At 69.4% G+C, this 55,959-nt stretch carries 51 protein-coding genes and 3 pseudogenes (1 of these 54 only partly in view); 29 read left to right on the top strand and 25 right to left on the bottom strand.

Going from position 1 to position 55,959, the window contains the following annotated elements:
* A protein-coding gene (locus ACMA1D_RS12000) for a serine hydrolase domain-containing protein (RefSeq protein WP_414723886.1) crosses the window boundary here: on the bottom strand, window positions 1-332 show its start. Its footprint begins 925 nt before the window's first position; only the first 332 of its 1,257 coding nucleotides appear in the window; it begins with the start codon at window positions 330-332; its stop codon lies off the left edge, out of view.
* 584 nt (window positions 333-916) lie between these two features.
* On the opposite strand from ACMA1D_RS12000, the gene ACMA1D_RS11995 reads away from it, so the two are divergent.
* From ACMA1D_RS11995 to ACMA1D_RS11965, 7 genes are all read left to right on the top strand, one after another.
* Window positions 917-2,578 (top strand): MFS transporter, encoded by a 1,662-nt coding sequence (locus tag ACMA1D_RS11995; RefSeq protein ID WP_414723885.1) that lies wholly within the window; start codon window positions 917-919, stop codon window positions 2,576-2,578.
* Window positions 2,579-2,691: 113 nt separating this feature from the next.
* On the top strand, window positions 2,692-3,228 hold the full coding sequence (locus tag ACMA1D_RS11990; RefSeq protein ID WP_414723884.1) for a MarR family winged helix-turn-helix transcriptional regulator: 537 nt from the start codon (window positions 2,692-2,694) through the stop codon (window positions 3,226-3,228).
* Between the two features lie 209 nt (window positions 3,229-3,437).
* Entirely contained in the window at window positions 3,438-4,466 is a 1,029-nt protein-coding gene (locus ACMA1D_RS11985) for an AvrD family protein (protein ID WP_414723883.1), read from the top strand.
* A gap of 219 nt (window positions 4,467-4,685) precedes the next feature.
* On the top strand, window positions 4,686-5,273 hold the full coding sequence (locus ACMA1D_RS11980) for a hypothetical protein (protein WP_414723882.1): 588 nt from the start codon (window positions 4,686-4,688) through the stop codon (window positions 5,271-5,273).
* Complete coding sequence (locus ACMA1D_RS11975) at window positions 5,270-5,548, top strand: hypothetical protein (protein ID WP_414723881.1); 279 nt, start codon at window positions 5,270-5,272, stop codon at window positions 5,546-5,548. Before ACMA1D_RS11980 ends, ACMA1D_RS11975 begins: the two co-directional genes overlap by 4 nt.
* Window positions 5,548-6,252, top strand: coding sequence for a 3-oxoacyl-ACP reductase FabG (gene fabG, locus ACMA1D_RS11970; RefSeq protein ID WP_414723880.1), 705 nt, complete (start codon window positions 5,548-5,550; stop codon window positions 6,250-6,252). The genes ACMA1D_RS11975 and fabG overlap by 1 nt, the downstream gene beginning before the upstream one ends.
* A 249-nt stretch (window positions 6,253-6,501) precedes the next feature.
* Complete coding sequence (locus ACMA1D_RS11965) at window positions 6,502-7,356, top strand: ATP-binding protein (protein ID WP_414723879.1); 855 nt, start codon at window positions 6,502-6,504, stop codon at window positions 7,354-7,356.
* Between the two features lie 223 nt (window positions 7,357-7,579).
* On the opposite strand, the gene ACMA1D_RS11960 is transcribed toward ACMA1D_RS11965, so the two are convergent.
* Window positions 7,580-8,203 (bottom strand): hypothetical protein, encoded by a 624-nt coding sequence (locus tag ACMA1D_RS11960; RefSeq protein WP_414723878.1) that lies wholly within the window; start codon window positions 8,201-8,203, stop codon window positions 7,580-7,582.
* 1,213 nt (window positions 8,204-9,416) lie between these two features.
* Here ACMA1D_RS11960 and ACMA1D_RS11955 point away from each other — a divergent pair.
* Window positions 9,417-10,058: an HNH endonuclease family protein gene (locus ACMA1D_RS11955; RefSeq protein ID WP_414723939.1), complete on the top strand. Its 642-nt coding sequence runs from the start codon at window positions 9,417-9,419 to the stop codon at window positions 10,056-10,058.
* Window positions 10,059-10,161: 103 nt separating this feature from the next.
* Here ACMA1D_RS11955 and ACMA1D_RS11950 read toward each other — a convergent pair whose 3' ends face one another.
* From ACMA1D_RS11950 to ACMA1D_RS11940, 3 genes are read right to left on the bottom strand one after another with little or no spacing between them, the layout of a single operon-like run.
* Window positions 10,162-11,223, bottom strand: coding sequence for an ATP-binding protein (locus tag ACMA1D_RS11950; RefSeq protein ID WP_414723877.1), 1,062 nt, complete (start codon window positions 11,221-11,223; stop codon window positions 10,162-10,164).
* Window positions 11,220-11,900: a response regulator transcription factor gene (locus ACMA1D_RS11945; RefSeq protein ID WP_414723876.1), complete on the bottom strand. Its 681-nt coding sequence runs from the start codon at window positions 11,898-11,900 to the stop codon at window positions 11,220-11,222. Before ACMA1D_RS11945 ends, ACMA1D_RS11950 begins: the two co-directional genes overlap by 4 nt.
* A gap of 34 nt (window positions 11,901-11,934) precedes the next feature.
* On the bottom strand, window positions 11,935-13,653 hold the full coding sequence (locus ACMA1D_RS11940; RefSeq protein WP_414723875.1) for a serine hydrolase domain-containing protein: 1,719 nt from the start codon (window positions 13,651-13,653) through the stop codon (window positions 11,935-11,937).
* A 242-nt stretch (window positions 13,654-13,895) separates the two neighbouring features.
* Here ACMA1D_RS11940 and ACMA1D_RS11935 point away from each other — a divergent pair, with 242 nt between their 5' ends.
* The 3 genes from ACMA1D_RS11935 to ACMA1D_RS11925 all read left to right on the top strand — a co-directional run bounded on the left by ACMA1D_RS11935 (window position 13,896) and on the right by ACMA1D_RS11925 (window position 15,618).
* Window positions 13,896-14,213 carry a hypothetical protein gene (locus tag ACMA1D_RS11935; protein WP_414723874.1) on the top strand — a complete coding sequence of 106 codons (318 nt, stop codon included), beginning with the start codon at window positions 13,896-13,898 and terminating at the stop codon, window positions 14,211-14,213.
* A gap of 225 nt (window positions 14,214-14,438) precedes the next feature.
* Window positions 14,439-14,927, top strand: a complete 489-nt coding sequence (locus ACMA1D_RS11930) for a glutathione peroxidase (RefSeq protein WP_414723873.1) — start codon at window positions 14,439-14,441, stop codon at window positions 14,925-14,927.
* Window positions 14,928-15,138: 211 nt separating this feature from the next.
* The gene (locus ACMA1D_RS11925; protein WP_414723872.1) at window positions 15,139-15,618 is read left to right on the top strand and encodes a DUF805 domain-containing protein; all 480 of its coding nucleotides are present in this window, start codon (window positions 15,139-15,141) and stop codon (window positions 15,616-15,618) included.
* 141 nt (window positions 15,619-15,759) lie between these two features.
* On the opposite strand, the gene ACMA1D_RS11920 is transcribed toward ACMA1D_RS11925, so the two are convergent.
* The 4 genes from ACMA1D_RS11920 to ACMA1D_RS11905 form a co-directional block, all read right to left on the bottom strand.
* The gene (locus tag ACMA1D_RS11920) at window positions 15,760-16,173 is read right to left on the bottom strand and encodes a hypothetical protein (protein ID WP_414723871.1); all 414 of its coding nucleotides are present in this window, start codon (window positions 16,171-16,173) and stop codon (window positions 15,760-15,762) included.
* Between the two features lie 381 nt (window positions 16,174-16,554).
* Window positions 16,555-17,553, bottom strand: coding sequence for a hypothetical protein (locus ACMA1D_RS11915; protein WP_414723870.1), 999 nt, complete (start codon window positions 17,551-17,553; stop codon window positions 16,555-16,557).
* Window positions 17,550-18,113, bottom strand: coding sequence for an RNA polymerase sigma factor (locus tag ACMA1D_RS11910; RefSeq protein ID WP_414723869.1), 564 nt, complete (start codon window positions 18,111-18,113; stop codon window positions 17,550-17,552). Before ACMA1D_RS11910 ends, ACMA1D_RS11915 begins: the two co-directional genes overlap by 4 nt.
* Before the next feature lie 267 nt (window positions 18,114-18,380).
* Window positions 18,381-19,394 carry a winged helix-turn-helix domain-containing protein gene (locus ACMA1D_RS11905; RefSeq protein ID WP_414723868.1) on the bottom strand — a complete coding sequence of 338 codons (1,014 nt, stop codon included), beginning with the start codon at window positions 19,392-19,394 and terminating at the stop codon, window positions 18,381-18,383.
* 95 nt (window positions 19,395-19,489) lie between these two features.
* Between ACMA1D_RS11905 and ACMA1D_RS11900 the strand changes: the two genes are divergently transcribed.
* Window positions 19,490-20,824, top strand: coding sequence for an MFS transporter (locus ACMA1D_RS11900; protein WP_414723867.1), 1,335 nt, complete (start codon window positions 19,490-19,492; stop codon window positions 20,822-20,824).
* A 23-nt stretch (window positions 20,825-20,847) separates the two neighbouring features.
* On the opposite strand, the gene ACMA1D_RS11895 is transcribed toward ACMA1D_RS11900, so the two are convergent.
* The 6 genes from ACMA1D_RS11895 to ACMA1D_RS11870 form a co-directional block, all read right to left on the bottom strand.
* On the bottom strand, window positions 20,848-21,237 hold the full coding sequence (locus ACMA1D_RS11895; protein ID WP_414723866.1) for a DUF302 domain-containing protein: 390 nt from the start codon (window positions 21,235-21,237) through the stop codon (window positions 20,848-20,850).
* Window positions 21,238-21,773: 536 nt separating this feature from the next.
* Complete coding sequence (locus tag ACMA1D_RS11890; protein WP_414723865.1) at window positions 21,774-23,453, bottom strand: ABC transporter family substrate-binding protein; 1,680 nt, start codon at window positions 23,451-23,453, stop codon at window positions 21,774-21,776.
* A gap of 88 nt (window positions 23,454-23,541) precedes the next feature.
* Window positions 23,542-25,665: a dipeptide ABC transporter ATP-binding protein gene (locus ACMA1D_RS11885; RefSeq protein ID WP_414723864.1), complete on the bottom strand. Its 2,124-nt coding sequence runs from the start codon at window positions 25,663-25,665 to the stop codon at window positions 23,542-23,544.
* Window positions 25,662-26,567, bottom strand: coding sequence for an ABC transporter permease (locus tag ACMA1D_RS11880; protein WP_414723863.1), 906 nt, complete (start codon window positions 26,565-26,567; stop codon window positions 25,662-25,664). Before ACMA1D_RS11880 ends, ACMA1D_RS11885 begins: the two co-directional genes overlap by 4 nt.
* A 1-nt stretch (window position 26,568) precedes the next feature.
* Complete coding sequence (locus tag ACMA1D_RS11875; RefSeq protein ID WP_414723862.1) at window positions 26,569-27,549, bottom strand: ABC transporter permease; 981 nt, start codon at window positions 27,547-27,549, stop codon at window positions 26,569-26,571.
* A gap of 528 nt (window positions 27,550-28,077) precedes the next feature.
* The gene (locus tag ACMA1D_RS11870) at window positions 28,078-28,836 is read right to left on the bottom strand and encodes an SDR family NAD(P)-dependent oxidoreductase (RefSeq protein WP_414723861.1); all 759 of its coding nucleotides are present in this window, start codon (window positions 28,834-28,836) and stop codon (window positions 28,078-28,080) included.
* A 995-nt stretch (window positions 28,837-29,831) separates the two neighbouring features.
* Here ACMA1D_RS11870 and ACMA1D_RS11865 point away from each other — a divergent pair.
* From ACMA1D_RS11865 to ACMA1D_RS11850, 4 genes are all read left to right on the top strand, one after another.
* Window positions 29,832-30,230 carry a hypothetical protein gene (locus tag ACMA1D_RS11865; RefSeq protein ID WP_414723860.1) on the top strand — a complete coding sequence of 133 codons (399 nt, stop codon included), beginning with the start codon at window positions 29,832-29,834 and terminating at the stop codon, window positions 30,228-30,230.
* Window positions 30,227-32,242: a tetratricopeptide repeat protein gene (locus tag ACMA1D_RS11860; protein WP_414723859.1), complete on the top strand. Its 2,016-nt coding sequence runs from the start codon at window positions 30,227-30,229 to the stop codon at window positions 32,240-32,242. The genes ACMA1D_RS11865 and ACMA1D_RS11860 overlap by 4 nt, the downstream gene beginning before the upstream one ends.
* A 641-nt stretch (window positions 32,243-32,883) precedes the next feature.
* On the top strand, window positions 32,884-33,627 hold the full coding sequence (locus ACMA1D_RS11855) for a hypothetical protein (protein WP_414723858.1): 744 nt from the start codon (window positions 32,884-32,886) through the stop codon (window positions 33,625-33,627).
* A complete protein-coding gene (locus tag ACMA1D_RS11850) occupies window positions 33,579-34,190 on the top strand; it encodes an ATP-binding cassette domain-containing protein (protein ID WP_414723938.1) in 612 nt (203 codons plus the stop codon). Before ACMA1D_RS11855 ends, ACMA1D_RS11850 begins: the two co-directional genes overlap by 49 nt.
* Window positions 34,191-34,351: 161 nt before the next feature.
* Here the strand turns inward: ACMA1D_RS11850 and ACMA1D_RS11845 are convergent, their stop codons facing one another.
* Both ACMA1D_RS11845 and ACMA1D_RS11840 read right to left on the bottom strand, forming a co-directional pair.
* On the bottom strand, window positions 34,352-35,749 hold the full coding sequence (locus tag ACMA1D_RS11845; protein WP_414723857.1) for a M20/M25/M40 family metallo-hydrolase: 1,398 nt from the start codon (window positions 35,747-35,749) through the stop codon (window positions 34,352-34,354).
* A 514-nt stretch (window positions 35,750-36,263) separates the two neighbouring features.
* A complete protein-coding gene (locus ACMA1D_RS11840; protein WP_414723856.1) occupies window positions 36,264-37,697 on the bottom strand; it encodes a lamin tail domain-containing protein in 1,434 nt (477 codons plus the stop codon).
* Between the two features lie 246 nt (window positions 37,698-37,943).
* Here ACMA1D_RS11840 and ACMA1D_RS11835 point away from each other — a divergent pair, with 246 nt between their 5' ends.
* Together ACMA1D_RS11835 and ACMA1D_RS11830 are read left to right on the top strand one after the other, a co-directional pair.
* Window positions 37,944-38,288, top strand: a complete 345-nt coding sequence (locus ACMA1D_RS11835; RefSeq protein WP_414723855.1) for a hypothetical protein — start codon at window positions 37,944-37,946, stop codon at window positions 38,286-38,288.
* Between the two features lie 41 nt (window positions 38,289-38,329).
* Window positions 38,330-38,542 (top strand): hypothetical protein, encoded by a 213-nt coding sequence (locus tag ACMA1D_RS11830; RefSeq protein WP_414723854.1) that lies wholly within the window; start codon window positions 38,330-38,332, stop codon window positions 38,540-38,542.
* Window positions 38,543-38,929: 387 nt separating this feature from the next.
* Here the strand turns inward: ACMA1D_RS11830 and ACMA1D_RS11825 are convergent, their stop codons facing one another.
* Window positions 38,930-39,703, bottom strand: coding sequence for a response regulator (locus ACMA1D_RS11825; RefSeq protein ID WP_414723853.1), 774 nt, complete (start codon window positions 39,701-39,703; stop codon window positions 38,930-38,932).
* A 121-nt stretch (window positions 39,704-39,824) separates the two neighbouring features.
* On the opposite strand from ACMA1D_RS11825, the gene ACMA1D_RS11820 reads away from it, so the two are divergent.
* Window positions 39,825-41,432 (top strand): sensor histidine kinase, encoded by a 1,608-nt coding sequence (locus ACMA1D_RS11820; protein ID WP_414723852.1) that lies wholly within the window; start codon window positions 39,825-39,827, stop codon window positions 41,430-41,432.
* Window positions 41,429-42,646, top strand: coding sequence for a PP2C family protein-serine/threonine phosphatase (locus tag ACMA1D_RS11815; RefSeq protein ID WP_414723851.1), 1,218 nt, complete (start codon window positions 41,429-41,431; stop codon window positions 42,644-42,646). The genes ACMA1D_RS11820 and ACMA1D_RS11815 overlap by 4 nt, the downstream gene beginning before the upstream one ends.
* A gap of 261 nt (window positions 42,647-42,907) precedes the next feature.
* On the opposite strand, the gene ACMA1D_RS11810 is transcribed toward ACMA1D_RS11815, so the two are convergent.
* Window positions 42,908-43,498 carry a DinB family protein gene (locus tag ACMA1D_RS11810; protein ID WP_414723850.1) on the bottom strand — a complete coding sequence of 197 codons (591 nt, stop codon included), beginning with the start codon at window positions 43,496-43,498 and terminating at the stop codon, window positions 42,908-42,910.
* 610 nt (window positions 43,499-44,108) lie between these two features.
* Here ACMA1D_RS11810 and ACMA1D_RS11805 point away from each other — a divergent pair.
* Window positions 44,109-44,282 carry a CsbD family protein gene (locus ACMA1D_RS11805; protein ID WP_414723849.1) on the top strand — a complete coding sequence of 58 codons (174 nt, stop codon included), beginning with the start codon at window positions 44,109-44,111 and terminating at the stop codon, window positions 44,280-44,282.
* A 583-nt stretch (window positions 44,283-44,865) separates the two neighbouring features.
* Here the strand turns inward: ACMA1D_RS11805 and ACMA1D_RS11800 are convergent.
* Window positions 44,866-45,117 carry a hypothetical protein gene (locus tag ACMA1D_RS11800; protein WP_414723848.1) on the bottom strand — a complete coding sequence of 84 codons (252 nt, stop codon included), beginning with the start codon at window positions 45,115-45,117 and terminating at the stop codon, window positions 44,866-44,868.
* A 746-nt stretch (window positions 45,118-45,863) separates the two neighbouring features.
* On the opposite strand from ACMA1D_RS11800, the gene ACMA1D_RS11795 reads away from it, so the two are divergent.
* From ACMA1D_RS11795 to ACMA1D_RS11785, 3 genes and pseudogenes are all read left to right on the top strand, one after another.
* On the top strand, window positions 45,864-46,124 hold the full coding sequence (locus ACMA1D_RS11795; RefSeq protein WP_414723847.1) for a GlsB/YeaQ/YmgE family stress response membrane protein: 261 nt from the start codon (window positions 45,864-45,866) through the stop codon (window positions 46,122-46,124).
* 630 nt (window positions 46,125-46,754) lie between these two features.
* A complete protein-coding gene (locus ACMA1D_RS11790) occupies window positions 46,755-47,783 on the top strand; it encodes a YdcF family protein (RefSeq protein ID WP_414723846.1) in 1,029 nt (342 codons plus the stop codon).
* Window positions 47,784-47,855: 72 nt separating this feature from the next.
* A pseudogene (locus tag ACMA1D_RS11785) lies at window positions 47,856-48,365 on the top strand (zinc-binding dehydrogenase); the annotation flags it as partial.
* A 119-nt stretch (window positions 48,366-48,484) separates the two neighbouring features.
* On the opposite strand, the gene ACMA1D_RS11780 reads toward ACMA1D_RS11785, so the two are convergent.
* Both ACMA1D_RS11780 and ACMA1D_RS11775 read right to left on the bottom strand, forming a co-directional pair.
* On the bottom strand, window positions 48,485-50,704 hold the full coding sequence (locus tag ACMA1D_RS11780) for a hypothetical protein (protein WP_414723845.1): 2,220 nt from the start codon (window positions 50,702-50,704) through the stop codon (window positions 48,485-48,487).
* A gap of 31 nt (window positions 50,705-50,735) precedes the next feature.
* Window positions 50,736-51,185 (bottom strand): hypothetical protein, encoded by a 450-nt coding sequence (locus ACMA1D_RS11775; RefSeq protein ID WP_414723937.1) that lies wholly within the window; start codon window positions 51,183-51,185, stop codon window positions 50,736-50,738.
* A gap of 576 nt (window positions 51,186-51,761) precedes the next feature.
* Here ACMA1D_RS11775 and ACMA1D_RS11770 point away from each other — a divergent pair.
* Window positions 51,762-52,250, top strand: a complete 489-nt coding sequence (locus tag ACMA1D_RS11770) for a DUF6191 domain-containing protein (RefSeq protein ID WP_414723936.1) — start codon at window positions 51,762-51,764, stop codon at window positions 52,248-52,250.
* Here the strand turns inward: ACMA1D_RS11770 and ACMA1D_RS11765 are convergent.
* The 3 genes from ACMA1D_RS11765 to ACMA1D_RS11755 all read right to left on the bottom strand — a co-directional run bounded on the left by ACMA1D_RS11765 (window position 52,138) and on the right by ACMA1D_RS11755 (window position 53,633).
* Window positions 52,138-52,377, bottom strand: a complete 240-nt coding sequence (locus ACMA1D_RS11765; protein WP_414723935.1) for a Mu transposase C-terminal domain-containing protein — start codon at window positions 52,375-52,377, stop codon at window positions 52,138-52,140. The genes ACMA1D_RS11770 and ACMA1D_RS11765 overlap by 113 nt on opposite strands.
* A 205-nt stretch (window positions 52,378-52,582) precedes the next feature.
* A complete protein-coding gene (locus tag ACMA1D_RS11760; protein WP_414723844.1) occupies window positions 52,583-53,041 on the bottom strand; it encodes a TniB family NTP-binding protein in 459 nt (152 codons plus the stop codon).
* Between the two features lie 403 nt (window positions 53,042-53,444).
* Window positions 53,445-53,633 carry a hypothetical protein gene (locus ACMA1D_RS11755; RefSeq protein WP_414723843.1) on the bottom strand — a complete coding sequence of 63 codons (189 nt, stop codon included), beginning with the start codon at window positions 53,631-53,633 and terminating at the stop codon, window positions 53,445-53,447.
* Here ACMA1D_RS11755 and ACMA1D_RS11750 point away from each other — a divergent pair.
* From ACMA1D_RS11750 to ACMA1D_RS11735, 4 genes and pseudogenes are all read left to right on the top strand, one after another.
* Window positions 53,626-53,784 (top strand): hypothetical protein, encoded by a 159-nt coding sequence (locus tag ACMA1D_RS11750; RefSeq protein WP_414723842.1) that lies wholly within the window; start codon window positions 53,626-53,628, stop codon window positions 53,782-53,784. The two genes, ACMA1D_RS11755 and ACMA1D_RS11750, sit on opposite strands and share 8 nt — an antisense overlap.
* Before the next feature lie 94 nt (window positions 53,785-53,878).
* Window positions 53,879-54,097 (top strand): annotated as a pseudogene (locus ACMA1D_RS11745) (ATP-binding cassette domain-containing protein); the annotation flags it as partial.
* Between the two features lie 57 nt (window positions 54,098-54,154).
* Window positions 54,155-54,602, top strand: a pseudogene (locus ACMA1D_RS11740) (IS5 family transposase); the annotation flags it as partial.
* A 317-nt stretch (window positions 54,603-54,919) separates the two neighbouring features.
* A complete protein-coding gene (locus ACMA1D_RS11735) occupies window positions 54,920-55,846 on the top strand; it encodes an endonuclease/exonuclease/phosphatase family protein (protein WP_414723841.1) in 927 nt (308 codons plus the stop codon).
* Window positions 55,847-55,959 lie beyond the last annotated feature (113 nt).

Here is a 55,959-nt window from a genome sequence, read left to right as displayed (position 1 = left end):
ATGCTGCCGATGCGGAAGCGCGAACGGGCGTCCATGACCGCGCCGGTGGCGCGGTTCTGCACGCCCTCGGTACGGATCTGAACACCGTCGGGCCCGGCGTAGCGGGCCATGGCGCCGGGGGCGCCGTTCGCGAGGGCGTCCTTGAGCGCCCGGGTGATGCCCGCGGTGTCGGGGGCCGCGGCGGTGGGTGCGAACGCGTGGTGCGTCGGTGCGGCCGGGCTGGCGGCCACGGCGGATGCCGGCGTGGCGCTCGCCGCGATGGCGAGCAGGGCGGCACCGAGGGTGAGGCGTCGGTCGATGGTCAGGCGCACGATTCTCCTCGATTGGATCATGACGGGAAATCACGTATGAAGAGCGCGAATCCCGGCGCTGAGCCTACTCAAGATCGTGAAGTGATGTGGGCGCCGCCCCGTGCACCGCGGCTGCCCCGCCCGCCGGGCCCGTCTGCCCCCGGGACCCGCGTGGACCCTGCCGCGCGCGGGTCGCGTACCCCTTCCGGCCCTGCTCCGCGCTGACCTACCCCGTGCCGATCCGGCTTCTGGTCCTGGCCCCGTGCGGGTTCTGCCCGTGCGGAGGCGAGAGGCGGCGGGGGCGCATGGGTGTGCAGCGGACCGTGAGCGGCGCGCCGGCGCCCCACCCGTACGGCGGCCTCTGGCGGAGCGGGCGACCAGTTGTCGCGGCTGGTGGTCGTACCTGATGCAACATCAACTTCACTGCACATAAGGCCAGTTCGCGAGGCGGTAGCTAGTCATCCGCCGGAGGGTGACGGTCGTTGAGGCGTTGACAGTCGACGCGGCCATCCATACATTTCTCAATCGTAGGAAATTCCGATGATTACTCATCTCGATGGACTGGCCGACGGCGTGGTCGGTGTGCCGGTCCGTGGGGTGGGGTCGACCAACCCTGGGGGGAACCGATGTCCAGCACGCCAGTAGCGCAACCACCGCCCGTGCCGGCCGACGCCCCCGCCGGGCGCGGCTGGACCCTCGCGACGGTCTGCGTCGCGACGTTCATGCTGATGCTGGACCTGACCGTGGTGAACGTCGCCCTGCCCGACATGCGGGAGACCTTCGACGCCAGCTTCGCCGACCTCCAGTGGGTGCTGGACGCCTATGCGTTGGGACTCGCGGTCTTCCTGCTCACCGCCGGCTCGCTGGCGGACCGCTTCGGTCGCAAGAAACTCTTCAACCTCGGCTTCGTCATCTTCCTGCTGGCCTCGCTCGCCTGCGGCCTGGCCGGCGACGTCGTCGTCCTCTCCATCGCCCGCAGCGTGCAGGGGCTCGGCGCAGCCGTGCTGTTCGCCATCGGCCCCGCGCTCATCGGGCACGAGTACCGGGGCAAGGACCGCGGCGCCGCGTTCGGTGTTTTCGGTGGCGTCGCCGGGCTGGCCATCGCCTTCGGACCGCTCATCGGTGGCGCGCTCACCGAAGGACTGAACTGGCGCTGGATCTTCCTGATCAACCTGCCGGTCGGCATCATCGCGCTGGCCATCGGCCTGGTACGGATGCGGGAGTCGAGCGACCCCAAGCCCCACGCGCTGGACTGGTGGGGCCTGGTCACCTTCTCCGGTGCACTGGCCCTGCTCGTGCTCGGCTTCCTGCGCGGCGAGGCCGAAGGTTGGGGCAGTGCGCCCATCGTCGGCATGTTCACCGCGGCCACCGTCTTGTTCCTGGTGTTCTTCCTGGTGGAGCGGCGGCTGGGGGAGGCGGCGATGCTGGACCTCTCGTTGGGCCGCAACACCACCTTCAACGGCATCTCCGCGGTGACCCTGCTGTGCTCGGCCGCCACCATGTCGGCCATCTTCCTCCAGATCTCCTACGTGCAGAACGTGCTGGACTTCAGCGCCTGGGACACCGGGCTGCGCTTCCTGCCCCTGACCCTCACCCTGTTCGTCGCCGCGGCCATCGCCGGCAGCCTGACCGCGGTCGTTCCGCAGCGGCTGTTGGTGGGAACCGCGATGGCGGCCATCGCGCTCGGACTGTGGCTGGTCACCCTGGTGGATGCGGACAGCAGTTGGACCGCCCTGCTGCCCAGCATGGCGGCGACCGGCGTCGGCATGGGCCTGTTCAACCCCTCCCGCGCCTCGCTGTCCATCGCGGTCGCCGAGCCGGAGAAGGCCGGCATGGCCTCCGGCATCGGCGAGACCTTCCAACAGGTCGGCGTCGCGGTCGGCATCGCCTCGGTCGGCGCGCTCTTCCAGTCCCGGGTGGTCGACCTGTTCGTCGGCTCCGAAGCGGGCAAGCAACTCGGCCCAGAAGCCGAGGAGTTCGGTCACGCTGCGGCGGCCGGCGGCGGTGACGAGGCCGCCGCGGCAGCCCCGGCGGGGCTGCGCGACACCCTGGAGGAGGCCGCCCGGGTCGCGTTCGTCGACGGCCTGCACGACGTGATGATCGTGTGCGCCGTCCTCGCCGCGCTCGGCTCGGTGATCGGGTACGCATTCATCCGCACCCGCGACCTGCACGAGAGCGCCATCGCCGGCACCGAGCCCCCCGGTGGGCAGGACGGCGGGAAGCCCGGCGGGAAGGGGGAAGAGCAAGCCGCGCCCGTCGTCGGCGCCCAGGTACCGGCCGACATCTGATCGGCCCGCACCACACCGGCGGCGATCCTCCGACCGAGGGGGGTCGCCGCCGCGCTCCGCCAGCGATAATGGAGCCAGACAGTCGAGTTCCGCCCCGGTTGGGAGTACGCCCCATGCCACAGTCCCTCCAGCACCCCGAGGCCCTCGCGGCGGCCGAGCCCGAGGTGCCGGCCGCGTCCTTCGACTTCCCGCTGGTCAACCGGACCGGCTACCTGTTGAACAAGGCCGGCCTCCTGCTGCTCAGCGAGGCGGAACACGCCCTGGAAGGCCAGGGCATGCGCATGCGCTACTTCTACGTACTGGCCGCACTCGAAGGCGGCCACCTGCTCTCCCAGCAGGACCTGAGCCGGCTGCTCAGCCTGGACCCCACGACGATGGTGTCGCTCATCGACGAGATGGAGTCGGCGGGCCACGTGGAGCGGCGACGCAACCCGGCCGACCGGCGGCGCTACATCCTGCACCTCACCGAAGCAGGTCGCCAGGCACTGGCCGAGGCGTCCCAGGCGGTGGCCTCGGTGGAGGACGGGTTCTTCGCCGCCGTGCCCGAGGGTGACCGGGACCGCCTCAAGGCCACCTTGCGCCAACTGCTCGCCGACCGTTGGCCGAGCGTCATCGCCTGCGTCGAACCACCGGCCCCCCGAGCGGGGTGAATCCGGACCGATTAAATCCGGAACGCGCAGCACGCGTTCTCGCTATTCGGTCCGGATGTGATCCGTCCCTTTGCGGGGATCTTCGGCGACTTTCGAGCCGCACTTTAAATTCCTGCGGATTGACATTTGTGCGTGTTAGCCTCTTAGAGCCTGCCCAAGTTCTAGCTAAAACGGGCGGGTGGACATAACACGCCACGGGGGGCGGATTCATGAACACGGGGGAACTCTCTTTTCGATCTCTTGACGCCTGCCTTGGGCCGGGCGACCAGAGGTTCTTCGGCAGCGGCTACAAGCGAGTCGGCCAACAGCTCTTCGACCTTCACACGGACGGCTCGGCCATGCCGGGCGCCACGATCACCGCACGGGCCGGACTCCGCTATCCGCAGGACTGGTCCCGCAAGGCCGCCGTCGGCCGGCTCCGGCCGCACCTCAGCACCATCGACGCCATCGTCCTCGCCGTACAACTCGCCGAGGTCCAGCTCAACCACGCCCGCGCGCTCGACGACGAGCAACAGCGGTACACCTGGCTGCACCACGCCGAGGTGCGCGCCGGCATGCAGCCACAGGAAGACCTGGACCGCATCCCATGCCGGGCCAGGCTGCGCGCCTCGATGCCGAGCCAGGGCCCCGGCGCGCCGCGCCTGCGCAGCACGTACGACTGCCTGATCGGCAACCTCAAGGTCCGCTGCACGCTGGAACACGCGCCAGGACGGGCCGGCGCCCGCCCGGACCCCACCCGGTACGCCACCGGCGAGGACGCCCTCGGACCGGCCGCCACCAGGCACTACGGCGAGGGGTACAAGGCCAGGCAGCACATCACCGAGGACGTGAAGGTCGACCTCGCGGCGCAGCGCGTCCGCGCGGCCCAACGCATCACGGTGCAACCGCAGGGCACGGCCGTCACCCGCGGGGCGGAGGCGGCGTACGAGCCGTCGGCGTCCGTCGTGGACATCGTCGTCGGCATCGCACAACTGGCCCAGGTGATGCTCTACAACCAGGACGACGTCTCCCGGGGCAGCAGCAACACCCTGTGGATGCGCCGCATGCACGTCGAAGCCGCTGCCCCGCTGCGGCCCCTGGACCGGCCCTTCGAGGCAACGGCCTACACCACGAAGAGCCGGCTCCTGCCGCTGGACGGCAGCCTCTGGCGGTGCACCGACCTCGCCGTGGACGACTACCTGGGAATCCGCGGGTCCTGCTCGATCGCGCACCGGCTGCCGGAAGCCGTCGCTGCCTGACGGGGACGCACGCACCTCACCCCGGGAGAGTGAAAACTCCTCACCCGGCTCAATAGACACCGCACTCACAGGGCATTTCCCTTTGCCCGCGAAACGGTTGCGGTGGAAGTTTCTCAAAGGCGTGGCACGTCGAATACGACATGCCCCATCGGATACCCACGCATTCCCAAAAGGGAAAGGTATTCGACGTGCCCGCCCACCACACGGGGGAGCCACCTCATGCCCAATTCACCCTCACCCACGCAGTACTGCGGCCATGCACTCGTCATCTTCGAGGGCGCCGCCAGAATCGCCTGGCACACCGACGCGGACGGCGCCTGGACGCCGTGCGCCATCTGGCCCGGTCCGCAGGCCCGCGCCCGACTCGCCGAACACCTGCACCGCGGACACCCGCTGCTGGTCGTCCTGGAGGGCCCGGGCGCCACCGTGCCGGTGTTCCAGGAGGAGTTGGACCGCGCGCCGGCCACCGTACGGATGGCCCTGCTGCCGGGGCCGCAAGCCATCGAGCCGGCCGACGGGCCGGGCCGTGACGTCACCGAGGCCCGGGTGCCCTTCCTGGACTGGCTGCCCGCGCCCCTGCGGGCACGCGGCGCCGCCTTCCTGGCCCACAGCGAACAACTCCTTGACCGCACCCCGGTGGCGCTGTTGCCACCGCTGCTCATCGACGAGCCCCACCACGGCGACCGGCAGGTGCGGTTCGCCCGCCGGCTGCTGCCCGGCGCGGTCACCGACCCCAGGCTGGGCGAGGCGATCCGCTACCTGTTCACCAAGGCGACCGTCACTCTGGTTCAGGAGCCGGGACGATGAGCACCGAGCAGCAGGCGGCCGAGCCCCAACCGCGGCACCGGACCGCGGCCCCCGGGCTCTCGGCGGAGCGTGCCACCGACACCGACACCGACACCGACACCGACACCGACACCGGCCACGCGCCGGCCCGTACCGAGTCCGCAACCTGGACCCAGGGCAACGAGTCGGTCCCGCCGCTGCCCACGAGCGGCGAACTCGGCCGGGCCCTGGCCGCCGCCGTACGCGCCAACCTGCTCCGCGCGACGGCCACCGCGACCGGGACGGAGCGGCACTGATGGCGCGCTCCGTCCTGGTCACCGGCGGGAACCGCGGCATCGGGCTGGCCGTGGCGCGCCGCCTGGCCGCCGCCGGCGACGCCGTGGCCGTCACCTACCGCTCGGGCGAGCCGCCCACCGGACTCCTCGGCGTCCGGGCCGAGATGACCGACACGGACAGCATCCACCGGGCCTTCGACCAGGTGGAGGCGGAGCAGGGCCGGGTCGATGTGGTGGTCGCCAACGCGGGCATCACCCGGGACACCCCCTTCCTGCGCATGTCCGAACCCGACTTCACCGAGGTCCTGGACACCAACCTGGTCGGCGCCTTCCGCACCGCCAAACGCGCGGCCCGCGGCATGCTCGCCAACCGCTGGGGCCGGATCGTCTTCATGTCCTCGATGACGTACGCGTACGGGGCGCCGGGACAGGCCAACTACGGCGCGTCCAAGGCTGGCCTGCTCGGCCTCGCCCGGTCGCTGGCCTGGGAACTCGGCCCCCGCAACATCACCGTCAACCTCGTCGCGCCCGGTGTGATCGACACCGACATGAGTCGACGGATCAGCGCCGAACGCCAGGCGGAACTGATGCGCAGCACGCCGATGCGCCGGGCCGGAACCGTCGAGGACGTGGCCGAAGCGGTGCACTACCTGGCCGGGGACGGCGCCCGCTACGTGACGGGAGCCGTACTCCCGGTCAGCGGCGGACTGGGCCTCGGCGGCTGACACCCACACCCGAGCCACTCACACCCACTCACATCCGCGACCCACAACGACCAACCCATCCACACCCACACCCACCCTCACGCTGTCACCCAAGGCCAACCCACAACCACCCATCCGGGTGTCACACCCAAGCCTGCCACCAGCAACCCGCACACCTCCCCTGCCCCTGCCGATCAGGCCCTGACCAGCAGATTCGTACCCACCCTCGGCACGCAGCCGAGCCACCCGCAGAACCGACAAGGAACCACCATGCCCAGCAACGCGACCAGCAAGCCCCACTCGACCGACACACCCGAACCGCTCCGGGCCGCCCGTCCGGCAGCCGATCCCGGCCCGGCCGAACGCGTCGTCCACCTGGCCATCTCCGGCACCTACTCCAGCGGCAAGAGCACCACGACCGAGGCGGTGTCGGTGGCCACCGGCATCCCGCGCACCCACGCCATGACGTCCCGGGAGATCCTCAAGGACCTCGTACCGGGCAAGCAGGTGCAGGAGCTCTCGGCCGTCGAACTCCTCGCCCTCGGCCTGCGCCGACTCGAAGAACGCATCCACAACGAGGCACTGCCCGGCTCGTTCGTCTCCGACGGCTCGGTCATCCACGAGTGGATCTACGGCGAGGCCCGGATGCGGGTGGGCATCCACCCGGGAGCCGGCGTCTTCCACAAGGTGCTCACCGAGCTCGCGGGGCTGCCGGTCAAACGGTTCTACCGCCAGTACATGGATGCGTACGGCCGCATCACCAAGGACCGGGCCAAGCGGATCTACGACGCCTTCGTCCATCTGCCCGTCGAATTCGAGATGCGCGAGGACGGGCACCGGCCGGTCTCCGAGAAGTTCCGCCAGATGTCCGACCAACTACTCATCGAGACCCTGGAAGAGATGGAGATCCCCTACCACGTGGTGCGGGGCTCCGTGGCCGAACGAGTGGGACAGATCGTGGAGATCTTCGACCTGCCGCTGGTGATGCCGCTGCCGGAGGCGGTCGAGATCGCCGAGCGCCGGGTCGCCGAGGCCAGCGCCCTCCTCGAAGCGGACGCCCGACGACACGAGGCACAGCGGCAGAAGTCGCTGCGCCGCCGCATCCGCTACGCCCTGCGCTACTGACGCGGGCCGGTGGGCCCGGGCGCGGCGACGGGTGGGGTGGCGGGCACCGGCTGGCTACAGTGGACCGGCGCGCTGCAAACCCGGCCGGGTGGCTCGCGCGCCGGCCGCCCGCCCCGTGGTGGCCGTCTCGCCAGGACCGCTCGCCGGCGCGTGGCGGATTGGCGAACGAGGCGCCGGTGGCCGCCGGTTGGGACGGCGGCCACCGGTCTGCCGGGCCGTGGGGTTACTGCACCTCAAGCCCGATCACGATGCCGTCGGGGTCGTAGCCGTTGTCGTCCAGCGCCCAGGCGCTCTTGCCGCCGCCCTGGCTGGCCCAGGGGGTGACGGTCGGCACGCCGGGGCGCCCGCCGTCGACCGCCTGCACGGAGAGCCGGAAGTCGTTCAGGTTGGCGGAGGTGGGCCAGGCCCGGGTGTCGAGGAAGAGCCGGTACTTGTCCGGGTCGTAGCCGTTGTCGTCGGTGATGTACGAGCTGTCGCCGCCGCCCTGGCTGGCCCACGGCGTGTACTGCACGGTCCCGTAGCCGCCGCTGCCGTCCATGGCCTGGGCGCCGATCCGGAAGTCGAGCTTGCCGAGCAGGTCACCCGGGACCGTCTGGAGGTCGATCAGCACCGCGTCGGGGTCCCGGCCGTTGGAGTCACCCGCCCAGGGCGAGACGCTGTTGCCGAACTTGGCGTACTTCGTGAACTGCTCGACGCCGTGCTGCGATCTGCCACCGTCGTCGGCGAACTGGATGCCGACCCGGAAGGAGTTCACCTCGGCCGCCTGGGCGGAGGAGGGCAGGGCCGCCATGGACAACGCGGCCGTGGCAGCGGCCACCGCGGTCAGGATTCGAGAAATGCTCCGCATGGTTCCTCTCACTTCGGTAGTGACGGCTGATCAGGACGTGAGCAGCCGTCATTTTGCACGCGAATCGGGAGTGGAAACACTTTCTGGTACGCAGAGTTGCAGAAAGAAGGTTAGGCATATGACAGCAGGTCCACCAGCAATGTTCCGGCCAGTCATGGCGTGAAGCTATGGTGAGGGTCTGGGAGATGCAGGGTAAAGGCACTGGTGATCTTCGCTAATTTATCAGGCGGGCCATCTGGGCGTCGAAAAATTCGAACGAAAATCGAAGAACGTTTCGGGTGGGTGCTCCCGAGTCTTGTGCGAGCCTCGACCGATTCGTTGTCGCTACCTATCTGACCTGCATGAATGACCGCTTGGGCGGGAGATGGAGGCGCCCCGGAGGTAGTTCGTCCATGCTGGGCTGTCGCTGCGGGGTAGCGGATGCGGCGCCGTCATCTATCGGGCCGTGCACTCTCCTGGTGGCGCGTGGAAATGCGGGATGTGCGCTCCGCTTTTCCGCACGCCTTTCCATGCCGACTGGCTGCGGAGATTGGGCGCGGTTGGGAATGATGGACGGGCATGCCAAAGCGCCCACTGTTGCGACGTGGGAGCGGCGGAGGGGAGTGGGAATGTGTGTGCGGAAGTGGCGTTCGATGGCTTTCTCCGCGTGGGGCGGGGTGGTGTGGGGGAATTCCCCTACACCGTTCACGCGCGGCCGGGCGTTCATGCCCGGTCGTCGAATCCGTCGGCAGCGGCTGGCCCGCGGTGGGGCTCGCGCGGTCGATGCTCCTCGGCGCTGCCGGCCCCCTCTCGCCCGATCTGCGTCCCTGGGTGGTGCCCACTCGCTCGTCGGCGGTAGGCGGAGTAACGGTACGGAGCGTGCCGCAGTGTGAGGCGGGACCTGACGTGAAGTGTCCGGAACCCGTGGCCGAATGTCCGATTCCGTGCGTGGTAGTCGGATATAGCGGGACCTTCTGGCTGATGGTGCCTCAAGGTGGCTGCTGGAGGGGGCGACCCGCTGTGTGCCAGGCACCCGTGCCTCACCCCGGCGGCCGGCGTACGCAAGCACCCACCCTGCCGTCGGCGCGCTCAAGTCGGCCATCAGGGAGCTGAGTTGGCCGTGAGCTACTGCTCACGAACTGTTCACCCGCGTGTTTCTACCCGCATAGACCGCGTGCCGTCACGATGGCGACGCCGCCTCCCACCCCTCGATGCACGGGAGTTGACGTTCCTCATGCAGATATCCCGCCGCAGCGCCCTCGCCGCCGCCGTCGCCACCACCTCGGCCGCCCTCTCCCTGTTGGCCACTGCCCCCTCGGCGCAAGCGGCACTGCCCACCCCGGTCAGTGCCGCCACCGCCCGGTCCTACCTGGCGGCCATGCCCGCCACCGCCGAGCACTCCCTCACCGGCTACAGCCGCGACCTCTTCCCGCACTGGATCACCATCAGCGGGAGCTGCAACACCCGTGAGACCGTACTCAAGCGGGACGGCAGCGGGGTGGTGACCGACTCCTCCTGTGCCGCCACCTCGGGTAGCTGGTACTCCCCGTACGACGGCGCCACCTGGTACGCCGCATCCGACGTGGACATCGACCACCTCGTGCCGCTGGCCGAAGCCTGGCGCTCCGGTGCCTGGTCCTGGTCCACCTCCACCCGCCAGTCCTTCGCCAACGACCTCAGCCGCCCCCAACTGCTGGCCGTCACCGACAACGTCAACCAGTCCAAAGGCGACCAGGACCCGGCGAGCTGGTGGCCCTCGCGCACCGCCTACCACTGCACGTACGCGCGCGCCTGGGTCCAGGTCAAGCACGACTACGGGCTGTCCGTCGACTCCGCGGAGAAGAGCGCGCTCAGCTCCGTGCTGAACGGCTGCTGACGCACCTCACCCCGCTGGTCGCGTGGCTGCGTCACGGGGCGCAGCCACGCGACAGCGGACTCCCGCCGGCCAACCCTGGTGCGCGTGGGCCTGGCCGGCCGGGTTAGCGCGCCACCGAGAACCGGAAGGCGCAGCCGACGCCGGTGGGGCCGGGCGAGGCCAGGGTGAGGGTGCCGCCGTGCGCCAGGGCCACCTGGCGTGCGATGGCCAACCCGAGGCCGGTGCCGTGCGCGCCGGAGGGGCCGCGCCAGAAACGCTGGAAGACACGGGCCTGGTCGTCGGCGGGGATGCCGGGACCCTCATCGGTCACCACGACGGCCACCTCCGCCGCGCCGACCTGGACGTCGACCGTCACCGCGGTGCCGGCAGGCGCGTACCGGACGGCGTTGTCCAGGAGGTTGTGGACCGCCCGGCGCACGGTGGCCTCATCGACCGGGCACACCGCCGCCGGCGCTCCCGTGACCGACAGGCGCATGCCCTTGGCCACGGCAGCCACCTCGGCCTGCGCGACGACGGTACGCGCGACGGCCGCCAGGCAGACGGCCTGCCGGTCCAGGGTGCGGGCCCGCCCGCGGGCGTCCACCAGCAGCTCTTCCATCACCTGCTGGAGCCTCACCGCCGCCGTGCGGGAGCGCTCAAGGCCCTCCCGGTAAACCTCGACGGTGGGCCGTGGATGGGCGAGCAGAACCTCCGCATTGGTCACCAACACCGCTAGCGGCAGGCGTAGTTCGTGACTCGTCTCCTCGACCAGACGGCGCTGGAGCTCGGCCGCCCGTTCCAGCCGCTCCAACATGTCGTCGAAGCTGGCCGCCAGGGCCACCACCTCGGTCGGCCCCCGGCGCAGGGCGATGCGCCGGCCGAGGTCGGCGCCCTGGACGTGGTCGGCAACCAGGCGTACCCGGTCGATGGGGGCCGTCGCCCGGCCCGCCCACCACCAGGCGAGCCCGGCAGCGGCAGGACCGAGCGCGAGTACGGTCCACAGCGCCGCGTCGGAGCGGTGCGAGGCGGTGTGCCGCTCCTCGGCCGTGGCGGAGGCGCCGCCCTCCTGGGTGACGTCCGTCTCGGTCGCGAGGACCACGCCGAACAGCAGCAGCACCGGTACGTATCCGGCCAAGAACCCGAACAGGGCCAGCCGCACCCGCAAGGACCGCCACAGCCGCCTCACGGGTGGGCCCTGAGCTGGTAACCCACCTGCGGGAGCGTGTGGATGAGCGGCGGGTCACCCAGCTTCCTGCGCAGCCGGCTGAGGATCACCCGGACCGACGCGGTGAACGGGTTGGCGTGCGCGTCCCAGACGTGCTCCAGGAGGTCTTCCGCCGACAGGACCCGCTCGGGATGGTGCATGAAGTAGCGCAGCAACGAGAACTCCCGCCCCGTCAGGTGGAGTTCGACCCCCGCGCGCCAAGCCCGGTGCGCCGCGAGGTCGAGCCGCAGTTCTCCGACGGTCAGCACCGCGCTGCGCGCCTCCTCGTCATCGGAGCGGCGCAACAGCGCACGCACCCGGGCCACCAACTCGTCGAAGTGGAACGGCTTGACGAGGTAGTCGTCGGCCCCCGCGTCGAGCCCGGCAACCCGGTCCGCCACCGCATCGCGCGCGGTGAGCACCAGCGCACGGCGCGGGCGGTGCAGGTGCGGGTCGCTCGCCACCGTGCGCATCAGGTCCAGCCCGTCGCCGTCGGGCAACCCCAGGTCATAGCAGACGAGGTCATAGCCGGTGGTCCGCATGAACTCCGCCGCCTGAGCGGATGAGGTGGCCAGATCGACCGCGTACGCCTGGTGGCGCAGACCGAGGGCGACCAGTTCGGACAAATCGGGGTCGTCCTCGATCAGCAGAATCCGCATGCCGGCTCGGTCCGTTCGTGTGGTGGTGGTCGGTTCACTGGGCGGTCGTGGTCGCGGTGACGGTGTCACCGGCCGGGCCCGTGAGCGTCATCGTCGCCTTGGTGAACCGTACGGTCACCCTCGGGCCGGCGTCGGTCGGGTCCTGCGGACGGTAGCGGCCCCCGCCGGCGGGGAGCAGGGTCAGCGCGGGCTGCCGGGTGGGTACCTCGGCCGCGATGACGCCGCCCGCCTCGTCGACCGCGTACCAGCCGGTCACTGAACGCTCGGCCGTGGTGAGGGTGAGATAGGTGCGGACGTCGCCGTCGCGGTGGATCGTGCCGGCCAACTCGACCTTCCGCAGCCGTCCGTAGGACTTCTCCACGGACGCCCGCTCCGCACGGCCCTCCGACGTCGTCCCGGCCAGCAGGGCCCGTACCCGCCGTTCCATCGCCTCGAACTCCTTCGCCTGTGCACGGTCGGAGGGCGGGAACAGCCGGCCGACCGCGTCGATGCCCCGCGCGGTGACCTGCAAGCCGCCGTCGGTGGATGTGGCGGGGGAGACCCGGAAGGTGCCACCGGTGGGCAGCGCGTACCTGCCCGCGGCCACCTGCGCACCGGGAGCGCGGTTGGTCAGCAGCCGCGGGGTGGGCAGCGGTTCATCGGCTAGCAGTGCGGGCCCCACCTTCCGCGCCAACTCCTCGGCCGGCACCTCGGGCCTGTTCGACGCGATGACGACCACCTGCTGGTCCTCGGGCACCCACAGGACGACGACGTCGTGGCCCACGTCGCCGCCACCGCCCGCGCTGGCGAGCACCGGCTTGCCGAACCGGGACGCGTCGTACGCCACCCACCCAGGCGTCTCACCCCGGCCCCCGCCGTGGTCGTGTCCCACCGTGCGCAACGCCGCCGTGGACCGAGCCGAGACCAGCCGTCCGCCGAACACAGCCTGGGTCCACAAGGCCAGGTCACGGGCGCTCATCGCCAGCCCGCCATTGCCCTCAAGCGCCCAGTGCGGCCCGTCGAAGTCGCCGCGCGCGCCCGTCCTCCCACCCTCCAGATAGCCGACGGCGCGCGGCCCGACCGCCTTCGGCCGCCCGTCCCAGAAGCCACCCACCCGCTCCCCACCCGGCAACCGCAACAGGGTGGCTTCGGTGTACGGGCGGTAGCCCCTGCCCGAGACCTCGTCGATGATCAGCGCGAGCAGGGTGTACCCGGCGTTGGAGTACGCGTAGTGGCTCCCGGGCTCGAAGGCGAGCCCCATGCGGCCGATCGCGGTCAGCGCCGCCGCCCGGCTGAGCGGCCGGTGGTCCTGACCGTGGGTGCCGTCGAGACCACTGGTGTGCAGCAACAACTGTCGGACGGTGACTTCGGCCACCGGTCCCGAAAGCTCCGGCAGCAGATCACCTACCCGGTCGTCCAGGGCGAGTTCACCGTCGTCGACGAGGCGGTAGACGGTGGCCGCGGTCACCGCCTTGGTGACCGAGCCGATGCTGAACACCGTGTCGGCGGTGTGGGGCCTCCCGGCGGCCTCCTCCGCCCGCCCGTACCCGGCCAGACACGCGAACCGTCCGCGCCGCGCGATGGCGACCGTCCCGCTGAACCCGGCCCGCTCCCAGGCCCCGAACGCCTTGTCGAGCCCCGGATCGCAGCGCTCGGCCCGTGCCCCGGAGGCCGGCCCGGCCGAAGGCGATGCGCCGCCACTACCACCATCACTACATGCGGCGATCCCCACCAAGGTGGCTGCCAGTACTGCCGCAAGGGATTTCTTGGTCATGGGCGAGACCGTACGAGCGGACCTGCGAACGGGATGTAAACGAGCCCGGGGCCGAAAGCCGGTGTGCAGGGCCGCGCGGATGCTCGGTTCAGCGGCGGTCACGCCCGATGTGACCTGGTGCGGCCCGGTGCACCGGGGCCCTGGGGCAACGCGATGGCGTCGTCCGGCGGCGTGACAGCCCGGCATCGGACCCGAGCCGGGACGGTGCCGAGAGCTGGTCGCGCGGTTGTTAGGGTCCCCGCATGACGCGGCTGAAGATCGAGATATCCGTTCCCGAGAGCCATGCGGAGGCCGTGATCGAGGCCCTCCACACGGCCGGCGCTGGACGCATCGGCGAGTACGCGCGGTGCTCCAGCGTGTGGAAGGTGACCGGTGCCTGGCAGGCGCTCCCCGGCTCGCAGCCGTACGACGGCGAGGTCGGCGTCGTCCAGCACAGCGAGGAGTGTCGGATCGAATCGGTCTGCGATGCGGACCAGGCCGGAGCCGTCCAACGGGCCGTCCGCCAGGCCCACCCGTACGAGGAAGCGGTCATCCACTTCCTGCCGCTCTACGAGCCGTAGGCCACGGCGGTGGGGCGTTCGCCTGTGGCGGGGCGGACCGGCCGGAAGCGTGGTTCGCCGTGCGAACTTTTCCCCACCAGGGTGGGCCCGCACCGCACCCGCACCCCGCCCCCGCACCCCCGGAAGCAGCGGGGCCCGTCGAACGCCCCTGATTTCGGCCCCTGCGCGGCGGCAGCCCCGTAACCTCTCCCTCAGTTCGGCCCGACGACAGACCCTGGAGTGAACATGTCCTTCCACGACGTGGAGATCGACGCCCTCACCGGTGGCCCCGCCAACCTCGCCCAGTACCGCGGCAAGGCCGTCCTCGTGGTCAACGTGGCCTCGAAGTGCGGCCTGACCCCCCAGTACGCGGCTCTGGAAGAACTCCACGAGCGGTTCGCCCCGCGCGGCTTCACCGTGCTCGGCGTGCCGTGCAACCAGTTCATGGGCCAGGAACCCGGCACGGCCGAGGAGATCGCGGCCTTCTGCTCCGCCACCTACGGCGTCACCTTCCCCCTCACGGAGAAGACCGACGTCAACGGAGCACAGCGGCACGCCCTGTACGCGGGACTCGTCGACACGGCCGACGCCTCGGGCCACAGTGGCGACATCCGCTGGAACTTCGAGAAGTTCCTCATCACCCCCGATGGCACCGTCAGCGCCCGCTTCAGCCCGCAGACCGAGCCCGACGCACCCGAGGTCGTCACCGCCATCGAGGCTGCGCTGCCTGCCTGACGGCGTTTGAAGGAAGAACGTCTGACGATGTTGGTCGCCGCCGTGCTGTGGGTGTGTCAGAAGAAGCCCCCCATGGCGCGGCGGCTGTGTGTTGGCGGGGCAGGTGGGTGCAGGGGCCCGTGCGGGGCGGGGCCGTGGCCCGGCGCCGTTCACCACTGCCCCCCGTCCGCTGTTGTCCTGACTACGGCCTGCCGCGGCGAGGTTGGCTGGAATGCATGGGGTGTACACGTCATGCGGGGCGGAGGCCCCGTCAGGCTGGCTATGGTGCTCACCGCATTCGACGTCAATGTCAACAATGAGGTGGGCGATGGTCAGTTTTTCGGAAGCGGTACGGCGCGGTTTTACCCGGGCCTCTGATTGGCGGGGGCGGTCCTCCCGGGCCGAGTACTGGTGGTTCGTGCTCTTCGCTCTTCTCTGCTACATACCGTTCATTGCTCTGGTCATTGTCCTTGGTTCCCCCTTCGTGCTGCTTGGTTGGCTAGTCCTGTGGTTCTTCCTGCTGGGCGCTTTCGTGCGAAGGATGCATGACTGCGGTCGAAGTGGCTGGTGGTGGTTCTTCGGTCTCGTGCCGCTGGCTGGGCCGATCACACTCCTCGTCTTCACGTGTCAGAGGGGGGATTTGGGCAGTAATCGATATGGCCCGCCGGCGGACGCGCAAGTTCCGCTAGCTGTTCCCGTTCATACTTGGTGAAGTGGGCTGCCCGGCCGGGATTTTGCCGTCGGGCAGCCCGTCGCATTTTTGGCCGTCTTCACTGTCAGGTGGCCAGACCTGCCGCCGGGAATGCCCGGAGCCCGTCCCTCACCTGCGGGGCGGGCTCCGCCCCGAGGGGAATCAGCAGCGCCCGCTGGACCGGCCGTTGGTGACCTTCGCCAGTCGGCCCGGGTACCGCCAGCCCGCCGACCTCGACTTGTGCGGCTTCACCGTCACACAGCGGTCCGGGCCGCGCACGATTTCCAGGTGGTAGGTGAAACTACGGCTACACCTGTTGTCGAGCCGCACCTTGAACTCGTATTTCTTGCCGTGCCGGGCACACGAGGGAACGTGATGCCGCCCCGACTTCTTCCAGGGAATGCTGCGCCGTACCTCTTTGGAGAGTGATTCCGCCTGCTGATCGGCGGTCACCGCGGTCGATATCGCGCCGCTCGCTGAGCCGTCCTGGCTTTGAGCGAGGGCCGGTGCACTGCCCAGCCCCATGACCAGAGCAGCAGTACCGGCAACGGCGGCGTGCCGCAGCGTCAACATCATGGTCCCCCTGTGATTTATGGCGGCTCACGCCACCGACGAGAACGGACGCACCCGCATTCCCGACCGCGACCAGCGCCGGCGCGCAGATGCGAGTCGGCCCGGAGGGCGTGGCCGGTGCGGTGCGCTGAACACGATGGCACCGCGGACCGCCCATGTCCTTGACCCTCAGCGCAGGGTGCGTTGACGATGCGTGCACCCCGTACGGGGTGGGACACCGCCCGCCCGCGGCGCTCGGACGACACTCCGGCGTCCGTAGCCGGCCCGGCGGCGCCCCGCGGCCACACCACCTTGCGGCCACACCCACCCCGCGGCTACACCCCCGCGGTCACACCCACCGCGCGGCCACACCCACCACACCGGAAGCGACCACCCCGGCCCCCGTCAGGAGGGCTTCGTGACGGGATCCACCTCCGGTGCCTGCCAGGCAGGTCCCACCGAGACGTACGTGGTGCGTTGCAGCAGGTCCCCGGCGCGGAGCTCTTGATCGCCCCAGGCCAGACCGTTGTTGCGGGCCGTGTCGGTGGCTTCGAGTACGTGGTGCGCCTTGGCGTCGACGATCAGTTGTCGGTGCCAGGTGTCCACGTCGATGGCCACGGCCGTGCCGACCCGTCCGGTGCTGTCCTTGACCTGCTCGCTCACCCGCGCTCCGGGGAGCCGGGTGAGCACGGTGAACAGCGCGGCGCGCAGCCGTGGCTCGGCGGGGGAGCGGGTGAGGAGTTCCTCGATGCCGTTGTACAGGTCCTCGGTGACGGACGCGCCGGTGGCCTTCCCGACCAGACGGGCACGGAGCGCCGACGGGTCGGTGGGCAGCTTCTTCAGGTCGTCCCAGAGGATGGGCCGGCCGCAGATCACGTACGCCGTACCACCCATGTCCCGGCGCGAATAGTCCTGGACCGGATGGTTGCCCGGCTTCCCCCGCGTGCCGTCCCGACTCACCCACAGCGTCTCGGACGTGGCGTCCGGTTGCCGGTCTCCGCTGGCGGTGCGGCTCCACTGGAGGGTCCGCACCTTCCAGTACGGCGCGGTCGCCGTCGGATCCGCTGCCGGTGAGGTCCGACTGGTTTCGGAGCCCGACCAGGGTGGGAACGCGACACCGACCGCGATCGTCGCGGCCACGGCCGCCGCGACCAGCAGCGGCAGCCCACGCCGCCAGGCCCGGACGGAGCCGGGCTCGGTCACCGGCCGCGCGTCGAGTTCGACCACGGCCCCGGCACCCGCCGGGTCACCCTGTTCCCGGCCGGCCGCCGAGCGCACCGCGGCCAGTGCCGCGGCGACCGCGTCCGCCGATGGCGGGGCGACCCGGCCGGCGGCCTGCAACCGGTCAGCGCCGGGGAAGTCGAGCACGTCGATCCGGTCGGTGGCGGTGTCCTGTTCGGTCACGAGAGGTCTCCTGTCAGCGAAAGCGGGGCGGCGGGGCCGAGCGCGGTGCGCAGTCGGGTGCGGGCTCGGTACAGTCGAGATCGGGCCGTGCCCGCGGGGATGCCGACGACGGTCGCGGCTTCGGTGGGGCTGAGCTGCTCCCAGGCGACCAGGAGCAGCAGTTCTCGCTCGACCGCCGGGAGCTCGGCCAGGGTCTGGCGCATCAGGGGCGCGACGGCCGCGGCGTCCAGCCGCTGGTCAACGGCGTGCCAGGGGTCGCTGCTCGGCTCACCGGCCAGTACGGCGACGCTACCCAGCGCACGTTCCCGACCGCGCCAGTGCGCGGCCAGTACGTTGCGCGCCACGCCGAACAGCCAGGCCCTGGCCGGCCCGCGGGACGCCTGGTAGGTGTGGCGCCCCGCATACGCCCGCAGCCACGCCTCGGCCAACAGGTCGTCCGCCGCCTCGGGCGCACGGCGCGCGAAGTAGCCGTGCAACGCCCTTGAGTGACGCTCCACGAGTGGTTCAAAGGCCGACGCGTCGGTCACCGAGCGCGTCAGCAGCTCCTCATCTGTCGCCACGAACCTTCCTTTCCCACAGCCACCCCGTCGGCGGCCTTCTCCCTCTTCTTGTGCACACCCCCACACAGCGTTCGCGCGGGCACCGCCGGGTGGTCGGCGGCAGGTGGGTATGGTGGCCGGGGCCGCTGACCTGGGCGGGGACCGGGGGAGGCGTGGGTGGTTCGTACACAGGGTTGCATCGTGGGTTGCGCCGAGTGGTACCACCCAGGCGGTTCCACCCGGGTGGTGAAAGCGGCTCCGCGCGGCGGCTGCGGGACGCGGCCTCTCCTACGGGTGCGTACCGGCCCCGGCCCCCGACGTCCCTCCGGTGGCCAGCGCGTCGCCCGCCGCGGTGCGACGGTAGACCACCCGCCGACCGGCGCGTTCGCCGACCACGAGCTCCGCCTCGCGCAGAACGGCCAGGTGGCCACCGACCGTGCCCAGCGAAAGACCGAGCTCGGCGGCGAGTTCGCTGCTGGTGGCGGGGTGCTCCAGGGCGCGCAGGATGGCGGCGCGGCCGGTACCGATGAGCCGGGCCAGGGCCTGTTGCCGGGGGCGCGCAGCGGCAGATGGGAGGTCACCCGAGCCGCGGGCGGGATAGACCAGCGCGTACGGCAGCCCGAGCCCCTCGCACAGCCAGGTGCCCCGCCCGAGGCCGGTGTACGGGACGAACAACATGCCCTCGGGGCCTACGACACGGTCGTGCCCCGGCCGGCTGCTGAACCGGATCGCGTCCGCGCCGACCCAGACGCTGTGCCGGTTCATCCGCTCCACGGCGCGGGGCCAGCCATAGGCGGCCAGCAGCCCGGCGCGGTAGGTGACATCGCGTTCGAGCAGGGCACGACGGCGCGGCCAGACCTCGGCCAGGTGCGCGTCCCAGACGCGCTGGAACAGTACGGCGGTGCGGGCCGCCCAGTCGTGGCCGGTGAGCCAGGCGCCCAGGTCGTGCCGCTCCCAGCTCGCCTCGACCGCCAGGCGCAGGCTCGCCCCGACGACGTCGTCGGGGACGCAGGCCATCCGGGCGAGCTCGTCGCCGAGCCGCGTGCGCATCCCGTCCGGCGGCGGCAGCGACACGTGGTCGGGCAGGTACTTCGTCGAGCTGACCAAGGTGACCAGGCCCTTGGCGAACGGGTCGGCCGCGAGCAGGTCCTGGAAGGCCGCGTGATGGCGGGCGTGCCAGGGGGCGAGCCAGCGATCGGTGCACGGTCGGGACAGGGCCATGGCGGCGCCCAACGTCTCGGCGAGGGGCGACAACGCGAAGCGGGAGCGTGCGAGGGCCTGGGAGTCCAAGCGCAGCAACACCAACGGATGCGGTCCTTCGTCGTGGGGAGGCCAGGGGGGCGGCACCCGCGGGAGACCGGGCCGGGGCACCTCGCGGGAGGCTGAGTCGGCACCCGATGGGAACTTTCGGCAGCGGGCGAAACAATAGTGCCACCGCCCGGAGCGTCCCCATACTCGGGCCGGTGCCCACAGCAACCAATCCTTCCCCCGTCCCCTCCGTCCCTCCTACCGCGTCTTCCTCGGCTTCCCCTCTGCGACGGCCAGGCTTCCGCTGGTACTTCGCCGGGCAGACGGTGTCCCTGTTGGGAAGTTCCATGGCTCCGGTGGCCCTGGCGTTCGCCGTTCTCGACGCATCGGCACAGGTGGGCGACCTGGGTCTCGTACTGGCCGCGCGCATGCTGCCGATGCTCGGCTTCCTGCTGGTCGGCGGTGTCGTCGCCGACCTGCTGCCCAGAGGGTTGGTCCTGGTCACCGCCCACCTGGGCGCCGCGCTGACCCAGGGCGCGAGTGCCGTGCTTCTCCTGACCGGCCACTATTCGCCATGGTCCCTGGCAGCTCTCGGCCTACTGAACGGGGCGTTGGGCGCGTTCACCTCGCCGGCCCTGCGCGGCCTGGTGCCTGAGCTGGTGGCCAAGGGGGAACTCCAGCGGGCCAACGCCCTGCTCGGCACGGTCAGGAACGGCACCAAGGTGTTCGGCCCCGCGCTGTCGGGCGTGCTGGTGGTTGCCGTGGGCGGCGGGGTGGCCATCGCCATCGACGCGCTCGGCTACCTGCTCGCCGCCGCGTTCCTGGCACGCATCCCCGCCCCCGCGGGCCGCGCCCCCTCCCCGGCCCCCCGCCACCTCGGGCGCGAACTGCGGGAGGGCTGGGACGCGTTCTGGCACACGTCCTGGTTGTGGCCTGTCACCCTGGCGTTCTGCGCGGTGAACCTGGTCAACACGGGCAGTTGGCAGGTCCTGGGGCCGAGGCTGACCGCCGACCTGTCCTCACCCGCCACCTGGGGCCTGGTGCTCAGCGTGCGCGGGGCCGGGATGCTCGTCGGCAGCAGCCTCCTCTACCGGCTCACCGTCCGGCGCTTCCTGCTGTGGGGGCAGCTCGCAGTCGTGCTGAACGCCCTCCCCCTGCTCGCCCTGGGCACCCGGCTCTCCGTGCCGTGGCTGGTCGCCGCGGCGTTCGTCGCCGGGGTCGGCGTCTCGGTCTCGGCGATCGCCTGGGAGACCTCCCTGCACGAGCACGTACCGACGGAGGTGTTGTCGCGGGTCGCCGCGTACGACGACCTGTTCTCCTACCTGGCCATCCCGGTCGGCCTGCTGGCGGTGGGCCCGCTCGGCCACGGCTTCGGTGCGCACCAGGTCACCACGGTCTCCGGCCTGTTGTTCGTCGTGATCGCCCTGCTGCCGCTCGCGGCCCCCGCGGTACGTCGCCTGCCCCGCGCGGCACCTGAGCGGTAGCCGTACCGCGCCGGCCTGGGGCGTCAGGCGCCGAGGGAGGCCAGGGCGGCGTCCAGGCGGGCCGTGGCCTCGGCGGCGACGGGGCCGAGGGCGGGTAGACCGGTGAGGGCGATCATGGTGTTCGGATCGAGGGCCTGGACGGCCGTGTGGTCGCCGTCGCGGCGGACGACGACGTTGCAGGGCAGAAGCAGCCCGATGCTGCGGTCGGCCTCCAGAGCCTGCCGGGCCAGGGGTGGGTTGCATGCGCCGAGGATCAGGTAGTCCTCCATGTCGTGGTCGAGCTTGGCCTTGAGGGTGGCCCGCACGTCGATCTCGGTGAGGATGCCGAACCCCTGGTCGGCCAGGGCCTGCCGGACCGCGGCGACTGCTGTGTCGAAGTCGGAGTCGAGACGGATGCTGCGGTCGTAGGACACGGGCGCTCCTCACCGGTGTGCGCGAACAGGTTTCCGCCCCACCGCTATACCGCACGGGCCGCCCACTGCGTACGCGACACCGCCGGTGGTGGGCTGGGCGGGGCACCAGTCGCCCCGGGCGGCCGGACCGATCGGCGTGTCGCCTCGTACGACGAGTGCTGCTGTGTCACCGCGCGCGCCGGCCAATTGATGAGCGGGTGGATCGCCGCGGATGGAGCGGAACCGGGCACCAGCCCGCCCGCGGCTGCACGATCGCCGGGTACGCCGGCGTTGGCCTGCGGATCAGTGCGGGCCCGCGGTCCGCGAAGCGCTCGGCGAGCAGGCACCCTCGACGGTCCTCAGGGTGGGACAGGCGACGTTCGTCGGCATCCACTACCCGTCGGAAACGCCGGCCAGGGCGGCTGGCCTGCATGTCGCCCGCGCCCACCGCCACCGCACACGCAGCCGGCCGGCGGGGACACCCTGCTCTCACCAAGCCCGCCCTGGCACCCACCCGGACCGGATGCGTGCCAGGGCGGGTGGCCCGCGGCGGCTGCCTACTTCTCCCAGCCCACGGTCTCCGGCAGCGGGCTGTAGAAGATGGTCGCGCCGACGTTGGCCAGGCCCTTCTTCACGCTGTACGTCGACGGGCCGCTGAACAGCGGGAGTTGGGCGTACTCCTGGAGGGCCTTTTGCTCGACCCGGTTCACCTCGGCCGTCTGCTTGTCGAGGTCGGCGATGTCCGCCGCGGCGCGGATCTCCTTGTCCAGCTCCGGCGACCCGGCCCCGGTCAGGTTGGAGTCACGGTCGGAGCAGTAGGTGTCGCACAGGTACCGGATGCCGAACGGGTCCATGGAGCGGTTGCCCGAGATGATCAGGTCGAACTTGCGCTCGTTGAGGATGCTGGCGAAGTCCGCGTCGTCGGCCTTCTTGATGTCCAGGCGAATGCCGACCGGCTTCAGCATCGCGGTCAGCGCACCGGCGGTGGCCTTGTCCAGCGGGCCGTCACCCAGCAGCGTGTAGCCGATTTCCAGCTTCTTGCCGTCCTTCTCGCGCACCCCGTCGCCGCCGACCTTCCAACCCGCCGCGTCGAGGTCCTTCTTCGCCTGGTCGGGCCCGTACTTCAGGACGGCCGAGACGTTGTCCTGGTAGCCCTTCTGGAAGCTGTAGAGCACGGCCGAACCGGGCAGCGGCTCCTTGTAGTCCAGGCCCTGGAACTGGATCTTCGCGATCTGGGTGCGGTCGACGCTCTCCTGGATCGCCTTGCGCACCGCCTTGTCGGCGAGGAGCGGCGACTTGGTGTTGAAGTGCAGCGAGTACTCGAACGGGCTGCCGCCGCTACGGATCTCGGTGCCCTTGAGGCCCTTCACCTGCTTCAGGCTCTCGGCCGTGACCGCGGAGACGTAGTCGAGCTGACCGTTCTTGAAGGCGTTGATGCCCGCGGCCGACTCCAGGTTGACGTACGTGCGCTTGTCGAGCTTGCCCTTCTTGCCCCACCACTTCGGGTTGCGCTCGAAGGTGATGTTGCCCGAGTGGCTGTCCCACTTGGCGACTGTGTACGGGCCGGCGCCCCACTCGGGGCGCGCCTTCTTCACGTACGCCTTGTTGAAGTTCTCGACCGTCGCCGCCTTCGGGTGCAGGAAGGTGGAGAACAGGGTGGACCAGAAGGGGTACACACCCTTGAAGGTGATGACGGCCTGCTTGTCGTCCTTGCCCCGCTCGACCTTGGTGATCTTGTCGTAGCCGTCGGTGGTGGAGGCCGCGAAGTCCTTGTTGGACCCGTTGTTGGCCTTCCAGGTGGCCTCGATCGCCTTCCAGTCGATCGGGGTCCCGTCGTTGAAGGTGGCCTTCTCGTTGATGGTGATGACGACCTTCTGGTTGCCCCCCTCGACGGACTCCTTCACGTCGGTGAAGTAGTCGGGGTTGTACTGCACGTCGCCGGTGGGCGAGTAGGTGATCGCGTTCGCGTTGTACCAGGCCCACACCCGGCTCGCGGTGAGGGTGCCGTTGACGTTGAACGGGTTGCCCTGTTCGTCGAACGTCCCCACCGTCGTGTACGTACCGCCGTCCTTGATCTTCTCGTACGGCGTCGGGTTGTAGTCGGCGGCTCCCGACGCGGTGGACGGGGTGCCCTTGCTGTCCGAACCCGAGCCGTCATTGGTGGAGTTCTGGCACGCGGTGGCGGTGACGGAGATGGCTGCGATGAGGGCGACGGGCAGGGCCAGTCTTGCGCGCATGGGAGAGCGTCCTTGGGTTGGGTGAAGAGGTGAAAATGAGGGTGGGTCGTGGGTGGTGACGGGCCTTGGCCGGGGCACTCGGCCCAGGTCACACCGCGTGGCAGGCGTACGCGTGGCCGTCCTGCCCCGGCGCCGGCCGCGATGCGGGACGCTCCGTACGACAACGCTCCTGCACGTCCGCGTCGGCGAGGCGGTACAGCGGGCAGCGGTCGACGAACACACAGCCGCTGGGCAGGTTGGTGGCGCTGGGTTGCTCGCCCTGGAGGACGATCCGTTCGCGGGTGCGCTCGCGCTCCGGGTCGGGCAGCGGGATCGCCGACAGCAGCGCCCGGGTGTAGGGGTGCTTCGGGTCGGAGAACAGCGTCTCCGTGTCACCGATCTCCACGATGTGACCCAGGTACATCACCGCGATGCGGTCACAGATGTAGCGGACCACCGCCAGGTCGTGGGCGACCATCAGGTAGGCGAGTCCCAGCTCGTCCTTGAGCCGGCCCAGCAGGTTGATCACCCCGGCCTGTACCGACACGTCCAGCGCGGAGAGCGGTTCGTCCAGGGCGAGCAGCTTCGGGTCCGTGGCCAGGGCGCGGGCGATGCCGATGCGCTGGCGCTGGCCTCCCGAGAGCGCCGCCGGGAACCGGTCACCCATCGCGGGATCGAGCCCCACGAGGGTGAGCAGCTCGTGGATGCGGGAGCGGATCGCCTCCCGTCCTTCCCCGAGCGCCTGGAGCGGCTCGGCGAGCAGTTGGTAGACGGGCAGCCGCGGGTCCAGGGCACCCAGCGGGTCCTGCATGACGATCTGCACGTCGTGCCGCAGGGTGCGCCGCTCACCGCGGGCGGGGGACGCCCCACCCCCGGCCGCGACACCCTTGCCGCCGGCCGCGCCGATCTCCTGCCCCGCGATCTCGATCCGGCCGCCCTCGGGCTGCCGCAGCCGCAGGATCTCCATCAGCGTCGTCGTCTTGCCGCTGCCCGACTCACCCACCAGGCCCAGCGTCTCGCCGGCCCGCAGCTCGAAGCTGACGCCGTTCACCGCGTGCAGCGTGCCGACCCGGCGCTTGATGAACGCCCCCTTGGTGACGGGAAACGTCTTCACCAGGTCCTCGACGCGCAGCACCACCTCGCCGCCCGACGAGCGGCCCGGCCCTGCCGTACCCTCGCCCGGGGCCAGGTCCCCGCGCGGATCGAGAGTGCCGTCGGCAATCTCGGCCGCGCGCAGGCAGGCGACGTGCCCGTGCCCGGTGACCTCACGCAGCTCCGGCTCGTCGGAGCGGCACGCGTCGAGCGCGACGGCGCACCGGCTTGCGAAGGGGCAACCGGCCGGCAGGTCGGACGGGACGGGCGGCTCCCCACCGATCGGCACGAGCGGACGGCGCACCCCACCGTCCACCGTCGGCACCGCGGCCAGCAGCCGCGCGGTGTAGGGCATGGTCGGCCGCCGGAACAGGGAGTGGACGTCCGTCTTCTCCACGAACCGGCCCGCGTACATCACGGCCACGTCATCCGCATGGCCGGCCACCACCCCCAGGTCGTGGGTGATCAGGACGAGCCCGGCGCCGGTCTCGCGCTGCGCCAGCCGCAGCACGTCCAGGATCTGCGCCTGCACGGTGACGTCGAGCGCGGTCGTGGGCTCGTCGGCCACCAGCACGGCGGGCCGGTTGGCGATCGCCAGGGCGATGACCACGCGCTGGCGCATGCCGCCGGAGAACTCGTGCGGGAAGGCCGATGCACGGTTGCGCGGGTCGGGGATGCCGACGAGGTCGAGCAGTTCGACGGCCCGCTCCCAGGCGGCCTTCTTCGACAGGTCCTGGTGGACCCGCAGCGCGTCGGCGAGCAGCCTGCCCACGGAGAAGATGGGGGTCAGCGCCGACAGCGGGTCCTGGAAGACCATGCCGATGGACTTGCCCCGCACCCGCGACAGGGCCCGGTCGTCGAGGCCGACCAGGTCCTGCCCGCCGAGCACGACCTGACCGTGCAGGTCGGCGGTGGGCGGCAGCAGGCCCATGATGCCCATCGCGGTGGCCGACTTGCCCGAGCCCGACTCGCCGACGATGCCGAGGGTACGGCCGGGCAACAGGTCGAAGCTGACGCCGCGCACCGCTTCGACGGGCCCGGCCTCGGAGGGGAAGGAGACCCGCAGGTCCCGTACGGAGAGCACGGGTGTGCTGCCGGCGGGGGTGGGCGAGGTGTCCCGCACGGTGGTGGTGAGCGTCATCGTCGGCCTCCCGCCGCGCCGGTCACTGAAGTGGGGTCGAGTGCGTCGCGCAGCCCGTCACCGATGAAGGTCATCGAGACGGTCAGCAGCACGACCAGGCCCGCGGGGAAGGCGAAGAGCCAGGGAGCGCTGGTGATGGTGGTCGCGCCGTCGGCGAGCATCGTGCCGAGGGAGACGTCCGGGGTCTGCACGCCGAACCCGAGGAAGGACAGCGCGGTCTCGCTGAGCACGGTCGCGACGACGCCCAGGGTCAGGTTGACGATGAGCAGGGAACCCAGGTTGGGAATGATGTGGCGCACGATGATGCGGAGCGGGTGCACACCCATGAACTCCGCCGCCGTCACGTAGTCCCGTTCGCGCAGCGACGTCGAGACCGACCACACGATGCGGGCGGTGGACATCCAGCCGAACACGGTCAGCACGATGATCAGTACGCGCCAGTCGCCCGCCACCCGGTTGGAGATCAGGGCGAGGATCAGGAACGAGGGCACGATCAACAGGAAGTGGATGAGGCCGAGCGTCAGCCGCTCCACCTGGCCACCGAAGTACGCGGCGCTCGCGCCGATGATCGCGGCGACGATGATCGTCAGTACGGACACGCTCACGGCGATCACCAACGAGCGTTGCAGCCCGTGCACCGCACTGGCGTAGACGTCGTTGCCACCCTGGTTGGTGCCGAACCAGTGCACGTCGCTCGGTGGTTGGGTGAGCGCGGCGAAGTCGGTGTCGGTGTGCTGGTAGGTGGTGAACAGGTCGCCGAAGAGGCTGAACAGCACCAGCAGCAGGAAGATGACGACCCCGGCGACCGCGAGGCGGTTGCGCAGGAAGCGCCGCAGGTACAGCCGGCCGAGGCCGTGGCCCTTGGACGTCTTGGCGGGGACGGTGTCGGTTGTGGTCGCCATGTCAGTTCACCCGCACTCTCGGGTCGAGGAAGACCGTGGCGATGTCCGCGAGGATCGCGCCGATCGCGGTGAGCACCGCGGCGAACGCGGCCACCGCGACCGCTCCGTGCACGTCGTTCTTGCCGATGGTCTGGATGAAGTAGCGGCCCATGCCGTTCCAACCGAAGATCGTCTCGGTGACGATGGCCCCGGTGAAGATGCCGGGCACGCTGAACGCCACGGAGGCGGCCGTCGGGATCAGCGCGGCGCGCAGGGCGTGCCGGCGGACGGCCTTGGCACGGGTGAGACCGGTGGCCTGGGCCGTGCGCACGAAGTCGGCGTTGATCGTGTCGAGCAGCAGCGAGCGCTGGGTCAGGTGGTAGCCCACGTAACCCATCAGGGTCAGCGTCAACGTCGGCAGGATCAGGTGCAGCAGCCGGTCACCGATCGTCGGGAACAGCCCCTCGACGTTGGGTGAGTTCTCCCCGGCGACGTACAGGAAGTCGAACCCGGCGTGCTGGTTCAACCAGATGGCGACGAAGACCACGGCCAACGCGGCGACGGAGGTCGGGATGTTGAACACCGTGATGGAGATCGCCTGGAAGATCCGGTCGGCCGGACCGTACTGGCGCGCGGCGGTGTACACGGCGAGTGCCACCCCGATCACCACGGACAGGATGGTCGCCGTGACGACGAGCTGGGCGCTGACGAGGGCGCGGTAACCCATCTCACCGTTGACGGAAACACCGGTCGGCGACGTGCCCCAGTCGAAGTGGAGGACCACCGAGGTGAGCCAGTTCCACCACCGCTCCACCAGCGGCACCCCGGGATCGAGGTTGTACGGGGCGAGGGCCCGGGCGATCTGCTCCTCGCTGCGGACGGGCCGCAACTCCTTGTAGTTCGATCGCGGGTCCAGAAAGAAGCTGGCCAAGAAATACGTCGCGTTGGTTGCGACAGCGATCATCACCAGCCAGCCGCCCGCCTTGCGCATCACATAGCGCATGGTGCGGACCGCCCCCTCACCACACAAGCGGGACGCGCCTGGACGGCGCCGGGGAGACAGGTGAAGTACATGTGTGGTGGGACTTTCTGGAACGTACGAGTACGGAACGGCCCCGCGAGGAGGCTCCGCCAGCTTGATCCCTAATAGATGGTCATGCCAAGTTTTTCCGGGTCCTGCCATGATCCTGCAATGTTGCCGAAGCAAAGCAGGGTCGGTGGGTGGGGGATTTGGCGGATTCCTGGTGGCGGCTGGTAATAGATGGCGGTGAGGGGGCCGGGTGATGGTTGATGACGGAGGGTGACGGGTGTCTGCGGTTGGTGGGTTGGGGTGAGGTGGGTGGGACGGTGACCGGAGGGTGGGAGCGGGGTACGCAGCGGGCGGGTTGGGTTGGACCGCATGGGGTAGCGGCAGGGTGGGTTGCAGCGAGTGGGGCGCGGGTCGGGCTGGGTTGGAAAGTCTGTGGGTCGGTATCGGGGTCGGGGTCGGGAGCGGGTAAGGGTTGGGGGAGTGGGCGCGGTGCCGCCGAGCTCAGTGCGCGGTGAGCCCGCCGTCGACCACCAGCTCCGAGCCGGTGACGAACGAGGAGTCGTCGCAGGCCAGGAAGAGGATCGCGGGTGCGATCTCGTCGGCCCGACCGGCACGGCGCATGGGGGTGCGCTGAATGTCCGGCTGCTGGTCTCCCTGCTCGTCGAGCAGTTCCTGGATCATCGGCGTGGCGATCACCCCGGGGTGCACCGAGTTGACCCGTACCCCCTGCCGGGCGTACTCGACCGCGGCGGTCTTGCTGAGCAGGCGTACGGCTCCCTTGGACGCCTGGTAGGCCGCAGCCGCGCCGCTGCCCACCAGGCCGAGCACCGACGAGGTGTTGACCACCGACGCGTTGCCGCTCGCCCGCAGCAGCGGCATCGCCGCCCTCATGCCGAGCCAGGTGCCCTTCTGGTTCACGTCGACGACGCGGTCCCAGTCCGCTTCCCGCGTGTCCTCGATGCCCGGCCAGTCCACGATGCCGGCGAGGTTCACGAGCACGTCCAGCGTGGCGAACCGGTCGCGCACGAGGGTGACCACCTCGCCCCACTCCCGCGCGGAGGAGACGTCCAGGCGGGCGGCGACGACCTCCGAGCCGCCTGCCCCGATCCGCTGGGCCAGGTCATGGAGCGGGCCTTCGGTGATGTCGGTGAGCACGAGCCGGGCGCCCTCACGGGCGAAGAGTTCGGCGGTCGCCGTACCGAGTCCGCCGGTCGCGCCCGTGATCAGCGCAACCTTGCCGGCAAGTCGTTGTCCCGTCATGGGGTGGTCCTTTGGTCGTCGTGGTTGCTTGTTCGGCTGCTCGCTGGTCGGCTTGCTCGCCGTCCGTCCGGCTGGCTGCCCGGTGGGACTGCTCAACCAGCCGCGATGGGTCCGTCTCCCCGTAGGGTGCGGCCCCTTCCGTTCCACCGAGTCTGGGCAGGTCAGCGGCGCCCCACCAGGACGTGCGTCGTCTGGGGGCGACACACCCAGGCAGTGCGTCGGGCTGCTGTGGCCGGCCCGCCCCTGCGGTCGATGGCTGCCGCGGACGCTCGGGTGCGCGCGCTGAGGGGCGATCCGCGCCCACGGTTAAGTGCGCGTGAAGCGGGTCACAGATGGCTGTGGGCGGCCCCGAAGGGCTGGAGCGTGTCGAGCCAAGTCACTAATCTGAGGGAGCCTCATCTCAAGGCAGGGTCGGGGCCTCGGATGTGCGGACGGACGTCGGCACTGGGGGCCCACGTCATCCGTGTGGGCCCCGGCTCATGAGATGAGGTGGCAGGGATGGTCAACTCGGAACCGGACCAGGTGAGATCTGGCTGGTTACGTAAGGCAGCTTCACGCTTGGCTGTCGCGCTCGGTGCGAAGGCGCTGTGGGCGGTAGCCGTGAAGGTGCTCGACCATGAAGGAGTTGATCTCTAACTCCGAGTGAGGCGGATGGGGCTGACGCTCCAGCTAGCTTCGCTGGTGTACCCCCAGTCGCCAGCGACGCACCGATGATGGTGCGGGAGAAACCATCTGCCTCACCCCCTGTCCCCTTCCCCGCCTCCGCGCTCCCGGCTCTGCTGAGCAGCCCAACTGGTCTCTTCCGCACGGGGGTTGGCGGCACGGGGAGTGTGTCGGCTGGGGCTGCGGCTTCGGGTATCGGCCGACACCGCGGGCCTGACCATCGGCCTGGTACCGCCGGTCTGGCCTGCCCCGACCCCCAGCCCCTCCACCCACTGCGCCACCCATACGGCGTCCTCATGGCATGCTCGGGTGACTGACAGAGGGAGATCGCCGTGGACGCGTTGACCGTTGCCAACGATGTGGTGCCGTACGTCACCGCCGCCGTCGCCGCGTACGGGACGGCCGTCGTCACCCGCAGCGCCGATACGGCCGCCGACGCGACGGTGTCGCTGGGGCAGCGGATCGTGCAGCGGCTGTGGAGCCGGGAGGAGAGCCGGGGCGGGTTGGAAGAGGCCATCGAGGAGGTCGCCGACGCCCCCCAGGACGACGACGCCCAGGCGGCCCTGCGCGTCCAGGTGCGTCGCATCCTGCGACAGGACGCCGAGTTGGCCGCCGAACTGGCGCAACTCCTGCCCACCCGCTCCTTCACCGCCTCGGGTGCCGGCGCCGTCGCCGTGGAGACGAACAACGGCGTCATCAGTACGGGCGACGGCGCCACCATCCAGCGATGAACGAGGGGACGGGGGCGGAGGCATCGGGCACCCGGGCGGTCGCCGTCGGGACCAACAGCGGCGTCGTCTCCACCGGTGACCACGCCACGATCGACGCGCGCACCTTCCACCTGCCGGCGCAAGCCGCACGGCAGCCCGCCGACGTGTCGGCCCCACACGGGACCACCAACCTGCCCGCGCCGGCCAACCCGGACTTCGTCGACCGGGTCGATCCGCAAGCTTCCCTGATGGCGGCACTGGGTGGGGCCGGCCCGGCGGAGCCGCTGGTCGTGCAGGGCCTGGGCGGGACGGGCAAGAGCGCGCTGGCCCTGGAAGTCGCCCACCGGCTCCGGGACCGGTTCGACCTGGTGTGGTGGCTCCGCGCGGATTCCGCCTCCAGCCTCACGCACGGGCTCGCGGACCTCGCGACCAGGCTCGCCCCCCACCCCGTGCTGGCCGCGGCGACCAGCGCCGAGCGGGCCGGGTGGGCCCTGGGCTGGTTGCAGGCGCATCAGGGTTGGCTCCTGGTGCTGGACGACGCGGCCTCCCCGCGGGACCTGGCTCCCGTGCTGGGGGTGGCCACGGGGCGGTACCTCATCACCAGCCGGCACGCCACCGGCTGGCGCCGCCTGGCCCGAACCCTCCCGCTGGACACCCTGCCCGCAGACGCCGCGGTGGAGCTGCTGATGCGCATCATCGAGCCCGAAGGACCCGACGAAGAACACGCACTGGCCTGCCTGGCAGAGGAGTTGGGGCAGCTTCCGTTGGCCTTGGAACAGGCCGCCGCCTACATCGAGTCCACGGCGATCAGCCCGGCCACGTACCTGGAGCGTCTCCGCAGCCACCCGGGCCGGATGTACGCCGCCACGGCGACCGGTCGGGAAGCGGACGACCAGCGCACCGTCGCCAGGATCTGGCAACTGTCCCTCCGGGCGATCACCACCCAGCAGCCCGTGGCCGGGGACCTCCTGCGACTCCTCGCCTGGTACGCGCCCGATCCGCTGCCGCGCGACGTCCTGGGCGGGGTGCACGAGGTCCTGGGCGAGGACCCGTTCGCGGTCGACGAGGCCCTGGCCCTGCTGCACGGCTACAGCATGATCACCCTGACCCGGCAGACCGTGACCGTCCACCGCCTGGTCCAGGCCGTGGCGCGCACCCCCGACCCGGCCGATTCCCAGCGCACCAGCCAGGCCATCACCACCGCCCGCGAGCGAGCCACCCTACTGCTGGAACGGGCACTGCCCCAGAACCCGCTCTTCAACGTCCCCGGCTGGCCCAGGTGGCGTGAACTCCTGCCCCACCTCAGGGCGTTGACCGACCAGACCCCGCAGGACGAGAAGGGCCCGCACACGGCAGGGCTGCTGGTCGCAGCTTCCGCGTACCTCCAAGGTGATGGCCACACCAGCACCGCCATCACCTGCGCCCAGCAGGCCGTGGACCTACACACCCAACTCCACGGCCCGGACGATCCGGCCACGCTCACCGCCCGCAGCTTCCTCGCCAGCGCCCACCGGGCCGCGGGCGACCTGGAAGCGGCCACGCCCGTGCACCAGCAGAACCTGGCCGACCACGAACGCGTCCACGGCCCCGACCACCCGGACACCCTCGTCGCTCGCGCCAACCTGGCCTACCTCCACGCGCTACGAGGCGACCTGACACAAGCACGGGACCTCCACCGGCAGAACCTGACGGACATGCAGCGCCTGCACGGCCCCGACCACCCCCACACCATCAACGCCCGCGCCAACCTCGCCAGCGCCCATCGTGACCTGGGCGACCTGGAGGTGGCCATCACCCTCCACCGCGAGGCTGTCGCCGCCTACGAGCGGGTCTACGGGCCGGACCACTCCGAGACCGTCACCGCCCGCTGCAACCTCGCCTACGCCCATCGACTGGCCGGCGACACCGAAACGGCCACGACCCTCTTCACCCGCGTACTGGCCGACCGGGAACGCCTCTACGGCGTCGACCACCCTCTCACGGAAGTGGCGCGCCAATTCCTGGCAGACACCGGCGGCGCCGGCGACCATTAGCCCTTGCTGAAGCGGGCGTCAGGTGGCCTGAGGTGCCTGCGTGAGGTTACCGGGGGTGCTCTGCGAACGGGCCGAGCAGGCTCGGGGACATTCCGGTCGGTGAATTCCGGGTGTGTTTCAAAGAGTGCACCAGAGGTTCCCCCCGGAGGTTCGCTCAGGGGCAGCCGGACGTTTGGGCGAACCCCTTTTGGCGAACCCCTGATGAAATACGCCCTTCCCACGGGTCGGATTCCTTTGGTGGCGGCGAGTGTGCGACTTCATAAGGCACCCGCATTCGGTCGATCCGGCAGTGTGAAACTCCCGTGACAACCTTGTTAAATACCCGGCCAGTCCGACGGCCGACGGCACCGGCCGACACCGCGCCGCGCGGCATCCTTGCAGCTCCGTACCGCGATCAAGGCAGTGGCGTGACGAGCGAGATGATGATCGAATCTGGTGCCGTCCCGCCGATCTAGGGGAGTCTCGGAGTGGCAAGGTGGAAAAGGGGCCGTCGTTCGGAAAGAGCGGTTGGGCCGCCACGGAGAGGCACGCATGAATACGGGCGCATATTCCAGATCGCCTGGCGGGCCGGCCGTGGCCTCAGCGCCGTTGTGCTGGGTACGGTCTTGCTCGCTGCGGTCGTTCCACTCGCTCTGATATGGGTGATCGGGGCCCTGATCGAGACGGTTCCCGAAACGGCTTCCCAGGGAATCGCTTCCTCTCCGGGGCGCCAGACGGTCGGCTGGGCGGTTCTGGCCGGGCTGGTGCTCCTGCTGTTGTGGGTGACGACCGCCTTGCGCACTGCGGCGGCCACTGCTTTGGGTAACCGCGTGGACGCCTTGTTGCAGCGGGAGTTGATGCGGGCGGTCATGTCCCCGGCCGGGACTGCTCATTTGGAGGATCCGGCGACGGTCGACCTGATCGGCGTCGGTCGCGAGACGTTCCGCGGCGGCTGGGGCCGGCCCGGCAAGCTCGTCTTCACAGTGGGCGGTCTGGTCGCAGGGCGAATCACCCTGGTCGGTGTGTGCGTGTTCGTGGCCGGGTTCCACGTGTTCCTGGGGGTTGCCCTGCTGGTGGCTGCGGTGTGGGCGGCGTACGAGGAGAAGGCGGCCTCGCGGGTTGAGGCAGCACATCACTACGGCGACAGCGAGGGCGCCCGACGGCTTGAGTACTTCTACGCGCTGGGTGTCGAGGCCGCCGCGGCCAAGGAGGTGCGGGTCTTCGGCCTCTCCTGGTTCTTGGCCGATCGGTTCCTCGACGCCTGGCGCCGCTCGATGACCGGGGTGATCGGCCCGTTGCCGCGGCGCCCGGTCGTCGCTGGCCTCACGTTGGCGGCTGTGGTGTTGGGCGGGCTGGTCTGGATCGTGGTCGAAGCGGGCGAATCCTGCTCGACGACACCGACCTGACTGACCTCCCATCGCACGCCTACCGCGAGCGCCTCACCGCGGTGTTCCAGGACTTCACGCGCTGGGAGTTGTCGGTGCGCGAGAACGTCGGGGTGGGCGACCTGGACCGGATGGCGGACGCTGCGGCCGTGCGGGCGGCCCTGACGGGTGCCGGGGCGGATTTCGTGGCGGAGTTGCCGGAGGGGCTTGAGACGCCGCTCGGGGCGGGTTGGCGTGGCGGCGTCGAACTGTCCGGCGGGCAGTGGCAGAAGCTCGCGCTGGCCCGGTCGATGATGCGTGACCGCCCCTTGCTCGCTGTCTATGACGAGCCGACGGCCAGCCTGGACCCGAGCGCCGAACGCGCCCTCTTCGACAGAATCGCCACCGAGGCCCACCAGGGGAGGGCCGACGGCCGAGTCACCCTGCTGATCTCCCACCGCTTCTCGACCGTGCGCATGGCTGACCTGATCGTGGTCCTGAAGGACGGTCGGGTCGTGGAGAGCGGTGACCATGGTGAACTGATGGCGGGGAAGGGGCTGTACGCCGAGTTGTATGCCTTGCAGGCGGGGGCGTACGGGGCGTGATGGGTGTGGGGGTGGTGCCGCACTGGGAGGTGGGGGCGACGCCGCTTGTTGGTAAGGGCTTCCGGTGTGTGCTGGGGGTTGCTCCAGCACACACCGGAAGCCTTGGTGTCTGTCTCGTAGCACTGGAGGCGTCGGTGTCCCACGACAGGTGTGCGGAGTGGTCAGCGTTGGGGGGTGGGGAAGGCGACGGGGCTGCGTAGGCCCGCGTGGTTCAGGGCGCGGACGCCGAAGAAGACGTTGTCCTTGGAGAGGTCGATGGTGTGGTGGGTGGCGTTGCCCACGGGCGTGGCGTGGGTCCATTCGGTGGCGGTGGTCTCGCGCCAGACCACTTCGTAGCCGGCGAGGTCGGGCTCGGGGCCGGCTTCCCACACCAGTTTCGTCTCGTTGGTCAGGTCTGCGGTGAGGATCTTCGCGCCGCGTGGGGTGCCGGGGGCCTGGGCCAGGCTCCACAGGGCTGCGGCGTTGACACGGGCGACGCGTGCGACGTACGGGAAGTCGCAGAACTCGGGCAGGTCCCCGTACTGCTTGCCGTCGACGACGCGTACGTCCTGGTGTTGGTGGGCGTAGTCCTCGGCGGGTTCGGTGAACCGGGCTGCGGGGTAGGCGCGTTCGAGGAAGGGGATGTGGTCGCCGCCGCGTAGGTAGCGGTCTCGGCGGTAGATGACGCGGACTTCCAGTCCGGTCACCTCGGGCCCTGCGACGTCCTGGACGAAGCGGGCGAGTTGGCGCGAGGGCGAGTCGTTCTCGCCGCCGACCGAGCGTCGCACCTCGGCTTCCTGGGGGGTTTCGGAGGTGGGCACACCCTCGGCGAACAGCCTGACGGTGTGGGGGTCGTGGCTTCCGTCGTCAGCGGTGGAGCTGCCGATGATGTCGTTGGTGAACATGCCCTGGACGTCGGCTTGTTGCTCGCGGTAGCTCTGGGCGAGGTGGGTTGCTCCGTACAGGCCCTGCTCCTCACCCGCCACGGCGGCGAAGACCAGCGTGGCGCCGGTGCGGCGGGTGGCCAGGACGCGGGCGAGTTCCATGACGACGGCCACTCCGGAGGCGTCGTCGTCGGCCCCGGGCGCGTCGCTGGTGTGGTCCATGACGTCACTGGCGCGCGAGTCGTAGTGCCCGGAGACGACGTAGATGCGGTCGGGTGATGTGGTGCCGCGCAGGGTGGCGACAATGTTGGAGATCCGGGTGGGGGTGGGAATGCGGGGGGCGGGCTGTTGCACGTACGACTGGAGCTCGACGGTCATCCGTCCGCCGGACGCCCGCGCGTAGGCGCGCATCCGCGCCAGGATCCAGTCGCGGGCGGCGCCGATGCCGCGGACGGGGTCGTCCTGGGCGGAGAGGGTGTGCCGGGTGCCGAAGGCGACCAGGCGTCGCACGGTCGCCTCGATGCGCCGGTGATCGATCTCTTGAAGCAGCGCCCGCAATTCCGGCGGTGGCGGTTGCGGGCCGCCCGATCCCGGCTTTCCCGCGGCTTTTGCGCCGGTGGAGGCGAGGGTTACGGCGGCGGTTGCCGCGGTGGTCGTCAGGAGGGTGCGCCGGGATGTGCCCGTCGGATTCACCATGGGGGTATGGTCATGCACGCAACAATCAGCCGCAAGGCGCGTGCGTTCTTCCGGCGCCCGCGATTCCCACGTGTGTGGTGAAGATCCTCGCCCCGGTTGGATGCTTCCGTCAGGGCATAGGGCAACGCGCTGAGCTCGGGTGTGCCGGCCGGATGGGCTGCGGGTCCGAGTGCCGTCGGCTGTACACCGGGCTCGATGCGGCTGGTGAACGGCCTTGCCGTCCCAGCGCGGTCGGCTGCCCGTCCACTGAGGACTGCCCTGGTCGAACGGCCGCGCCGTGGTGGTGGGCGTGTGCCCTGCACGGTAGTGGCATGGGGGGCGAGGTCCGCTGTGTGTGTGGGGGCAGGAGGCCACAAGATCGGCCGGCTCGCCCCCGGCCTGGGAACGACTCCGCCCCCGACGGTCAGGGACCGTCGAGGGCGGGCGGGACGACGCACGCCGTCTTGGAACCGGCCTGAGCACCTCCCGTGGGTCGTGGACCGGGGGTCGTGCTCAGGCTGATGCGGGGGCCGGGTCAGCAGGTGATGGTGCCGCGGCGTAGGGCGTGGCCGCCGTCGTTGGCGTCGTCGGACCAGTAGACGGGCTTGGACCCGGCTACGCACTCGCTGGCGCCGGCGAGGGAGAACCCCTCGTTGTTGTAGTTCGGCATGCCGCTGGGCCGGTTGTAGACGGCGGTGGTGGCGAACGTGCCGCTGCTGTTGATCTTCAGCGTGTGGTGCCGGCCGTCGCAGGTGTCGTCGCACACCGCCCACAGGCGCGAGGTCTGCGGTTCCCACTGGAGTTCCATCACATTGGACAGGCCGCTGCTGAACGATGCCACGCGGGTGTACGCGCCGGAGTCGGTCAGGACGTAGCCGTAGATCGTGCCGGTGCCCTCGACGCCCACGAAGAACACGCCGCCGCTGTGGGCGCCGTAGCGGGCCGGGTCGTAGGCCGCGCCCGTCGAGGCGTCCTTGAAGCCGGCGCCGGTCAGCGCGGTGTCCGGGACCCAGGTGATGCCTTCGAAGCCGAGGTTGGAGCCGGTCGAGGGCAGGTCGGAGGTGAGGTTCCACTCCCTGGCGGCGGTCAGCGACGAACCCGAGCCGCTGACGTCGTACTTCAGTACCGACAGCCGGCTGGTGCCGGAAGCATCGCCGTTGCGCTCACTGGCGACGAACGCCCCGCCGGTCGAGCCCGCACCGGTCAGGGTGACACCCTCGCTGTCGGGGTGGCCAGAGCCGCCGGGGAAGCGCAGGGTCTTGCCGGAGGACCAGCCGCTCGCGGTGTCCGGCTTCCAGCCGCCGGACCCGTCCCGGACCAGGCGCCACAGCTTCCCGCTGTTCTGCGCGCCCCACAGCACGCCGTTGTCCTGGTAGAGCCCGCTGAGGTCCTCGCCGAACACGTTGGAGCCGTCCGCGGTCGCCACGCTGCTGCCACCGGGCCACGCCACCGGCGTCACCGAGCCACCGTCCCCGCCGCTGCCGCAGCCGTTCGCCCGGCCCAGGGTGACCGTGGCCACCTTCTTGAAGGCCCCGGTGCCGTCCGCGCAGCGTGACCAGGACGGATCGGAGTGCTTGCTCCAGGCGAAGCTGTCGACCAGGGTCTTGCCGTCGGCGCGGTAGAGACGGGCCTCGTCGTCGGACCCCAGGCCGAACTTGCCGCTGACGTCGAAGGACCGGAACCCTCCCGGAGCCAGCGTGGTCCCCGAAGCGATCTTGTACGAGTGGCTCTTGTCGTCGTCCTTGAGGACCCAACCCGAGACGTCGATCGTGGCGGTGCCCTTGTTGTGCAGCTCGATCGAGTCGTTGACGTCACCGGTGGTGACGACCTCGTTGATCCGGATGTCGTCCGCCGCGGCCCTCGCCTGCGCCGCAGGTGCGCAGGTGAGGACGCCCGCGGCCAGGAGCGGCGCGGCGACGAGGAGTCGGGAAAGAACAGGGCGCCGACGACGAGCAGTCGATGCGGTCACTGGTGTCCATCCTTGAAGTTGTCATGGGCAAGGCGGCCGGCCCGAGGCTCCCGGCCCCGGCCGAACAGGACTCCTCTGCCCGGGGGGACGGCTTGCGAACGGTGGGCGAAATCCCTTCGTACTGCTCTCTGGTGGGGTGGGCAAGCTGAAGGGGGTTCTGCCGCCGGAACAGGGACCGCCCTGCGGGTGATGCACCGTCGCCCGTATCTGGTGCGGGCGTCTCGCGGCAGAGCGGGGAGCGGGTCCGTGGCACGGCATCGCCGACGGGCCTGGACCGGGCTCCAGATAGCCAGACTTGGCGCGAAGGGCCGCACCGAGGGGGCGTTGACCGTCCAGCAGGCCGCACTTCCCGGCGCGCTCCACGCACAACGCACCCACAAGGTCTGCATCGCAGCGGGCATCAAGGACGGCCAGACGGCCCGGCTCCGCGAGCTCGACGGCCCGGGCACGCGCGGTGGCACCCCCGAGGACTTGCACACCACCATGCGCGTTGTCGACCGACTCGCCGCCGGACTTCGACCCGCCACGGCGGCTCGGGCCCCCGGGAGACGGGCGATTGTCCCCTATGGGCGGCCCAACTTGCCCGCGTAGGCTCATATTTTCGGCCTATCCGCCCGCTAAGGGAGACCGTCGTGCCATCAGGCATCAAGTTCTGTTACACCTGCGACACCGACGAACCTCACCGGCCCCTCACCGACGACGAGAAGGCATGGCTCAAGAGCCGAACGGGCCAAAAGAACGTCGATGGGTACTTCATGTGCGAGGCACCGAAGTGCCGCAACGTGCGAACCGGTTTCAACAAACGCCCCTTCGACCCCGTTATCCGCGTGCCCCTGCCCGACTGACGCCTAAAGAGCAGCAGCCGGGCCCGTACACAGATAGTCGGTGGCATCGGCGAACCGTAGCCTGTGCTGCCGGCAGGGCCGGTGCCCGCGGCACCGGCCAAGGGGCCCCTTCCCGGTGCGTCGACGGAGAGCCCACAGCCAGCATGGCCCCCGCCTCGTACCACCAAGTGCCACCGGCAGCATGAACTCGTCCAGCCACCAGCAACATCCAGCGCCCGGTCGTCGGCGCACCGGGCATAAGCCGACTGGCATCGACCTAGAGCCCGCGGCAGCGCCCACCCTGGCCCCCGGCCCGCGGGTGCCCCGCTCCCGCACCGTGCGAGGAGGTACGCGCACCGTGCGAGGGGGGGGGTACGCACCAGCTCGCGCCGTCACCCAAGGGGTTGTTCAGGGGCGGGGGCGGGTGGCTGTGTCGAGGTAGAAGGCGTCGATGCTCTGGACCGCCTGCTCGAACTCTTCGAGGTTGACGGGTTTGGTCACGTAGGCGTTGGCGTGGCTGCTGTACGCGCTGGTGACGTCGTCCGGAGCGGTGGAGGTGGTGAGGACGACCACGGGGATGGTTTGCAGGTCCTCGTCGCCCTTGAGGATCCTCAGCAGCTCGCGACCGTTCATGCGGGGCATGTTCAGATCGAGAACGATGAGATCGGGTCGCGCGGAGTCCGGAGCGCGCAGGTGTTCCAGTGCGGCGACTCCGTCGGTGACCCGGACCAGGTTGCGGGCTCCGCGCTCGGAGAGGGCCTCCTCGATGAGCATGGCGTCAGCGACGTCGTCCTCGACGAGCAGGACGTCGAGGGGGCGGGCGGGGGTGGCCATCATCGGGTGCTCCGTGGGTTTCTCGTCTGAGTGGTGGAAAATGCCCGGCCAGCGACGCCGGGCCCCCTGGCGGGTCATGCCGCACGCGGAGCCGAGCTGAGGGTAGCTGGCGCCCGCGCGGGCGGCTGCCGTCGCCGCCTCACGCTGGAGCCGTTCGGTGGCTTGCTGGAGGTGGTCGAGGACGTGGAGTAGGGCCAGAGCCTCCGGTAGCTCGCCCGATGCCCAGCGCGGGGAGCGTCTTTCCAGCAACCGTTGGGTGAGGCGCCGTGCAAGGTCGTCCACCGCCGCGTCAGCGATGGCGGCTGTCTCGTGCGAAGAGGTCCGCAGGTCGAAGTTCTTGCCTGGCATGCCCCGCACCCTAGGCCCCAGAGGCGCCCTGCGACAACAACAGTTGTCGCCCCCTACAGTGTGCTGGCCATACTCACTGACGCCCGGAACGGCCGTCATGGTGAAACGAGGAGTGCACGAGATGACCGGCGACGAGAGACCGCCGCGCCAGCGCGGACTGTCTGCGTGGACGACCCGCCGGTGGCTTCGCGCGGGGGTGGCAGTCTCCCTGGCGGTACTTGCCACGCTCGGTGCGACGGGAGCCTGGGTCCTGACGCGGACCGAGACGATCAGCGAGGACCTCGTCGACGTACGTTCCCCCGCGCTGATCACCGCGATCCGCCTGGAGTCGGCCGTACTCAACCAGGAGACGGGCATCCGCGGCTACGGCATCACCGGCGCGCCGGAGTTCACCGCGCCCTACCGACAGGGGCTCGTGGAACAGCGGGCGGACCTGGAACGGCTCGCCGACCTGCTCGCGGACGACCCCGACGGCCGGGCCGGACTGGAGGCCGTACGCAAGGCCGTGGCGCGGTGGCAGGAGCGGGTCGCGCGGCCGATTGCCGAGGCGCCGCCGGAATCGGTGTCGGCGCTGGCGGCCGAGCGGGCGGCGGAGGGCAAGACCACCTTCGACGACGTCCGGGCCGCACTGAGCGACCAGCAACAGCGCCTGCGCGCGGACCAGGCCCGGGCCAGGGACGACCTGATGTCCATGATGACCGTACGGAACTGGGTGTTCAGCGCCATCGGCGTGCTCATCCTGGCGCTCGCGGCCCTCATCTTCGAGGGTCTACGCCGCGGCATCACCAGGCCGCTGGACCAACTCGGTTCGGACGCCCGCGTGATCGCCGGTGGTGACTTCGATCACCCCATCGCCCCGTCCGGCCCGGCCGATCTGCGGCGGCTCAGCGGCGAGATCGACTCCATGCGTCGACGGCTGGTGAAGGAACTGGCCTTCAGTGAGGAGGCCAGGTCGCGGCTGGACACGCAGGCCGCGGACCTCCAGCGCTCCAACGCGGAGCTGGAGCAGTTCGCGTACGTGGCCTCGCACGACCTCCAGGAGCCGTTGCGCAAGGTCTCCAGCTTCACCCAACTCCTCCAGCGGCGCTACGGTGGGCAACTCGACTCCCGGGCCGACCAGTACATCGACTTCGCGGTCGACGGCGCGAACCGTATGCAGGTCCTCATCAACGACCTTCTCGACTTCTCCCGGGTCGGGCGGCTGCACAACACCTACCAGAGCGTCGACCTGGAACAGGTCCTTGAAAGCACCCTGTCGACGCTGAGTGTCACCATCGAGGAAGCCGGCGCCACCATCACCCACGATCCCCTGCCCACCCTGACCGCCGACCCCACCCAGATGGGGATGCTCTGGCAGAACCTGATCGGCAACGCCGTCAAGTTCCGCCGCCCAGGCCAGGCACCGGAGGTGCACGTCGCGGCGCGGCGGGAGGGCGAACTGTGGCGGTTCACCGTCACAGACAACGGCATCGGCATCGATCCCGAGTACGCCGACAAGGTCTTCGTGATCTTCCAGCGGCTGCACACCAAGGACGCCTACTCCGGAAGCGGCATCGGCCTGGCCATGTGTAAGAAGATCGTCGAGTTCCACGGCGGGAGCATCGCCGTGGACACCTCGTACGACGAGGGCGCACGCATCAGCTTCACCCTCGCCCCCGAGCCGCCGGAGGCCGTTGACGAGCCCGTCGACACAGGTGCCGCCCGCTTTGAGGAGGAGCAGGCACGATGAGCGCGCCGGTGACCACCACGGGCAGGGCGTCCGCCGACGAGCCGACGTACCACATCCTGCTGATCGAGGACGACGAGGGCGACGCCCTGCTGGTGGAGGAACTCCTCCACGACACGGGTTTGCGGTTCGAGTTGACCACCCGCACGACGTTGGCCGAGGTCCGTGACGCTCTGAGCGACGAGCGGATCAACTGCATCCTGCTCGACCTGCACCTGCCCGACGCGTCGGGCACCGACGCGGTCACCGCGATCCGGGCCCTGGCCCCGCACACCGCGGTGATCGTCCTCACCGGGCTGTCCGAGGCCCAGGCGGGCACCGAGGCCATGGCCGCCGGCGCCCAGGACTACCTCGTCAAGGGGAAGGTCGAAGCGGACCTGATGCACCGGACGGTGCGCTACGCCGTCTACCGGAGCCAGACCGAACGCGCCAACGCCGAAGCCCAGGCGGCCCGCCTGCGGGCGGAGGAGAACGCCCGCCTGGAGCGGGGCCTGCTGCCCCAACCCCTCCTCGACACCTCCACGGTGCGCGTCACCTCCCGCTACCTGCCCGGAGCCGAGATGACCCTGCTCGGCGGCGACTTCCTGGACGTGGTGGAGGGGGATGACGGTCTGTTGCACGCAGTGGTGGGCGACGTCAGCGGGCACGGCCCCGACGCTGCCGCACTGGGCGTCTGCCTGCGCATCGCCTGGCGCTCCCTGGTGCTGGGCGGGCACCGGGGGGATGACCTGTTGCACCTGATGGAACGCATCCTGATCGCGGAACGCGGTAGCCAACAGCTCTTCGCCACGTGCACCCTCCTCACCCTGGACCAGGAAGCGGCCACCGCCACCCTCCACCTCGCCGGCCACCATGAGCCCCTCCTCACCACGCGCGAGGGAACCCTGGAACTGACCGCCGCCCACGGCATAGCCCTGGGCATCGTCCCGGGGGTGGAGAGCTGGCCTGCCACGGTCCTCACCCTCCCCGCCGCGGGGGCCCTCACCCTGTACACCGACGGCCTCACGGAGGGACACAACGGCCCCGGGCGCGAGCGGCTCGGCGTCGAGGGGTTGCTGGCCCTCATCGAGAACCTGCCGCCGACACCCCCGGCCACCCACGTCGACCTGCTCATCAAGGAAACCCACGAGCTGAACGCCGGGCGGCACTCCGACGACGTCGCCGTACTCCGCCTCGACTGGGGCAGCCAACCAGGGGCTGAGGCGGGGGCTGGCTGAGACCGGGCCGGTGCGTCCGGCTCCTGCACACCGCATCCGAGCACGCGGCCCGCTTGTGATGAGGCAGGCTGCGTGCTCGTACGACCCCTCGGCGGCTCGGGAGCCGGCCCCACCCCGTCCCTGGTACCGTCTGCGAGCTGGGGGCGGGTGTGTCGGCAGTCCGCCTGCTTACGGGGGCCGACGCCAAGGGGAAGCGGCGAGGCAGGCGACCACGGCGGGTCGTCGGGGTCGCCTGTCACGACGGGTTGCTCTTAGAGGGCCTCAGCGCTGCTTGCGCTGGGCCTCTTTGGCGGAGGCCTCTAGCCGGTCCCAGTAACCCTGATACCAGCTTGCGTCGCCGCCGTCCATGTTGGTGTTGTCCTGCCGCATGCCGACCGTGCCGTCGATGAGCTCCCGGACGATGTCGGCGTGGCCGGCGTGCCGGTTCGTCTCGGCCGTCATGTGCAGCATGATCCGCTGAAGCGTCACCGTGCCCTCCTCCCACCACGCGACGTGGCCCCTCGCGTCCAGCGGCAGCGCCTCGATCGTTGCGTCGGCGTGCGCCCAGGCGCGGTGGTAGAGGCCGAGGATGTCCTCGCGCGACTCGTGGGCGGGTGCCCACATGTCCGCGTTGGGTTCGGAGTCCTCCTGGTCCCAGGGGAGGAGTTCGTCGTGCGGGCGGCCGAAGGTCGGACCGAAGTAGGCGAACTCGACGCTGGCGAGGTGCTTGACGAGACCGAGGAGGTTGGTGCCGGTCGGTGTGAGGGGGCGGCGGATGTCGTACTCGGACAACCCGTCCAGCTTCCAGACGATGGCTTCGCGGGCTGTTCTTAGGTAGCGGTGCAGGTCGCCCTTGGGATCATGGAACTTCATGAGAGCTGAGTCTCGCACCCGTGGCCAGGCCGGTCGATGGGTGTTCCCTCTTGGGGTTGCTGGTTGCTGGGGAGGGAGGGGCCCAGGCCAACGGCGCGTTGCCAGGCGGGGTGGGCTGGTGGTGGTAGGGGTGGGGGCCGGGGTGGCTGGCAGGCGGACGCCGGCGGGCAGAAAGGGGAGGGGCAGGGATTGGTGCACTTGCCGGTGCAGCGGTGGTGACCAGCGGTACGGGCCATGGCCCTGAGCGTTCTCATCGCAGTTCCCTCCCGCCGGGCTGGGTCTTACGGCCGGCGGTGATCCGGCAGCTCAATGTGTTGCTGAGGTGGCTGGTGAATGAGCTTATGAGCGGGTCTTGGCGAGAGATCAACGGGCTGGAGGCCCGATCCGGAGCAGGCCGGGGTCTTCCGCGGCATGGCCACCACAAGCCACGGCGCCGGCGTCACGAAGCAGGCATGCGGTCTGGACGACTGCCAGGTCTGCCGCTACCCAGGCTGACACTGCCGACGGAGCCGGGGCCAGGGAGGTGCCACCAGTGATCGTGTTTGAACACGGCGACAGAGGTCAGACGCTGGTTGTACCTGATGTCCAGCAACGCAAGGGTGTGAGTGACATGGCTGCTGACAAGAAGGCCGAGGCCAAGACCGAACAGGCCAAGGGCAAGGTCAAGGAAGCCGCCGGGCGCGCCGTGGGTAACGAGCGTCTCACCGCCGAGGGACGAGCGGATCAGGCCAAGGGTGACGCGCGCCAGGCCAAGGAGAAGATCAAGGACGTCCTGAACGACTGACGGTGCTTTCTGTCGCGTCCTTGAGTCGGGCTCTGGGGCACTCCCGGCGCCCTCGGCCCGAGGGGAACGTCGTGAAGCGCCGCCCAAGGAGCTTTGCGCAACCTCCAGCGGTGTGGCCATTCTCCGGTTATTTCTTTCAAATCGGCTCCGGGCCCGCGTGTAACACGTGGGCCCGGAGCCGACTTGAGAGGTCTTTTAGACAGGGCAAGCGGGAGCTCGAAGTCACCACGGCCTCGGTAGGGATTCCCGGTCGGGATTTTGGGTCGTGAGGGTGACGAGTCGTGTCGGCCAGTATTGGGGGACTGTCCGTCACGTAGGAGAGCGCACAGGGCGTTGACCCGTCGGCGTGCGAGGGACATGACGGCCTGCAAGCCATCCCCGGAGTCCGCCCTGGGTGAGCCAACCCTACGAACGGCTCGCTCATCCCGACCACCAACGTGGGGACGACCAACCGTGTTGTGCCCGGGCACGCTCGCGGGGTTGTTCGTGTCCGGATACCTTGCGGCCTCAAGAGAACGGGATGGGCAATCGCCGGGCCAGCTGGCCCACTCGGCTGCCGTAGATGTAAGCCGGTTGACTTGCATCATTTTGACGCGGCGTGGTGACCAAAGAGCCGTGAGGTTCCGGCGGCGGCCTTAAACCGTACTCGGCGAGCCTCGGCTGCGATGTCGTCGGAGGTCGCGCCCAGGGCATAGGCGATGGTCATAGCCTTCTCCCACCTACGGTGGAGCGGGGCGCCGATGATGCCGTAGTGAACGCTCGCCGTGGCGGCGGCGCGGATCGCGGCCGGCGCCTCCACGTCGCACTCGTGGGGATGCTCGGGTCGATTCGCCACGCTGGTCCACCGTGCCCCAGCGCGGTACGCGCCGCAGCCTGAACGGCGTCTCGCGCAGCAGACGAAAGGTGTGTCATGAATCCCCGCTGCTCTCCTCTTCATTTGAGATGCGTTTCCAGGTCTGCTGAACAACGGAAGAGATGCTGCGCGGGTCTGGCTGGTCTACGACCACTCGGCATTTCGGCATCAGACAACGGCAGAGAAACGCAGCGCATTAAAGAGGGCGGCACCGTGGATATGTCGTACCCCACGGCGACATCTTGGCAAAAAAAGAAAAGACGTGGAAGGGAGTTTCGATAGGCATAGACGGGAGTCCTCTCGCTCCGCTGCGCAGGGTCCGCTCCGAGGTAGGACCAGGCCTCAGCTCCGTACCTATGGCTGGCTGGAGTGGATATTGCTTGACTCGGAACCTGACTTTGAAGGTCCCCAAGGAGAGTGGTCATTCTTCGAGTGGTCGATGGTTCGTGTACGAGACGCCAGTCCGGCGAGGGCTGGGCAGGCCACGCCGGCTTACCTCAACACCCACGAAGCCGGGGCACCGATGCCACCACGCGCCGGGCCTGAGTTCGGCCGTACGCCGCCTATTCGCGTAGCCCGGACGCCCGCAATGTCCCTGGCGCCGCAGGGCTTCCCACCCCGTGGTCCGTCGACTTGCTGAATGCTTCCCAATGGGCAGGGCATACCAATTACCTGGTGCGGGCACGCGTAGGGTGACAGACATTCATATATAAACGAAAGGAATCGCCGTGTCGTTTCTGTGGGCCATCATCGCAGGGCTCATCATCGGCCTGCTAGCGAAGCTTGTCCTTCCCGGTCGCCAGCCCATTCCTATATGGCTTACGGTGATTCTAGGCATCGTCGGCGCTCTGGCCGGTAATGGACTAGCCTCGGCTTTCGGGGTTCGTGACACCGACGGCTTCGACTGGATTCGCCACTTCTTCCAGATCGGTATCGCGGCCGTGCTGATCTCCGCTGTCACTCCCGTATGGTTGCGCCGACGGACCTGAATAGAGGCACCCCACGCTCTCCCGTAGGCAGCCCTCGCCGACGCGCGGTACCGGCACTCGCCCACCGGCAAGTGCCGGTACCGCGCCAAGTGAGGGCCAGATGGGGCCCTGACCCTGCGTTCATCAACGACCTGTTCATCTCCTTCTACCCGCTGGTTACGGCGTTCCCCGTACTGGCCGGGCTTCGCCGCTCCAAGACCGCGGTCTGCGCTGGAGCCACGCGCCGCGCGCGTTGGCGCCCTTGCTCAGCAACGACTTGTGAGCCCTGCTCGACCGGCGCCTTGACGCCACCAGGCTTCGTGTTCACCGACCCAGGCCAGGATTGTCGCCGCGGAAGTCCAATGGGCCCGCGGTGCACGCTGGGTCCTGGCCGGCCGGCTACTGATAGGCACCCTCACCCTCCTGATGGTGCCGGCCGCTGCCTTGTGTAGTTCCAGGTCGCGCTTGTTGGAAGGGCCGTGGCCTTTCCCATTCCGGGAATGCCGTAGGCGGGCTCGGTGTCAGCCACCGATGCCGCCCCGACGCCGCCGGCTCCGCAGTCCCCGCTGCCGACGTAAGGGACGAAGTGGTGGGTGCGGGAGCGTCTACGAAGCTTGGCCGGGATCGCGCCTTGCCTCGTAGGATCGGTACATGATGGCCTTTGTCCCGTCGTTCGTCTGCTTCTTCCTGTTCTGTGCTGGTGTGGTGAGAGATCGCCGTCGAGTAAGCAACGCGGTTCTGTTGGGCCTGTCCGTCGTCTTCGCGGTGCTCGCACTCTTGCTGCATGTGTTCTCCGGGCGGGCTCAGTTGGGCCGTGATTTGGCCGTCGTGTTGCTGCTCCTGGCGGGTGTGGGAGTCGTCACGCTGGCGTGGTTTCTCATCGCCAACGGGATCACCATGGTGCGCAAGGAAGGTAGAAGCTTGGCGAACTTGCTGTCCCTGGGAGCGGGTATCGCCCTGGTTGCCCTGCTCGCGCTGTTGATCACCGCGCTGATGCTGCACACGCACGCGCTTTTGGTGGTGGCGGCGACAGCGGTGGCACTCGCCGGATACGTTGCCTTCCTGTTCCTGTGTTTCCTCGTTTATGGGGGCCTGTACGGGCGTCTGCGTCTCCGGCGGCGGGCGGACTACGTAGTGGTCCTCGGCTCGGGCCTGATGGGCGGCACTACCGTGCCCCCGCTGTTGGCCAGCCGCCTTGACCGGGCCCGCAGGGAACACGCCAGGCTGTCCCGGAAGGGCCGGCGCCCGATCCTGCTCGTCTCGGGAGGGCAGGGACCCGATGAGAAGCTGCCCGAGTCCCACGCGATGGCCGACTACCTGGTCACCCAGGGATTCCCCGCTGACCTGATCGAACGCGAGGACCGTTCGAGGAACACGGACGAGAACCTGACGTTCAGCAAAGCTCTGATGGAGCAGGCGAATCCGGACTACCGGTGCGTGATCGTCACGAACAACTACCACGTTTTCCGGGCCGCAATCATCGCCCGCCGCACCGGTGTCCGGGGTCACGTGATCGGCGCACCGACGGCTGCGTACTTCTGGCCGAGCGCCATGATCCGCGAGTTCGTGGCCCTCTTGGTCGCCTACCGCCGCACCAACGCCACGCTCTTCCTGCTCGTCCTGTTGAGCGGCCTGTTCATCTGGTGGCTGGGGTGGCCGTCGGCGGGAGCGGTTACGTAGAAGGCGAGGGCCTTCAGCGGCACAGCTGTCTGGCCTTGACGGGGCGGGTCGTCGTGCCGCCAGCTCCCCGTCGTCGCGGTGGCTGGTTTGGGTGGTCTTGGTCATCTCGCGGTCAAGCTGGCCGCGGCGTTGGGTGCCGCCACCACGGTCATCAGCCGCACGCCGGACAAGCTTGAAGACGCCCGGAAACTCGGCGCGCATGATCTCATCGCTTCCACCGACACCCGTCGGATGGCCGCGGCCCGCGATACCTTCGACGTGGTCATCGACACCATCTCGGTCTCGCACGATCTCGCTCCGTACTTGAAACTGGTGGCGATGGTCGGCACTCTCAGCCTCCTCGGGTACCTGGGCCCTATCACCGTTGATGTCGTGGACCTGCTCATTGGCCGTAAGAAGCTCAGCTCCGCAGGCAGCGGGGGTCGATCGGCAACGGCCGAGATGCTCAGGTTCTGTGCCGATATCGGCGTCGCTGCCGACATCGAACTACTTCCGTCATCACGGGTGAACACGGCTCTGGACCGTCTGCGACGTGGTGATGTCCGCTACCGCTTCGTGCTTGACATGTCGGACCTTGATTGACGGCTGCCGGCTGACGGCTGATGGGGGGCGCTGGTGGGTGAGCCTGCCCCCTGCTCCGCTGCGGCAGGCGCCGAGGTGCTTCCGGAGCCTGCCGCTGGCGAAGAACGGCGGTGCGTGGGTTACTGCAACTGTTGCGCAGTCCGGGAGAGCTCACGCATCACTTGACGCCACTGTGCTGTGTGTTCTCTTGTCTCGAACCACTTGTCCACGGTGTTCTTGTCGCACCATGTCTTCACCTTGTCCACGAGCGGAGCGCAGTCCCCGGCCAGATCTCGATTCCCGGTGGCCCACCGCACGCGCCGGGCGATCTCGTGTACCCGGTGCGCTGCCCGGTAGTAGGCAACCTGTACCTCGGTCAGACGGCGGGTCGCGTACCCGCCGCACTTGCTGCACGGATCGAACTGCTCGGCGTGCATCATCTCTTCGACCGTCACCAGGTCGTACTGCCGGGTCAGCCCGCCGTCGCCACGTCGGTGGTCGCAGTCGGGGGAGTGGGCCCTGCCTTGGTACCGCCCGGCAGCGTCCGTTGTGTAGAGCTGTACTCGTGCCAGGACTCCCAGCGGCAGCCCGGATCCGCCATGGGCACTGTCCTCGGAGACCGGCCTGAAAGGTGCCAGGTCCAAGGTTTCCATGGCCAGCAGGCCGTGCCACACGTCGTACGGGAACGGGCCGTTACGATGACCGCGCTCGTCACGGGCGCCTTCCCACACCCGCAGGTCCGGCACCCCGCGAGCCAGGGACAGCGACCGCAGGGCCGCATCGGCCTCCCAGCGGCTTCCGCGCATGAGCCGCGCCACCACCCGTTCGCCTTCCGTCGCGCTCAGGTCGCGTGCGAAGTCGGGGTCCTCGGCGTCATGGATGCGCGGCAGCCAGATCGAGCCGCCCTCCGAGGAGTCCGCACCCGTCGACTGCTCGTGTTGCTCCGGCAGGATTCCTCCGGGCAGGCCGTCGGCAGCCGCGATGATGACGTACCGGCCCCCCGCGTGCACCCGCTGCTCCAGCACCGACAGGGAGATGACCTCAGACCCGTTCGCGAGGGAGAGCACGAGGTAGAGCTGATCGGCCTCCTTACTGATGGCGCGCAAGGCCCGAAGGTGCCCCGCGGTGACTGGCCGCCGCTCGCTGACGGGACCGTCGTCGAACACCCCCGGCTCCACCGACTGCTCCGGAACCGTTACGGGCTCGGCTGCGGCTTCCTCGGGCGTGCGACAGGACAGGTTCGAATCGGGTGACAGAAGGCGAACCGCGATGGGCTCGGGCACCCGCAGCGTGACGGTCAGTCGTTCCCAGTCCGCCTCCGTGCCCCAGGTGACGAGCACCCCGAGTTCCCACTCGCTGAGTGAGCGAGGGTAGGACTCGCGAGGTTCACTTTGGCGCCGAGTGAACCATTCGGGAAGGCGGGCGACCAAAACACGCTCCTCCCACGGGCCGGATGCCGCGGCCTCGGCTTCGGCTGTCCACGCGGACACCAACTGCCTGGAGTGTTCGAGTACCGCGTCCCTGCCCTTGCGTCGCCTCCGCATCCCATCCGCGAGGTGATAGGCGAGGTGGGCCCCCTCGCGGGGGTGCTCCCAACTGTCCGCAGCGTGCCCACGCCATCGTTCCCACAGCGAGATCAGGTCCGACGTGACCTTCGTGGCAGGGCCGAGCGCGGTGAGCGCAGGGGCATCCGACAGCAGCTCCGGGGTGTCCATGGTTCCCGCGCAAGCAGCCACGACCAGCGCGTCCCGTAGCAGCAACTGTCTCGACTGTTGCTGCAACAACGCGATGTAGGAAGTCTTCTGCTCTAGGGATGGGCTGGCCCAGGGCCTCAGCCACGGGAAAGGCGCCAGCATCTCGAATGTCCGGTGGAGACTGGCCACTGCCTCGCGCCACTGCCCGACGACGGTGGTTCGCTCCTGGCGAGCCGCCTGCATCGTGTGCCAGTCTTCTTCGTCTTCTTCGGCCGGCTCGTCCAGGTCTTCTTCCGACACGTCCTGAGGGGGTCGGTTCAGCAGAGCTGCTGTCTGCTGCACATCCTCCTCGGTGCGCGTGTCCTCGTCCGGACCGGCATAGTGGTCCAGTTCGGACAGCAGCCCCAGCCCGGTCAGAGCTTCAAGGAAGAGCCCCAGCCCTGTCCCTGGCCGAGCCCACTGGCTGGACTCGGCGCACCGGGGGCACATCTGCTGAACCGCCGTGCTGAGTGGCAGCTCCGAAGCGGTCAGGTTGCCCGTCCTGACCTGGGAGCAGCGTGCCGAGGCATGCAGCTTGGCCTTGTTGCCTGGCGTCGACCAGACGGTGATGCGTGACGTCGCGAAAGGCCCCAACGGCACCTCTGGCGACAACCGACCCAACGTCACCCGAACCCCCTTCATATCGCCGACCCAGAGCCTAGCCGCGACCACTGACACTCTCCGCTTGTACGAGCCGGACCGGCAGCGGAAGGCCACGCGGCCCCGCCCAACGTCGAGCCGAGCCGAACACGGAAACGGACCGCTCGGCGTCGGGCCAGAAGGCCACTCGCGCACCCCCGCCAGCCCCATCGCCCTGAGGCGCAACGAGAGGCCGGTCGTAGTGACCGCCGGGATCACGGCGAGCGTTGCGTAGACGCCCAGCATCGCCGCGAGCGTTGTCCAGGGGGCCTGATCGGGGTCCGTACCGAGAGCAGGCCCAGTGCGCCCCACATGCCCGCCAGATTGAGGCAGACGGATCGGCTCCCAGTACGGCGCCGACCGCGACCGCCATCAGTGCCTTGGCGGCCACCAGTCGGAGTACCTGCCATCGGGTGGCACCGGCCAGCCGTAGCAGGGCCAGTTTGAGGGCGCGGTCGGACGTTGCCATGACCGTCGTGTTGGCCAGCAAGATGCCCGGGTAGAGGAGAATGATCCCGAGGACCAGGAAGAAGCCCACCCTGGTCGTCCGGTTGGTCTCAGGGTGGGTCCCCGCACCCAGGCGTCCCGGTTGAGGACCTTCCCGCCCGACGCCTGCACCGCCTCACGCAGGCCGGCGCCGACGGTGTTTGCGTCGGCGCCGTCAGCGAGGCGTGCGTCGCCCCGGTCGACGGATGCCGCGGGGGCGTTGCGCGAGGTGAGGTAGACGCCGTTGTTGCCGGTGCCGATGGGCCTGACCGTGGCGATCTTCGGGAACTTGCTTGTGCCGGCGTCGAGCCACACGTCCACCCGTTTGCACAGGGCGGGCTGTTCCCACTCCTCGTTGACGATGATCAAGTCGTCATTCAGATCGCTCGCCCTCCCCGCAGGGCCTGCCGCGTCGCGCAGGGACCACCGCGGACGCCGGATCGAAGGGAACTTCCTGGACAGGCGCCACATCTTCCCGTGCAAGACAGGTATGTGGGCGCGGGCTGCATTCCCGGCACTGGCGTGACTGTTGTTCATCTGCTGTGCGGTGGAGATATTGATGCGGGGCTTCAGGGGGGGTAGCGGTCTGCGCTCCTTGCGGGCGCCCGCGAGACGTCCCCTGACGGGTTCCGCGTTCGACGAGTTCGGCCTGATTCTTAACGGCGACAAGTCGATCGAGATTGAACAGCAACAGCAGGACGAAGGGCGCCGTGACGAGAAGGGTGACGGTGCTCCGCCACACACGCGCATCGACCTGACCTCCGGTACAGCCCGCATCGTCTTTCCGCCCGTGACCGGGTCGGCCGGTCCGTCGTCGAAGGCCAGCGCCGGAGGGGAGTCCTCAGCCTCCGCCTCGGTCAGCGGACCCAGGCGCTCGGGCGGGGTAGCGGTGGTGACGGCCTCGAAGCGCTCGTGGCGCAGCCGTGCGGCGGCCTTCATGTCCGCGCGAAGCCGCCGCGCCTTGGCGGTGCGGGCTGCGCGGACCTTGTCGACCTGCTCCTCGTTGGCTGCCTCGGCCAGAATGGCGCTGCCCAGGTGCGCACCCTGAGGTCGAAGACCTCGATGGTCATGTCGTGGTGGGGCAGGTGGCGCACCGCGACATGGAAACCGGCCTGGCCGACCATCCAGGGGGTGATGTAGTGGCGGTTGCGCCACCACACGCCCTGCGTGGTGATGGTGCGGGTGCGGTCGTCGTCCTCAAGCCCGAAATGGGCCAGCTGCCCGGAGGGAACATCGTGCAGGGGTAACGCTCGGTGGGGGTCTATCGGTCTCGGCGGGGGCGGTGGGTTTCGGCGAGGTGGTCGAGGCGGATGGCTTCGAGCGTGGCCTTGGTGATGCGTTCGGCGTCGTCGCTGATGGCGGTAATGGCTGCTTGGCGGATCAGCCGGGTGAGTGATCCGATGCGGCCTGCGGTGCGCTGGTGGAGGTAAGAGGCGTGGCAGGGGAGCGTGCCGTGTTTGTGGTGGGTGTGGCCGCGGAATGGGTGGTGGTGCCGTGGCGGGTGGGCAGGGGGCCGCCGGCGAGCTGGGCACCCCGTGTACCGCTGAAGAGAGGTGTGTCGGTGACGTTGATGCCGGCGTAGACGAACGTGGCGGGTAGGCGTTCGCTGAGGTCTTTGATCAGATCGGCGGTTAGGGCGCCGGTGGTGGTGCGGGGGTTGAGGCGGTGGATCTCGTCGATCATCACCAGTTGGACACCGGCTTGGGTGTAGGTGTGGCAGATGGCGTCGGTGATCTGGGTTTGGGTCATGCGGGCGGTGACGGGGATACCGAGGTAGCAGGCGAATTCGGTGACGAGGGTTTTCGCGGTCGCGCCGGGCGGGACCAGGACATACGCCACTGGTACCACTGTGTGCGCTGATCCGGACGGTGCGGGGTTCTTGCGGATGTGGGCGAGGTGGCAGGTGCGGCCGACGTTGAGGAGCGCGGTCGTTTCCCTGCTGCGGCGGGCCCGGTGACGATCAGTGAGGGCCGTGCGGTGGGTCTGCTGGTGGCGGCCGAGGACCATCAGGGTGCGGACCTAGGTGGCCAGGGCGTGGATGGTCGAGGGTGCGGATGGTGACGAACGCGGAGTGATAGGCCAGACGTTCCCCGGTGCTGCGGGGCGGGTCGCCGGGGCCGGGGGTGGGTCGGTGGTGGCGAAGCGGTTTCAGCCCTGCCAGGTGGTCAGAGGCCAGGACGCTCCACCTCGCCGCTGTCGTCGGTGCCGCCTTGTGTGCTGCCCGCGCTTGTCTGGCTCGGATTCACCATGCGGCGGTTTCCTCGTGCGCGTTGTCGAGCCTGAATCCGGTGGCCGGGGCGGGGCTGACGTCGTCGGGCAGGTCGTCGATGCTGTTGTCGTTACCTTCGTCGCCTTGCGGCGCTGGGCTGCCGGCGGGTGCCTCGGTGTCGTGGTTGTCCCTGTGCAGCGTGCTGTTCCCGTCCATGGACATGTGCTTCGTGGCGCTGGTGGTCGCGGTGCTGTCCGCGGGCGGAGCGCTCGACATCCAGGGAGCGCTGAGCCTGGGCACTGTGGTGGACTGCGTCTGGTACGCGCACCAGCTGTCCGACCCCTTGGCGGTCATCGTGCTCCGCCTTGAGTAGTTGCAGAGCAGCGGAGCCTCCTTCGCCCGGGTGAGGGCCTCAGCCAGCTCCTTGAGACAACGCCTGCTTCCATGGTGGGAGCGACCCCAGAGCCCTGAGAGAGCCGCATCGAGGTCACCGGCGTGCACTATGCATTCAACAACGGCGTCGACATCCTGCGCGGTGTGAACCTCACAGCCGCCCGCTCGGGGGAGCGGCTGGTGTTGGTGGGCCTTCGGGCTCTGGCAAGACCACGCTGGGCAGACTCCTCGCGGGTATGGATCGCCCGCGCGCCGGCACGGCCACCGTCGGGAACGCGCCGACGGCCGACCTGGACTCCGACCGGCTTCGCCGGCAGGTCATTCTCGTCACCCAGGAGCACTACGTCTTCGGTCCCAGCCCGGTCGATCGAGCCCGGCCGGGCAGCAAGCACCACGTCATCACGGACGGCCAGGGCATCCCGGTCGCCGTCTCCTTGTCCGGCGGAAACCGTAACGACGTCACCCAACTCCTGCCCCTGCTCGACGAGATCCCCGCCGTGGCCGGCGTCGTCGGCCGCCTTCGGCACCGGCCCGACGCACTCCTCGCCGACCGAGGCTACGACCACGACAAGCACCGCAGTCTGCTCTGGCAGCGCGGATCCGCCCTGTCATTGCGGAGGTGTTGTACATGGCTCCGGCCTGGGCATCTGCCGCTGGGTGGTCGAGCGCACCATCGCCTGGCTGCACGGCTTCCGACGACTCCGGATCCGCTGGGAACGGCGCGACTACATCCACGAAGCCTTCCTTGGCCTCGCCACATGCCTCATCACCTACCGGCACGTCGAACGCCTTTGGTAGGACCTCTAAAAGGATCATGCAGGGTGTACGACTGATCCCGGTTCATTCAGTTGGCGGAATATCTCCTTGTAGCGCGCCATTGGCTTCTTCTAAACAAGTGGGGATGTTCTTTGAACGGGAGTTCCTAAAAGGAATCACCTCTTCCTTTCAGGGGTGCAGGTTCCGAAAATGTAGGACCCGTGAAGGTGTTGCAGGTTTCGGCACCTATGGGCGAGTGGCTACGCATCGGCGAGGCAACGGCGAGCCGCTCCGCTCGTATTGCGAGCAGGGGGGGCACGTGGGGGAATTGCTAGTTACTACCACCGGGAAGGTTTGGCATGCGCCGAAGAGAGAAGATCGCAATTGTATTGAGCGGCATCCTGTTGGGTGCGGGGGCTGTATTGGCGCCGGCCGCTGCGGCCGATGACCAAGAGCCGACTGTGATGGCTGAATACACCATCGGCCAGTTCAATATGGCCGGTGGGCACAAGGAGCATGGGAAGAAGGGGAATGAGGCGCCTGACGCCCTCATCAGGAGCGTGGAAGACCGAAAGCCCGCGTTCATGACGGTGCAAGAAGCTTGTCAGGACTGGAACGCGCGCTTGGAAGAAAAACTGCCAGACTACGTCGTGGTGTTTCAGCCGATACTAGGGGGGAGCGGAGAGCCAAGCCGCTGCTACCATGGCGGCACACTGTTCGGTAACGCGTTGCTCGCTCGTAAGGATTTGGGTTTCGACAAGAGCGGTGTGGCGGACTACGACCTGCAAAGCCCACAGGTGCGGGAGCCGAGAGAGCACCGCAAGATGCTGTGTCTCAAGTCAGAGCCGCAGAAAACAGTCGCCTGTAGCGCCCACTTGTCAGTCGGCAACGACAGCGCGAGCCTCGCTGCCCGCCGCGGCGAAGCCGCCCGTGCCGCAGGCATCATCGCCGGTAATTATGCCGACTACAAGCGTTTTCTCGGTGGAGACCTGAACGACGACCCGCTGTCCGGCGTGGCGGACAACTTCTATCACCCGGGCTACGGTCGTGGCGCACATGGAGACTTCAAGGAAGCGGACAGCCCGTGCGGTAACCAAATCAAGAGGGGCTACGTCGTCTGGTCGTTGCCTCCGGTGTGGTTCTGGTGCCGCTCGGGTGAGGACACGCACAGTCAGGGGAAGCTGGACTTTCTCTTCACTCCGCCAACGGTGCACGTGACGTGGTCCGACGCGACACACGCCAAACACTCCGACCATTCACTTCTCTGGGCGGGCGTTGAGATTTAAGCAGCATCCACTGAGCTGCGTTGTGCGGAGCGAAGGCCCAATGTTCTAGGGCTCACTGTTACGCGAGCACATGCGTGGCTAGTACTCCACCTCGAGGGTATGCCACCACATTC

Source organism: Streptomyces sp. 796.1, from assembly GCF_047525675.1.
Classification (GTDB): domain Bacteria; phylum Actinomycetota; class Actinomycetes; order Streptomycetales; family Streptomycetaceae; genus Streptomyces.
This window is presented reverse-complemented; position numbering and strand designations above follow the sequence as displayed.

What these genes read in the sequence shown, in the direction of transcription:
- ACMA1D_RS11880 (WP_414723863.1), bottom strand. Translation starts at nt 26,567, where the DNA reads ATGGCGACCACAACCGACACCGTCCCCGCCAAGACGTCCAAGGGCCAC.
- ACMA1D_RS11845 (WP_414723857.1), bottom strand. Translation starts at nt 35,749, where the DNA reads ATGGTGAATCCGACGGGCACATCCCGGCGCACCCTCCTGACGACCACC.
- ACMA1D_RS11960 (WP_414723878.1), bottom strand. Translation starts at nt 8,203, where the DNA reads ATGCGGAGCATTTCTCGAATCCTGACCGCGGTGGCCGCTGCCACGGCC.
- ACMA1D_RS11890 (WP_414723865.1), bottom strand. Translation starts at nt 23,453, where the DNA reads ATGCGCGCAAGACTGGCCCTGCCCGTCGCCCTCATCGCAGCCATCTCC.
- ACMA1D_RS11825 (WP_414723853.1), bottom strand. Translation starts at nt 39,703, where the DNA reads ATGCCAGGCAAGAACTTCGACCTGCGGACCTCTTCGCACGAGACAGCC.
- ACMA1D_RS11790 (WP_414723846.1), top strand. Translation starts at nt 46,755, where the DNA reads ATGATGGCCTTTGTCCCGTCGTTCGTCTGCTTCTTCCTGTTCTGTGCT.
- ACMA1D_RS11735 (WP_414723841.1), top strand. Translation starts at nt 54,920, where the DNA reads ATGCGCCGAAGAGAGAAGATCGCAATTGTATTGAGCGGCATCCTGTTG.
- ACMA1D_RS11755 (WP_414723843.1), bottom strand. Translation starts at nt 53,633, where the DNA reads ATGTCCATGGACGGGAACAGCACGCTGCACAGGGACAACCACGACACC.
- ACMA1D_RS11990 (WP_414723884.1), top strand. Translation starts at nt 2,692, where the DNA reads ATGCCACAGTCCCTCCAGCACCCCGAGGCCCTCGCGGCGGCCGAGCCC.
- ACMA1D_RS11980 (WP_414723882.1), top strand. Translation starts at nt 4,686, where the DNA reads ATGCCCAATTCACCCTCACCCACGCAGTACTGCGGCCATGCACTCGTC.
- ACMA1D_RS11930 (WP_414723873.1), top strand. Translation starts at nt 14,439, where the DNA reads ATGTCCTTCCACGACGTGGAGATCGACGCCCTCACCGGTGGCCCCGCC.
- fabG (WP_414723880.1), top strand. Translation starts at nt 5,548, where the DNA reads ATGGCGCGCTCCGTCCTGGTCACCGGCGGGAACCGCGGCATCGGGCTG.
- ACMA1D_RS11985 (WP_414723883.1), top strand. Translation starts at nt 3,438, where the DNA reads ATGAACACGGGGGAACTCTCTTTTCGATCTCTTGACGCCTGCCTTGGG.
- ACMA1D_RS11875 (WP_414723862.1), bottom strand. Translation starts at nt 27,549, where the DNA reads ATGCGCTATGTGATGCGCAAGGCGGGCGGCTGGCTGGTGATGATCGCT.
- ACMA1D_RS11815 (WP_414723851.1), top strand. Translation starts at nt 41,429, where the DNA reads ATGAGCGCGCCGGTGACCACCACGGGCAGGGCGTCCGCCGACGAGCCG.
- ACMA1D_RS11940 (WP_414723875.1), bottom strand. Translation starts at nt 13,653, where the DNA reads ATGACCAAGAAATCCCTTGCGGCAGTACTGGCAGCCACCTTGGTGGGG.
- ACMA1D_RS11900 (WP_414723867.1), top strand. Translation starts at nt 19,490, where the DNA reads ATGGGAACTTTCGGCAGCGGGCGAAACAATAGTGCCACCGCCCGGAGC.
- ACMA1D_RS11860 (WP_414723859.1), top strand. Translation starts at nt 30,227, where the DNA reads ATGAACGAGGGGACGGGGGCGGAGGCATCGGGCACCCGGGCGGTCGCC.
- ACMA1D_RS11955 (WP_414723939.1), top strand. Translation starts at nt 9,417, where the DNA reads ATGCAGATATCCCGCCGCAGCGCCCTCGCCGCCGCCGTCGCCACCACC.
- ACMA1D_RS11775 (WP_414723937.1), bottom strand. Translation starts at nt 51,185, where the DNA reads ATGGCAACGTCCGACCGCGCCCTCAAACTGGCCCTGCTACGGCTGGCC.
- ACMA1D_RS11885 (WP_414723864.1), bottom strand. Translation starts at nt 25,665, where the DNA reads ATGACGCTCACCACCACCGTGCGGGACACCTCGCCCACCCCCGCCGGC.
- ACMA1D_RS11995 (WP_414723885.1), top strand. Translation starts at nt 917, where the DNA reads ATGTCCAGCACGCCAGTAGCGCAACCACCGCCCGTGCCGGCCGACGCC.
- ACMA1D_RS11925 (WP_414723872.1), top strand. Translation starts at nt 15,139, where the DNA reads ATGCATGGGGTGTACACGTCATGCGGGGCGGAGGCCCCGTCAGGCTGG.
- ACMA1D_RS11945 (WP_414723876.1), bottom strand. Translation starts at nt 11,900, where the DNA reads ATGCGGATTCTGCTGATCGAGGACGACCCCGATTTGTCCGAACTGGTC.
- ACMA1D_RS11750 (WP_414723842.1), top strand. Translation starts at nt 53,626, where the DNA reads ATGGACATGTGCTTCGTGGCGCTGGTGGTCGCGGTGCTGTCCGCGGGC.
- ACMA1D_RS11975 (WP_414723881.1), top strand. Translation starts at nt 5,270, where the DNA reads ATGAGCACCGAGCAGCAGGCGGCCGAGCCCCAACCGCGGCACCGGACC.
- ACMA1D_RS11805 (WP_414723849.1), top strand. Translation starts at nt 44,109, where the DNA reads ATGGCTGCTGACAAGAAGGCCGAGGCCAAGACCGAACAGGCCAAGGGC.
- ACMA1D_RS11965 (WP_414723879.1), top strand. Translation starts at nt 6,502, where the DNA reads ATGCCCAGCAACGCGACCAGCAAGCCCCACTCGACCGACACACCCGAA.
- ACMA1D_RS11870 (WP_414723861.1), bottom strand. Translation starts at nt 28,836, where the DNA reads ATGACGGGACAACGACTTGCCGGCAAGGTTGCGCTGATCACGGGCGCG.
- ACMA1D_RS11820 (WP_414723852.1), top strand. Translation starts at nt 39,825, where the DNA reads ATGACCGGCGACGAGAGACCGCCGCGCCAGCGCGGACTGTCTGCGTGG.
- ACMA1D_RS11935 (WP_414723874.1), top strand. Translation starts at nt 13,896, where the DNA reads ATGACGCGGCTGAAGATCGAGATATCCGTTCCCGAGAGCCATGCGGAG.
- ACMA1D_RS11770 (WP_414723936.1), top strand. Translation starts at nt 51,762, where the DNA reads ATGCGGGGCTTCAGGGGGGGTAGCGGTCTGCGCTCCTTGCGGGCGCCC.
- ACMA1D_RS11810 (WP_414723850.1), bottom strand. Translation starts at nt 43,498, where the DNA reads ATGAAGTTCCATGATCCCAAGGGCGACCTGCACCGCTACCTAAGAACA.
- ACMA1D_RS11920 (WP_414723871.1), bottom strand. Translation starts at nt 16,173, where the DNA reads ATGATGTTGACGCTGCGGCACGCCGCCGTTGCCGGTACTGCTGCTCTG.